This window comes from Stenotrophomonas sp. SMYL41 (assembly GCF_036319965.1).
GTDB lineage: Bacteria > Pseudomonadota > Gammaproteobacteria > Xanthomonadales > Xanthomonadaceae > Stenotrophomonas > Stenotrophomonas maltophilia_R.
In genome coordinates, this window is the sequence record NZ_JAWIRX010000001.1 from 452,168 (window position 1) to 508,757 (window position 56,590).

Here is a 56,590-nt window from a genome sequence, read left to right on the forward strand (position 1 = left end):
GCGCGGCCGGATGGCCTGGACACTTCCGTGCAGTCGATTGAAATGGACGCGGCCTACATCGCCGACATCCGCGATGAGCTCGGCAACCTGGAGCGGGTTGTCGATCGTGCAGACGCATCGGCACTAAGCCATCACGCACACCGATTGCAGGGCACGCTGCAGATGCTGGGCCAATGCGGGCACGCGGCCATCGCGGCGGAGCTGGCCGATCTGGCGCATGACGCCGCGCCGGACTGGGCCGATGCACGACGCCTGCTGGACGTGCTGCTGGCCGGACAGGGCTCCCGCGCAGCGGGAACCCGGTCAGAGCCCTGATCAGGCGGCGAGGCGTTCGACCTGGCGGCGGGTCAGGTCGTTGAAGCGACCCAGCGACATCAGGTGCTGGTGGATCAATGCCAGCCAGCCGCTGCGGTGCCATTCGATCACGGTTGCTTCCGGCAGGGCAACGAACTTCTCGACGTCCACGACCAGGAAGCCGTTGAGGTTGAACTCGCGGCCATCGGGGGTACGCACAGTCGCATTGCGCTCGACCAGAAGGCCGTTGTCGATCAGCGCCTTGGAGAAGGCCTGGGTCTGTTCGTGCTCGCGGGTGTACTGGCCGCAGAACTCCAGCGCCTGCTGCACCATTTCGGTAGCCTTGCCGTCAACGAACAGCGGCTGGCCTTCTTCGCCGCCCTTGACCACGCGCGGGCTTTCCTCGTCGATGCCCAGCAGGAAGTCATTCTCCGCGCCGGTGTCGATGAAGATGAAGGGGTGGCGGCGCAGGTAGGCCGGGATGTAGGCCTCGTCTTCCCACAGGCCGTCCTTGATGAACAGGTTCTGGTCGGACACGCCCACGGCGGCCATCGGCACCGCGGTCGGGCCAGCGAACAGGATCGGGAAGTGGTGCAGGGCCAGCGAGAATTCGCCCAGTACCAGCGGGATGGCGTTGTTGCCAGCGGCGAATTCGAGCTTGCCCGGCAGGATGCGCAGATCGGCATGCACATCGGCCTGCAGCGGCACCGGACGGGTATAGAACAGGGGGGCGCCGCTCGGCGCCGCTTCGGTGGTGGTGTCGCTGGTGGTGGTCATCTTGGGAACCGTTCGATCATGCGCGCCTGCCATCCCGGGCACGCCAGCGGGAACAACCTGAATCCCGCATTATCAACAAGCTCGATGACAACGGCCACCCCACCGGCGAACTATTTCAGCTGCAGGGGGTAGCGCTGCCAGAGCACGTGGACCAGGAACCCGGCCAGCTCGGTGTCGCGCGCACTCACCGCGGCGCGGATCTTGTCCAGCAGCACCATGTCACTGCAGGAGCGCACGTCGGCATGGTTGGCCTGCCCCGCCCTGCGTGCACGGTAGCGCGCGGCCCGCTGCGCATCGCTCATCGCGTACCCGAACTTGGGCGGACGACCGCGCTTGCGCGGCAAGGTCAGCTCCAGGGTTCCGGGGTCTTTGTCATCACGCATGGGCAGGGTGCGGGCGGCGGCGAGCAACGGGGGGTGCGCAATTTATCGTGAGGCATCACTTTAATCCAGCTTTTTCTGCAGTTTTGTTGCGATGCAGTGCAAAAAGCGGACCCCCTGAGAACGGCATCCACGCGTTGCGTGGATCTGCTGCAGAGCCCGCAACCCGATCACCCGGTAGATCCGCGCCATGCGTGGATACGGGAACCGGCCGACACGAAAAAAGGGAGCCCGCGAACGGGCTCCCTCACCTTCTTCATGCCGCTCGAACCGGCTCGTAGCCGTGCAGATGCGCCTCGCTGCTGGCCCGCCCCTGGCTGAGCGAGCGCAGCGAGGTGGTGTAACCCACCAGCTGCGCCAGCGGCGCAAAGCCGTTGACCTCCGCACGACCGTCCTGGTCGTCGATGCGGGCAATGCGACCATGGCGACGGTTGAGGTCGCCGACCACATCACCCACCGATGCCGACGGCGAATGTACCGTCACCGCCATCACCGGCTCCAGCAGCTGCGTACCGCCCTCTGCCAGCGCGGCCTTGATCGCCTCGGCACCGGCGCGATGGAACGCCATCTCCGAGGAGTCCTTGGCATGGGTCTGGCCATCGACAAGACTGACCTCGATGCCCACCACCGGATGTCCCTGCGGGCCTTCCGACAGCGCGGCACGCACGCCCTTTTCCACCGCTGCAATGAAGCTGCGCGGCACCACGCCACCGACGATGCGGTCGTTGAACACCACCTGGCCATCCTCGCGCGGCGACACATCCAGCACCACATGCGCGAACTGGCCCTGGCCGCCGGTCTGCTTGACCAGCCGCCCGACCACGCCAGTCATCGCACGCATTGGCGTCTCCTGGTAGGCCACGCGCGGCGAACCCACGCCCACGTCGACCTTCCATTCGCTGCGCAGGCGTTCGACCATCACCTCCAGGTGCAGCTCGCCCATGCCCCAGACCAGGGTTTCCGCCGTGTCGCGATCGGTTTCGACGCGGAACGACGGGTCTTCCTGGGCCAGGCTGGCCAGGCCCTGCGCCATCCGGATCAGGTCGGCCGCACGTGCAGGCTCCAACCGCCAGGCCAGCACCGGCGCCTGTGCCTGGATGTTCTCCAGGCGCAGCGGCTGCGCACGGCTGCTCAGCGTTTCACCGCTGACCGCGTCCTTCCAGCCCAGCACCGCCACGATGTCACCGGCCACGGCCTGTTCGATGTCGTGGGTCTGGTCGGCCTGCACCCGCACCAGGCGGCTGACACGCCGCCCCTGCGGATGCTGCGAACTGGCCACGGCGTCGCCCACCTTCAAGGTGCCCGAGTACAGCCGCACGAAGCTCAGCGCGCCGTGCTGCTGATGGGTGATCTTGAACAGCAGGCCGGCCAGCGGACCGTCTGGATCCGGCGGCAACACCACGTCGCCATCTTCGCTTTCGGCGGTCACGGCAGGGCGATCCAGCGGCGAAGGCAGGTAATCGACCACCGCATCCAGCAGCGCCTCGATGCCCTTGTCCTTGAACGCGGCACCGGCCAGCACCGGCAAGCCCGCACCGGCCAGCGTCGCCCGGCGGATCGCCGCGCGCAGCAGTTCGGCATCGATCACGCGGCCTTCCAGCCAGGCATCGGCCAGCAGTTCGTCGTGGTCGGCCACGGCCTCCACCAGTGCGTCGCGGTGCGACTGCCACAGGGTGCGCGCCGCATCGTCCCACGGCGTGATCGTCGCCACGGCGGCGTCCTGCCACCGCAGCACGCGCTCATCGACCAGGTCGACCCATCCGTTGAAGCCGCTTTCGCTGCCCAGTGGCACACCGAGCGCCCACGGCCGCGCCTGCAGCTTGTCCTGCAGCTGCTCCAGCACGCGCTGGAACGAGGCACCAACGCGGTCCATCTTGTTGACGAACGCGATCAGCGGCACGCGGTGGCGCCGCGCCTGGCGCCACACGGTTTCCGACTGCGGCTGCACGCCATCCACCGCCGAGAATACGGCCACGGCACCGTCGAGCACGCGCAGCGAACGCTCGACTTCGATGGCGAAGTCGATGTGGCCCGGGGTGTCGATCAGGGTCAGCCGATGCGGCGGCAGGTCGCGCGGCGCCCACTGCGCCTGTACCGCGGCGGCGCCGATGGTGATGCCGCGCTCGCGCTCGATCGCCGAGAAATCGGTGGTCGCATTGCCATCGTGCACTTCGCCCACGCGATGGATCTCACCGCTTTTCCACAGCAGGCGTTCGGTCAGCGTGGTCTTGCCGGCGTCGATGTGGGCAATGATGCCAAGGTTGCGACGGCGGGAGAGGACTTGGGTGTTCATGAGAGAGGTTCCTGCAAAGCCAACTTCGGGGGCCGCACACCCCGGTTGGCGACAGGGTGCGCGGCTAGCGTTCGGTCTCGGCGATCTGGTGCATGGCACGTTCTCCTTGCGGTACATCGGCTTACGGGGAATGGAACTGCGGAAACGAAAAGAGCGCCCCGGAGGGCGCTCTGTAGAAGGTCCAGCGATGGCCGTCTCAACGGCCTCGTGGGGCTCCAGGCAGACACGCCCGTTCCGCGCTTGCGCGGGTCAGGGTGAAAAACTTCAGGAGCGGCATCCGGTTCATGGGGCGCATTCTAGACCTGCCAATCTGGCGCGCAAGTGAATATTGCGCACATAAATAGAACGATGAGGCCGACGGGCCACGGGGTCGGATCCCTTTGCCACGGGCAAAGGGCTCCGACCCCAGCTCAGCTCACTTGCACTCATGCAGCTTGCGGGCCTCAGCCACGGTCGCAGCCCGGTCGTCCCCCATCGAGGTCCATTCCTTCAACGACATCGCCGGATCCACCTGCGGCAGCCTCGGCCCCTCATGGACAACCACCTCGGTCCAGCTTCCCACCGGCGCCAGCTCGGACAGGCGTGCCGCCTGGTCGTCTTCGGTGCTGAACCTGTCGTCCGGGCTCGCCGGGGGCGTCGTGTTCACGGTCTCGGTCTTTCGGGAACGCACACGTATCGCGCCGCCCGGCATGCGTTGGGTGGTCACCTCGAAGCGCTCTACACCATAGGCCCACGGGCTTTCCCCCGCGCTACGGAGCTCGCTGCCATCGGCCGCCACAGCCAGTGATTCGCCCGATGCGGCGCCGACGGCAGTGATGGCCGCCAGGCTGGCCAACATGGCCTGGTAAGCGAACATCTGGCGCTGCTCTGCGGTCAACGCCACCGTTCTGCCCTCGGGAAATTTCAGATACACCGCACCCTCGCACAGTGTCAGCACCTGCTGGCCATCCCAGCTGAACTGCATCTCGCCACTGGCGTAATAGCGGGTGTTCATCAACGACACTGCGGCGCCATCGCCGGCGGAGCGGCGCGTCTCGATGAGGGATGCCCGCTCGGTGGCGTCACCCAGCGAAATGGACGTTGCTGGTGTAGCAGCTACACCACCGGCAACCGCGGTCATTGCGGCAACGAAGGCGCCGCGCAGGAAGAAACGCATCATCACATCAGTCCATTGAAGAGAACGAACCGCGCATGATACGTCGCCAGGCGGAGTACCTTAATGCTCAGGTCACCACCACCAGCGGCACCCCACGGCGCGGATGCTCCAGCACCACCACATCCTGCTGGTAGACCCGCTGCAGGTTGTCTTCGGTCAGCACCTGCAGCGGCGTGCCATCAGCCGCCACCCTGCCCTGCTCCAGCAGCACGATGCGGTCGGCATAGCCAGCGGCCAGGTTCAGGTCGTGCAGCACCACGATCACGCATGCGCCGGCCTCGGCACAGCCGCGCACACTGCGCAGGGTGCGTTCCTGGTGGCGCAGGTCCAGCGCTGCAGTCGGCTCATCCAGCAGCAGCAACGGCGTGTCCTGGGCCAGCACGCGCGCGAACGTGGTCCGGGCGGACTCGCCGCCGGACAGCTGCTGCACCTCACGCAGGCGCAGCGCCTGCAGTTCGGCGGCATCGATCGCTGCTTCCACCTGCGCGTCATCCACTGCCGGGTCCGGCGGGTGTGGCAGCCGCCCCATCGCCACCACTTCCTCCACGCTGAAGGCAAAGCGCACGCCGTGCTCCTGCGGCATCACCGCGCGCTCGCGTGCCAGTGGCCCGGCCTTGTAGGTGGCCAGCGGCCTGCCCAACAGACTGACTTCGCCCACGTCGGCGCGCAGGTCACCGGCTGCCACAGCCAGCAACGTGGACTTGCCCGCGCCATTCGGGCCCACCAGCGCGGTGACCGTACCCGGTTCGAACGCCAGCGAGATGCCATGCAGGATCTCGCGCTGCTGGCGGCGCACCACCACCTCGTGCAGTTTCAACAGCACGCTCATGGCGCAGCCTTGCGGCGCTGCTGCAGCACCAGCCAGAGGAAGAACGGTGCGCCCAGCGCTGCCGAGAACAGGCCCAGCGGAATCTCTGCCGGCGGATCCAGCGTGCGAGCCGCGGTGTCGGCCACCACGATCAACAACGCACCGAGCAGCCCGGAAAGCGGCAGCAGCCAGCGATGGCCCGGGCCCACCAGCAGCCGCGCCACGTGCGGCACCACCAGGCCAACGAAACTGATCGAACCGGCAAAGGCCACGGCCGCGCCCACCAGCAGCGCACTGAACGCCACCAGGCGGCGACGCGTGCGGGGAACATCCAGCCCCAGATGCTGGGCCTGGCGTTCGCCCAGCGCCAGCATGTCCAGCGGCGTAGCCAATCGCTGCAGCGCGAATACGCCAATCGCAAACAACGGCACCACCGCTGCCACGTCGGCCCAGTTGGCGCGCGCCAGCGAACCCATCTGCCAGAACACCAGCGATTGCAGCTCGCTTTCGCTGGCGATGTAGGTCAGGAAGCCGATCAACGCCGAGCAGAACGCCGCCATCGCGATGCCGACCAGCAGCAGCGTAGCGTTGCCCGTACCCTTGCCGGGCCGGGCCAGCGCATAGGTCAGGCCGATCGCCAGTGCACCACCACCGAAGGCTGCAACCGGCACCAGCCAGCCGGCCGCACCGGCAGCGCCAAGCACGATGGCGGCGACCGCGCCCAGTGCGGCGCCCTGGCTGACACCGACGATGCCAGGATCGGCCAGCGGGTTGCCGAACAATCCCTGCAGGCTGGCACCGGCCATCGCCAGCGAGGCGCCGACCATCGCGCCCAGCAGGGCGCGCGGGATGCGCAGCTGCCAGACCACGGCCAGGTCACGACTGCTGACCGCCTGAGGATCGAGCAGACCCAGCTTCACCGCCAGCGCCTGCATCACCTCCAGCGGCGGCAACCGCAACGGACCCACGGCGAACGAGGCCAGCACTGCCCCCAGCAGTGCCAGCAGCGCCACCAGCAACATCGTCCGCCCGCGACGGCGGCGCCGATCCGCCGGACTCATGCCTTCGGCAACGCCGCCAGGGCCTTGGCCAGCGCCAGCGCACCGGCACCGGAGCCGACGCTGGTGTACTTCAGCTGCACATCCGGCATCACCCAGACCCGATTGGCCTGCCCGGCAGGGGTCTGCTTCAGCGTCGGGTAGGACTTCCACAGGCCTTCAGCACCACCGAACAGCTGCAGGTCATGCTCGGTCACCAGGATCACCTCCGGCGCTGCCGCGACCACACCTTCATTGCTCAGCTGCGAGTAGTTCTTCACTCCCGCCTCGGTACCGATGTTGACCCCGCCGGCCAGGGCGATCAGCTGCGCCGACGCACTGTCCGCACCGGCCACGGTCGGGGAGCCACCGGCGCCGGTGGCCGAAACGTGGATCACTCGTGGCGCATGGCCCAGGCCCTTGCCAATCGCTGCAGCCTCGTCGAGCTGACGCTGCACCTGCGTGGCAAGCGCCTGCCCTGCCTCGGCCAGCCCTAGTGCGGCGGCGACCTTGCGCACCTTGTCCGGCGCCGGCTGCAGGTCATCGATGACCACCGCCGGTTCGCCCACCTCACGCAGCTTCTTTGCAAGCTCCGTGTGCCGGCGCAGGCTGTTGCCGAGGAACAGCGAGCCCTGCAGGCTCAGCACGCCCTCCACGCCAGTGGTGCGATTGAACAGGAACTGATGCGGCGCGGCCAGGCCGGCCCGGGTGGTGGTGTTGGTTGGCGCGGCGAACACCTGCTTGTCCAGCCCCAGCGCTTCGATCACCGCGATCACGTCGTCACCGCCGGCGATGATGCGGCTGGTATCGGCCACCTCGACGTCGGCCCCATCATCGGAATGCACCGTGGCCGGCAGCACGGCCTTCTGGTCGCGCACGGCCGGCATGTCGGTGCCAGCCACGCGCTGCCAGCCAGCCGGCAACGCAACGTCGCCAGCCGCGGCCGCAGCGGCAGGCTCAGCCGGCTTGCCGGTGTCCGAGGGCGCCGACGGACCGCCACAGGCGGCCAATGCCAGCGAAACAGCCAGCGGAAGTGCGCACAGGCGCAGACGGGACGCGATGTTCATGCTCGTTCTCCTTGCTGGCAGGGCGACGCGCACGCCGCCCTGCCGTGTGGCTTACTGCTTCGGGGTGATGCGGGTGATGCGGTCGCCCTTCGGGTCTTCGGCGCCACGCGACTTGTTCACCGCGAACACGTTGCCCTTGCCATCGGCACGGACATGGTTCGGCAGCGTGCCGCCATCGAGGTTGGCGACCACCTTGCCGTCGCCGTTGACCACGGTGACGGTGCCGGCGCCGCGATTGCTCACATAGGCCAGGCCGGAAGCATCATCGAAGGCAACGTTGAGCGCACCGGCGCCGACCGGCACGTCATGCAGCACCTTGCCGGCGGCCACATCGACGATCAGCAGGTTGTCGGTGCCCTGCGAGGCCACGTACAGGCGGTTGCGCGCCGCATCGAAGGCCACGCCCGAGGCGCTGATCGAATTACCCAGGTCGATGACCTTCTCGACCTTGCCGCTGGCCACGTCGATCACCGCCGCTTCCGGGGTGCCAATGCTGACGGTGAACAGCTTGCCGCCCTTCTCGTCCAGCACCAGGCTCATCGGCGTGAACTTGCCGTCATCCACGCCCGATTCCAGCGTCACCGCCGGCAGTTCCTTGAAGGTCTTGGCATCGAACACCGACAGGTGGTCCTCACCCGTGGCCGAGGCGAACACCTTGCCGTGGGTGCCATCGACCACCACGTCGCGCGCGTGCGGAACGGCGTCGACCGGGAACTGGTGGACCAGCGACAGGTCCTTCTGGCGATAGACCGCGATGGAGTTCTGGCGGGTATTGGTAACCCAGACGTTGCCGTTGGTGTCATCCACACCGACGCCGTAGACCGCGTACACCGCGCCATTGGTGCTGCCCGGCACCGGCGCCGGGGTGATCGCCTTGGTCACCTTCAGCGACTTCGGGTCCAGCTTCAGCAGCTGCGACTGGGTCACCGGCGGGCGACCCACCGCCGAGGTCACGAACACCGCATTGCTGGCGGCGCTGTAGGCGGACTGGTACAGGCCCGGCACCAGCTTGCTGGACTGGGTGGAGAACTGCGCCTGGCCGGACAGCGGCAGCTGCGGCGAGACGCGCAGCTTCAGCACGGTGGCTGCGGCCGGCTGGCTGGCGCGCACCACCACCGGATGGGTGCCCGGCACGGCATCAGCCGGAATGCTCAGCTGGGTCTTGAAGTTGCCATCGGCATCGACCACCAGCGGCTGCGTGTTGAGCACGCTGTCGCCACGCAGCAGGCTCACCTTCTGGCCCGGTACGAAACCGCGTCCAACGACGTCCGCGGTGCTGCCGGGGACGACATTCTCACCGCGTGAGACCACCTGGCCCTTGAAGGTGGCGTTGGCCGGCTGATCGAACACCGGCTGCGCGGTGGCGGTCACCGCCAGCAACAGGCCGGCAGCGAGGGAAGTGAGACGGAAAGACGGACGGAACGACATGGAAGGCTCCTTGCACACGTAGGCCGCGCCACGTAGCGCGGGATTCATCGGTTGCCTGGGCCGCTGCACATCGGCAGCCTCGCCTGGGTAGTGGGGTCGCACGACGAGGCGTGCGAAGGGATTCACTCGGTGGCGTTGTCACCGCCACTGGGGCCGCCGTCGCCAGCGCTGCGATCGGTCACGCCGTAAAGCTCATGCAGTGCTGCATGGAACGAGGCCGGCAGCATCGGGCCGTGGCCGAGGCCGGGGAACTCGCGGTACTGCACGCTCAGTCCCGGCACCTTGCCCAGCCGTCCGGACAACTGCATTGCCGCGTCCGGGGTAGCGCCACCGATGCGGCGGAGGTGCGCGACCACGCGCGGGTTGTTCATGTCACGCTTGCCGCGATCACCGACACGCTCGGCGCCACCCAGCATCAGCCACAGCTTCGCCGGCTGGCCGTGCACGTTCTGCACGAACTGCTGCTCCGGATCGCCCAGCGCCGCGCCCTGGCTCCACCACAGCGACGGACTGGCCGCCAGGTAGGACTGGAAGGCGGCGGGACGGGTGTACAGCGCATTGAGCACGAACAGCCCGCCCAGCGAGTGGCCCCACAGCGCTTGCTGCTGCGTATCGATGCGTGCGCGACGCTCGACTTCGGGCTTGATGCGGCGTTCGATCACATCAAGGAACGCGGCAGCACCACCGCCGACCGCCTGGGTCGTACCGCTCTCATCGTCGGCACGGTCGATCCACGCGGTGTAGTCGCGGGTGCGCGCCTTGGAATCGATGCGCAGGTCGTTGTCATAGCCGATCAGCACCAGCACCGGCGGCGCCTTGCGCGCGGCCAGTTCGGCCAGCAGTGGCTGGTCCAGCACCATCGCCACGGCATTGCCGTCCAGCGCGTACAGCACCGGGGATGGCGCACTGGCGGCCTTGGCAGGAATCGCCAGGTTCACTCGCCAACGCCGCTGCTGGTCCGGGCTGTTCACCACGAACTGTTCAAAGCGATAGCTGGCCGCCGGCTCGTCGAGCACGGTGTGGCCGATCTTCTGCAGCGGATTGCGCTGCTGCGCATGGGCGTACGGAGTGGCCAGGAGCAGACCCATCATCAAGGCGACCAGGCCGCGGGCCAGCGGACCACGGCGCGAATGCAGGACGAAATGCTTCATCAGCGGCGGCAGATGCGGCCCAGGGCCGCCCGTTCACAAGGGACCGCAGTCTACCTTAAACGCGAATGATTATCACATCGATCACACGTCACGCTGTGTATCACGCGCGCGACGACCGGGTTGCACTGGACGCAGTGTTTCCCCTATTTTGCCGGCCACCGGGGCATTGGATCGCCCTGCTCACAGCGCAGCCATGGAAGGTGGGCAACCTGCCGCCGACCAGGCCGCGTTCATCCGCGCCACGAACACATGGGATTGAATCCCATGATTGTGAGACTCTCTTGAAGCACACCACCCTGATGGCCCTCTCCCTCGGCTTGCTTGCGCCGCTGGCCGCGCACGCCGCGCAGGATCTGCCGGCGCTCTACCAGGCCTATGAAGAGGCAGGCAATTCGTCACTGGGCATGGAAGAACTCAACCAGACGGTGACGTTCAGCGCCGTCGCGCTGGGCGTCTCCAGCAACCTGGCGGGCGAGCTCCTGGTCGAGGCCGGCGATGACCAGGGCAATGTCCTGGCCCGGCTGACCACCGACGACGAACAGCAGGCGGCCAAGCTGGGCGCACTGGAAGAAGGTGCGGCCTTCACCGCCAGTTGCACGCTGCAGTTCAGTTCCGGCACGGACTACCTGTCCTTCGGCGATTGCAGCATCCAGTAATGACGAAGCCGGCGAAACGCCGGCTTCTTCACTTTATCCCTGTAGCATCGAGCCAAGCTCGACTCAGGCCATGTCAGGGGCCCGCGGGCACCGGACCATACACATTCTCCTGCGGCGTGCCCGGCAGCAGCGCGAACACGAAGATCACCAGGCCGCCGAACGGAATGAAGGCCAGCAGGTACAGCCAGCCCGACTGGTTGCAGTCATGCAGGCGGCGCACGGTGACGGCGATGATCGGCAGCAGGGTAGCCAGCCAGAACACGACAAACAGGATGATCGACGCGATGCCGAGGCCGTCGGACTGCATCACCAACCCGGCGATCAGCGGCACCATCAGTACGGCTGAGACGATCAACAGGAACAGCTGGAACATCCAGTATTCGCGACGGTTGGCACGACCTTCGAACTGGGCGTAACGCTTCAACGGCAGAATCATTTCCTGCACGGCATCGATCCTTGAAAGAGAAGCCGCGCAGTGTGCCAAATGAACGCACGCAGGACAATGTAGAGCTGAGCCATGCTCGGCTGCTGGGTCAACGGCCTTTTGCAGCCCTGGCCGCTTCGCGCTCGGCACGCAGCCGGTCCAGCTTTTCCTTCAGCTTGATTTCCAGCCCGCGCGGCACCGGGTTGTAGTACACGCGCTCGCCCATCGCATCCGGGAAGCCGGTCTGGTCCAGCGCAATGCCACCTTCGGCATCATGGTCGTACTGGTACTCGGCGCCGTAGCCCAGCTCCTTCATCAGCTTGGTCGGCGCATTGCGCAGGTGCAACGGCACCTCTTCGGTGCCGCTTTCGCGCACATCGGCCTTGGCCTGGTTGAAGGCCGCATAGCCGGCGTTCGACTTGGCGGTGCTGGCCAGGTATAGCACCAGCTGAGCAAAGGCCAGCTCGCCTTCCGGACTGCCCAGCCGCTCGTAGATGTCCCAGGCCTCCAGCGCCATGCTCTGCGCGCGCGGATCGGCCAGGCCGATATCCTCGATGGCCATGCGGGTCAGCCGACGCGCCAGGTAGGACGGGTCGCAACCGCCATCGAGCATGCGGGTCAGCCAGTACAGCGCGGCATCCGGGTTGGAACTGCGTACCGACTTGTGCAGCGCGGAGATCTGTTCGTAGAACTGCTCGCCGCCCTTGTCGAAGCGGCGGGTGCGGTCGGCCAACACCTGGGTCAGCGTCTGCGGGGTGATGCGACCGCCCTCCCCGCCCGCCAGTTCGGCGGCGATTTCCAGCAGGGTCAGCGCACGGCGCACGTCGCCATCGGCAGCGGTGGCGATTTCCAGCAGCAGTTCGGGAGCGACCTCGATGCCCTCCTCGCCCAGGCCGCGTTCGCGGTCACCCAGCGCACGCTCCAGCGCCTCGACGATATCGGTGGGCGAAACGCCTTCCAGCACATGCACACGGCAGCGCGACAACAGCGCTGAGTTCAGTTCGAAGGACGGGTTCTCGGTGGTGGCGCCGACGAACAGGATGGTGCCGCGCTCGATGTGCGGCAGGAATGCATCCTGTTGCGCCTTGTTGAAACGATGCACCTCGTCCACGAACAGCACCGTGCGCCGGCCCTCGGCGAAGCGCTGTGCCGCTTCGGCCAGCACCTGGCGCACTTCCGGCAGGCCGGACAGCACCGCGGAAATGGCACGGAATTCGGCGTCGGAGTACTCGGCCAGCAACAGCGCCAGCGTGGTCTTGCCGCAGCCTGGCGGCCCCCACAGGATCATCGAATGCACGCGACCGGATTCGACCGCACGACGCAGCGCGCTGTCCGGCGCCAGCAGGCGCTTCTGCCCCACCATTTCGTCGAGGGTTCGCGGGCGCATGCGCTCGGCCAGCGGGCGCAGGTGTTCCCGATCAACACTCAGCAGATCGGGGCCGGGGAAGGAAGTGGAGCGATGTCTTGGCACGTGCTTATTGTACCGCGAGAGCGTGTCAACCAAGGTTGACACCCACCACGGCGGTGCCGGTTGACACCTGCCAGAGCAGGCAGCGCCGGGCCATGCCCGGCGTCCCCGATCAATTACCGATGACGTCGGTGCCCTTCGGCGGGGTGAAGCTGAAGGTGCCGGCAGCGAAGCCCGGGTTGTGCTTCCAGCCACTGAAGCTGATCACGGTGCGCTGGCCGACCGCGTCGGTGATTTCCATCTTGGCCAGGCCCTGGGCGTTGAAGCCCAGCGCGGCGTACTGGAAGCTGGCCTCGGTCTCGCGCTTCGGCGACAGCGACAGCCACTGCAGGCCATCGCGCTGCGCGGCTTCTTCACTGACGTCGTACTGCTGCTCCAGCAGCGCCGGGTTGATCAGCGCGGTCAGCGGGCTGTTCTGCTCTTCCTTGCCCTGCTCGCGCACGGTGGCCTGCTCCAGGTCCGGCTCGTACATCCAGACCTTCTTGCCGTCGGCCACGATCAGCTGTTCGTGCGGACGCACGTATTCCCAGCGGAACAGGCGCGGCGCCGACAGGGCCACGCGGCCACTGGTCGATTCCTTCACCTTGCCGCGGCTGTCGAACACCTGCTGGCTGAACTGGCCATCCAGGCCCTTCAGGCCGCTGGTGAAGGCCTTCAGGTCATCGCGGGCGCCAGCCCAGGCACTGCCGGCGGCGGCGCAGGCCACGGCCAGGGTGGTGGTGGCAAGGAAACGGCGGAAGCGGAAGTTCATGCGGAAATCCTGTGGGCGCGGGCGCCAGGAAAAGTGGTTGCCAGTGTGCCCGGATAAAGATGAATGGGCGATCAGGGCGACATTATGCCGCCCTGAACGTCCATCGGCGATTCAGCCGCCGGAGCCCGGCAGCTTGCCGTACAGCACCTGGCCACGGAAGCCGCGCCGCACTTCGCGATACAGCGCGCGGAACGCCGGATAGTCCTGCGGCTGGCACAACGCCTCCGGGCCACGTACCGCGTTCTGCCGCAGGCGGTGATGCACGATCACGTCCTGGCCCTCGCGGCTCCAGTCCACCCGGTACTCACCGGCGGCGTTGCTGAAACGCTGGCTGGCCGGGATGGCGATGATCGGCGCATTGGTCGGGAACTGCAGGCGATAGGTTTCCTCGCGCAGGCTGGCATTGCAGTAGAACGGCGTCTCGTTGGCTGGCGCCGAGGCGGTGGCGTACAGCCCGCGCACCGACTCGCCACCCGGCGGATCCGGCACGGCCATGCCGCCGGCCACGCTGAAGTCGGCGTAGTCCTCGGCCTGGAAGGCCATGCGGTAGCCGAACGGCCGGGTCAGGTCGACCGGCACGCCCTGGATCTGCAGCTGCCCTCGCCCGTCGAAGCCGGACGCGGCCATGATCTGCTCCTCGGCGCGCGCACGGTTCTGCGCGTTGAGCTGGGAGAACTGGGCTCGCATGCCGATCTCGGCGTTCTCGCCCAGCTTCGGAATGGTCTCGCCGCGCAGGTTGCCGTTGGCGTCGAAGGTGAAACGCACGTCCATCGAGGTGGCGTTACGCTCCGGCGTGTTGGCCGGGGTGCGCGCCAGCGTGGCGTCGCGGGTGCGCATCACCGGCGCGCCGAGGTCGCCTTCCGGCAGCTGGCCGAAGCGCGCCCACGCCGTAGTCGAATCCAGGTACAGATCGAATTCGGGGATATAGGTGATGGCGTGGTTGAAGCGACCCAGCACCGGAATCTTCGGCAGCGTCGGGCCACCGCCGGCACCGATCAGCACCGGCGAGCTGGCGATGCCCTTGGCCGCCAGCAGCGCCTCCAGGATCGTCACATGGTCCTTGCAGTCACCGTAGTGGTTGTCGAGGATGCTTTGCGCGCTGTTCGGCTCCAAGCCGCCATTGCCCAGGTACACCGCCACATAGCGGATGTTCTGCGCCACCCAGCGATACAGCGCATCGGCCTGTTCGCGGCGGTCACTGATGCCAGTGGTGATCTCATCGGCCAGCGCCTGCAGTTCCGGGGTGACCTGCGCCGCCGGCCCCGCCTTGAGCTGGTAGGCGCGGCCCATCTGCGACCAGTCACGATAGGTGCTGGCCATGATGTTCGGGCCAAACTCCCACCCTGCCGCCGACCAGTTCTGTGCCGGCATGGCCTCGCGACGCTGGTAGCGCCAGCGCCACTGTGCCTGGCCGTTCTTCACCGTCGGGCGATCGCTGCCCTGCACGCCGCGACTGTCGACGAACATCGGCAGATTGGCCGGCGCACTCAGGGTGACCTCGGCGTCCTCGTACTCGGTGAACACATTGAAGGTTTCCCACAGGCCGAAGTAGCCCGGGAAGTACGGCGTGGCCTGGGTGCGGCGTACCTGGTAGTACAGGCGCGTGCCGGGTGCCAGGTTCGGGAACACGATCACCCGCACCTTTCGGTCGGCATACATCGCCGCCGAGGCGCTGGAATAGCTTTCCTGGGTGTAGATGCGGTCGGCCGGCACGTCGCGGCGCTGGCCGTCGGCGGTGATGGTGTAGGCGCCGAGCACTTCCAGCGTCTCCATCTTCTCGCTGTAGCTCAGCCGCACCTGGCTGAACTGCTCGACGGACGCCTTGGTCTTGAGCAGGACTTCGTAGGTTTCGGTCTGCACATTGCCCGCATCCGGCCGCACCTGGTAGTCGGCGCGGTAGCGGACAATGCTGAAATTATTGCTGGCTTCGGTATCGCCGCTGGTGGAAGGCGGCGCCGTGGCGGGCGCGGAGGTGGCGGTGTCTGCCAGTGCCGGGCCGGCAGCCATCAAGGCTGCCAGCGCCAGTGCCAGCGCGCTTGGTACGGGGTGAAGCATGCGTCGGTTCCTTGGACGTCGTGGGGGATACGTCGGGTCTTACTTCGGCGGTGGCGGTGCCAGCACCGTGCGGTCGCCGTTGTGCTCGGGCGGGCTGACCACGCCGGCCGCTTCCATGGCCTCGATCAGTCGCGCTGCACGGTTGTAGCCGATCTTCAGCCGGCGCTGCACGCCGGAAATCGAAGCGCGACGGGTCTCGGTGACCACCCGCAGCGCTTCGTCATACAACGGGTCGGACTCGTCGCCGGACGAGCTGTTCTCGGGCAGGCCGGTGGCGCCGACGACTACGCCATCGCCCATCGTCTGCACTTCGTCCAGCACGCCGTCGACATAGTCGGCCGGGCCCATCGCCTTGAGATGTTCGACCACGCGGTGCACTTCCTCGTCGGAGACGAAGGCGCCGTGCACGCGCTCGGGCATGGCGGTACCCGGCGGCAGGTACAGCATGTCGCCGTGGCCCAGCAGGGTTTCCGCGCCGGACTGGTCGAGGATGGTGCGCGAGTCGATCTTGGAGCTGACCTGGAAGGCGATGCGGGTCGGGATGTTGGCCTTGATCAGGCCGGTGATCACGTCCACCGACGGGCGCTGCGTGGCCAGGATCAGGTGGATGCCGGCCGCACGCGCCTTCTGTGCCAGGCGCGCGATCAGCTCTTCCACCTTCTTGCCGACGATCATCATCATGTCGGCGAATTCGTCGATGAAGATGACGATGAACGGCAGCGTCTCCAGCGGCCGCGGCGCCTCGCCCAGCTCCGGGTTCGGCTTGAACAGCGGATCCATCAGCGGCTGGCCGGCGTCCTGGGCTTCCTTCACCTTCTTGTTGAAGCCCGCCAGGTTGCGCACGCCCACCGCGCTCATCAGCTTGTAACGGCGCTCCATCTCGGCCACGCACCAGCGCAGGCCGTTGGCGGCCTCCTTCATGTCGGTGACCACCGGCGCGAGCAGATGCGGAATGCCCTGGTAGACACTCAGTTCGAGCATCTTCGGGTCGATCATCAGCATCCGCAGGTCTTTCGGCGAGGCCTTGAACAGCAGGCTCAGCACCATCGCATTGACCGCCACCGACTTGCCCGAACCGGTGGTACCGGCCACCAGCAGGTGCGGCATGCGCGCCAGGTCGGCCACGGTCGAGCGCCCGGCGATGTCCTTGCCCAGCGCCAGGGTCAGCACGCTGGCCGACTTGTCGTACTCCTTCGAACGCAGCAGCTCGGACAGGTAGATCATCTCGCGGGTGACGTTCGGGATTTCCAGGCCGATCACCGACTTGCCCGGAATCACGTCGACCACGCGCACCGACTTCACCGACAGGCCGCGCGCGATGTCCTTGTCCAGCGAACTGATCTGGCTGACCTTGATGCCCGGCGCCGGCTCGATCTCGAAGCGGGTGATCACCGGGCCCGGGTTGGCAGCGACCACCTGGGCGTCGATGCGGAAGTCCTTCAGCTTGAACTCGATCTGCCGCGACAGCGCGTCCAGGGTTTCCTTGTCGTAGCCCACCGGCTGCGGCTTGGGGTCGTCCAGCAGGGCCAGCGGCGGCAGGTCCGAGCCGTCGCCGTTGACGCCACGGAACATCGGGATCTGCGTATCGCGCTTGGCCCGGTCACTCTTCTCGATCACCGGCTCCGGGCGTGGCTCGATCTTCACCGGCTCGCGCTTGGCGCGCACCTCGGCATCGGCCTTGCGCACTTCCTGGCGCTCCTCCCGCATCACCCGGGTCTGCTGCCACTCGGTGACTTCCTCCTTCTTGCGCGCCAGCAACGGCGCCAGCGACATCACGCCGCGGCCGATCTTCTCCATCACCGTGAACCAGGACAGCCCGGTGGCCAGGGTGATCGAGGCCAGCAGCAGCACCAGCACGAACAGGTTCGCACCCAGCGCCCCAAAGCCCACCGTGAGTGAATTGCCGACCAGCTTGCCGAGGATGCCGCCAGCGCTGGAGACGTCGCCACTGAACAGGCGAACATGCAGGAAGCCGGTGCCGGCGATCAGGAAACCGACCAGGCCGACCAGGCGCAGCGCCGGGTCAAGGTCGTTCTCGCCCTTGCTCTCGCGCTTGAGGCCGAACATGGCGATCCACGCCAGCGCGCCCAGCACCACCGGCAGCAGGAAGGCGATGTAGCCGAACAGCTGCAGCAGCACGTCGGCGATCCAGGCCCCTGCACGGCCGCCGAGGTTGTGCACCGGTGCGACCACGCTGCCGGTGTGCGACCAACCCGGATCCGTCGCTGAATAAGTGAAAAGACTGGCCGCCAGATACAGCAGGGCCGGCGCGATCGCGATCAGGCCCAGATCGCGCCAGAGGCGCTGGCGGCGTGGATTGTCGGTCGTCGCCGCCGCCGCGGCCGTGCGACGTGACGCCTTGCTGTCGTCGGACTTGGAGCGTTCGGGGACCTGCTTCGCCACCTTAGACCATACCTTTGGAATGCGCTGTTAGTGATTGATAATAAATGAGACGGCGTCAGTTTTCAGTTATGCGACGTCCGGCAGGGCAATCCGAGGGCCGGAACCACCGCTGGATGACGGCGTTCTGTTCATCGGCTTGAATCGCCCTGCCCCAGCCGCCACTCTATGACCAGCCACGGATGCTGCGCAAACATCGCCAGCGCCTTGTCCCATCTACCTTTTCGCGAGTCTACATGAGCACCAGCCTGCCCTCCCGCCACCAGCGCCTCGTCATCCTCGGTTCCGGCCCGGCCGGTTGGACCGCCGCCGTCTACGCCGCCCGCGCCAACCTGAAGCCGGTTGTCATCACCGGCCTGCAGCAGGGCGGCCAGCTGATGACCACCACCGAGGTGGACAACTGGCCGGGCGACGCCCATGGCCTGATGGGCCCGGACCTGATGGCGCGCATGCAGGCCCACGCCGAGCGTTTCGAGACCGAGGTCATCTTCGACCACATTCACACCGCCGACGTCTCCCAGCGCCCGTTCAAGCTGATCGGCGACAGCCACGAGTACACCTGCGATGCCCTGATCATCGCTACCGGCGCCACCGCCAAGTACCTGGGCATCCCGACCGAGGACGAGTTCAAGGGCCGCGGCGTGTCCGCCTGCGCCACCTGTGACGGCTTCTTCTACCGTGACCAGGACGTGGTTGTGGTCGGCGGCGGTAATACCGCCGTGGAAGAGGCGCTGTACCTGTCCAACATCGCCCGCAAGGTCTATCTGGTCCACCGCCGCGACACCCTGAAGGCGGAAAAGATCATGCAGGACAAGCTGTTCAAGAAGGTGGCCGAAGGCAAGATCGAGACCGTCTGGCACCATCAGGTGGAGGAAGTGCTGGGCAACGACGCCGGCGTGACCGGCGTGCGCGTGAAGTCCACCCTGGACGGCAGCACCCGCGACATCGACGCCCACGGCTTCTTCGTGGCCATCGGCCACCACCCGAACACCACCCTGTTCGACGGCCAGCTGGCGATGAACAACGGCTACCTGGAGATCCGCTCGGGCCTGGGCGGCAACGCCACCCAGACCTCGGTGGAAGGCGTGTTCGCCGCCGGCGACGTGGCCGACCAGCACTACCGCCAGGCGATCACCTCGGCCGGCTTCGGCTGCATGGCCGCACTGGACGCCGAGCGCTACCTGGACGCGCAGGGCAAGGCCAGCTGAGTCGAGCCATGCTCGACCCAGACCAAAGGCCGGCGCGAAAGCGCCGGCCTTTGTGCTTTCAGTAGTGCCAGGCCATGCCTGGCAGACCGAAGCCCGCCCTCACGCTCGCACGCACGCCTGCGAGAACTCGACGGGTGTCGTGGCAACCCCATCCGCATCGCGCAGCACAACACTCCAGCGCGCGACACCTGGACTTGGGCCATTGCAGGCGAGATTGATGGTCAGTGGCTTGGCAGGGTCATCGAATGTCGTCGCCCAGGGCGTGCATGCGCCCGCCTCCGAACAGGATGCCAGCGAGAGCTCCACAGACAACGGATACTGAGGATTCCCGGCATAGCCCAGTTCAACGTCCCGGGCCGCCTGAATCGGGACATCGATATCCGGGATCGGATGCAGGGCCAGCGGCTCGCAGGGCTTTCCCGTTGCCCACAGGCGATAGCCCTTCTCCACCCCTTTCATCGACGCCGAGCGGAAGACGGGGTCCTGCAATGCCGCCACATCATCAGGATTGGAGTGGTAGGCGGTTTCGACGATCACCGAGGGCATCCTCCCGATGCGGTTTTCGCCGTGCGCATCAGCAGCCGATTCGGCTCGAACAGGAAAGTTCTCGTACCCCGGCTGGGCATGGATTACTTCTCTCATGCCGCACAGAATGCTGTCACCCAGCGCCTTGTCCTCAGGCTTGGCACGATGGTGATAGACCTCGGCCCCACGAACACTGGGGGACGAGTTTCCGTTTGTGTGCAGGCTCAGCATCACATCCACACCAAGATGATTGGCATAGTTGGGGCGAGCACGGATGTCCTCCTTGACTTCACGATCGCTATCGGAGCTGTTTGGCAGCTCGTTCCAGATGTCAGCATGCTCAGGAAGGAGCGTTTTCAAGTGATACCTGGCAGACATATGTTCCCAAGGGTGGCCCGACTCCGGATGCGGGTCCGTAGAACGACTGCGTGCTCGATGCACGACCAATCCGCTTCGTTGCTCCAGAAAGCCCTGCAGTTCGTCTCCGTATGTTGGGCTCAATACATCCTCCTGCAGTCCGAGCGGGGCTGGTCGTTGAAATTCCCACGCCCTGCTGGGATGCAAGGCAATGTACCCATGGCTTGACGAAACCAGAGCCTGCGCGTGTGCGGACCGGGATTTCGCCGCTCTTGGCGCAGGGTGATCTTCCGGGAAATGCGCCTCCATTGGCTTACCCTGAAAAAGGAACTCCACGTCCAGGATTTCCAGGCCCGCCTGATCGGAGTAGTGCCGAAGATCAGCGGCCAGCGGTATGAGGAAGAGCTATCCATAGTTCTGGTCGTTGCCCGGAAGGTATCCGGAGCCGAAGTCGACGACCATCCTGCGCTTTTGCGGATCTACCGCTACGCTCACAGTCACTTGGCGCAACCTGCCCTTCTCTTGCAGATGGCGTGTCAACTGGGAGGAAATTTCGCGCTCAAGCAGCGCCACCAACTCTGCATAGGCGCCCGGATCTTCCGCTGCCTTCGAGATCTCGGCTGCAGAAGCCAACACGGGCGGCACAAAGAACAGGCCGCACGCGACCACGGCAGTTGCAAGCTTCAATCCTTTCATTGTTGATTCCTCCATGGGTGGGATGCGCGCCGCTCATGCAGCGCCCCGCCACCCTGCCGAGCCGTGCGCCGGTAATTCCGCACCAAGCGCACACGGATGGAGATTTCAAACTTCCCTCACCCCCAACCGGAACAAACCAACCCAGCCCCGCCAACACCGTTCGCGATCCACCTGGCCTATCCTTGCCAACCATGCCCTCCGCCCGCTTCCTCGACTCTCTGCAGTCCATTCCCGCCACCGACTGGGATGCGCTGCACGACGGCCAGAACCCGTTCGTCAGCCATGCCTTCCTGTCTGGCCTGGAACAACACGGCTGCCTGCGCGAGGACTGGGGCTGGCAGCCCCGGCACTTCACGCTGTGGGAGGGCGACCACCTGGTTGGCGCCATACCGGGTTACCTGAAGACCAATTCGCACGGCGAGTTCGTGTTCGACCACGCCTGGGCCAACGCCTATGCCCGGCATGGCCGTGACTACTACCCGAAATGGCTGGGCGCGGTGCCGTACTCGCCGGTCACCGGCCCGCGCCTGCTGGCCCGTCACGATTCAGAACGCGCCGCGTTGCTGTCGGCATTGCGTGATGCGCTGCCCGCACTGCACGTGTCCTCGGCTCATATCAATTTCCACACAGCGGGCGACGAGGCGCTGTTCGGCGATGACTGGCTGCTGCGTGAGGACGTGCAGTTCCAGTGGCAGAATCCGGGTGAGTGGGCGACCTTCGATCAGTTCCTCGGCGCGATGGATCACAAGCACCGCAAGAACATCCGCCAGGAACGGGCCAAGGTCACCCGCCAGGGCATCACGTTCCGCGTAGTACATGGCGACGAGGCCAGCCGCGCCGACCTGCAGGCCATGTACCGTTTCTACCTGCAGACCTTCCTCGAATACGGCAATGCCCCGGCGCTGACCGAGGCGTTCCTGCGTCATCTGGCCATTTCATTGGGACGCGGGCTGGTGCTGTTCCTGGCCGAGCAGGAGGGCCAGCCGATTGCCGGTGCACTGTGCCTGCGTGGCGGCCACACGCTCTACGGCCGTTACTGGGGCGGCGCCACCCTGCCTGGCCTGCACTTCGAGGCCTGCTACTACCAGGGCATCGAGTACTGCCTGCGCGAGGGGCTGAGCCGATTCGAGCCCGGCGCACAGGGCGAGCACAAGCTGGCGCGCGGCTTCCTGCCGGCACTGGTGCGCAGCCGGCACTGGGTGGCCGATGCGGAGTTTGCAGAAGCGCTGCAGGACTGGTGCCGGCAGGAGCGTCGGGATGTGCGGCGTTACCGGCAGGAACTGCAGGGGCATGGGCCGTTCCGCGCAGGGCCGTAGTGGAAAAGCGTGCCAACCAAGGTTGGCACCTACCGGCGCGATGGGGCGCGTACTGCGCTCAGGTGCACTGCCAGAAGTGCCCACTCACCCGGCACGTTGCGCACCAGAACGTATAGAGCATGCCGCCGCTGCCCCACAGCAGCGTGCCCTCAGCCGTGGTCGGCAGCGTTGAATCCAGCTGCATCACGAACGGCATCTCCTCGCCGCAATCGATGCACGCCGGGTACCAGGCGCTCTGCACCCAGCTCGGCGCACCACCCACGCGCGACAGGTTCTGCCGATGGTTGGACTGGCCCCAGTCCTGTTGCTGCCAGCGCACGCTTTCCAGGGCCACAAGGCCCACCTCGGCCTGCATCAGGTCGCCACTGTCGGTGGGCGTATTCGGCACCGCGCGATACTGGCTGGGATGGCAATTGGGTAGGCCGTCGGCATCGTGGCGATAGAAGCGCACCGGCGGCTCTTCCCAGCCGCAGCAATCCAGGCAGAGCCCCAGCGTAACCTCACCCTCCGCGCCGGGCTGCAGTACGGCAGCATGGGTCTGCAGCAGGCGCTGCAGCGGCGCGTGACAACCACCGCACAGTGCGTCCAGCAGCCCACCCATGCGGCCCGTGTGATGCACCTCGCCTCCATTCCAGGTCGGATGCAGGCGCCAGATGCGCTTGCGCCAGCTTGGCTCATCGGCCAACTGCGCGCGGTGCTGCTCACGGCCGAAGCGGATGTGCAGTGGCCTCTCACCGTACAGGCGGCGCGGCAGCGGACCGTTGGCCACGCCAGCCCAGTGCGCCCAGATCTCGGCATCCAGCTGGCCCCAGTCGACGAGGTAGCCCCGGGCTACGGTGTAGGTTTCGGGCTGAGCAGCAAGCAGCAGCGCCCTCGCGCGCGCCATCTCCCGATCATCCCCGGCCTCGGCCAGCATCTGTGCCCAGTGTGCGGCGGTCGCGGCGGACAGGCCCTGCCAGACCTGCGAGGCCAACTGCACCTGATCTTCGTGGGCCACCGCCAGCAACGCCTCCCAATCTTCCTGCAGCACCTGCGGCGCCTGGTAGCTGGCGAACGCCATCACGCTGGCCAGCAGTTCACCGCGCTCGCCCTCGCGATAGCGGCGCCATGCATCGGCCGCGACTGCGGGCACCGCCTCATCCGGCAGCAGGTCCAGCGCCATGTCGAGGAAGGCCGAGCCCGGTGAGCGTCGCACCAAGGCCTGCAGCATCAACTCCCCTAGCTGATGCGGATGCTCGCTGGCCAGCGACAGCAGCATGCCTTGGCTGTCGTTGCGCGTGCGCGGGGTGTCATGCACGTCGAGGATGGCTGGGATCGGGTCGCTCATTCGCAGGCTCCTTGCCGGTGAAGCGTGATGGTGCCAGACATCAACCATCACCACGGCGAATACAATGGCGGCATGACCCGCCAGCTGCCCTGGCGCCTGGCCGATGCGCCGGACGCCCCCTTCCCGCCGGCCGAGACCGCCCTGCGCCAGCCCGACGGCCTGCTCGCGGTGGGCGGCGACCTGCATCCGGCGCGCCTGCTCAACGCCTACGCCGGCGGTATCTTTCCGTGGTTCAGCGAGGGCGAGCCGATCCTGTGGTGGTCGCCCGACCCGCGCATGGTGTTCCGGACCGATGGCGTGCATCTGTCCAGCCGCTTCCGCCGCCAGTTGCGCGGCAGCACCTGGGAGGTCACCGCCGACACCGCCTTCAGCCGGGTGATGCGCGCCTGTGCGGCAGCGCCTCGGCCCGGCCAGGACGACACCTGGATCAGCCCGGCGATGGTTGAGGCCTACAGCCAGTTGCACGATCTCGGCTTTGCCCACTCCTTCGAGGTCTGGGACCGGCAGACGCTGGTCGGCGGCATCTATGGGGTGGCGATCGGGTCGATGTTCTTCGGCGAGAGCATGTTCAGTGGCGCCAGCGGCGGCTCCAAGATCGCCCTGGCGGCGCTGGCATCCACGCTTCACGGCTGGGGCTGGGCGCTGATCGATGCCCAGGTGGAGAATCCGCACCTGCTGCGGATGGGCGCCGAACACCTGCCGCGCGCGGCGTTTCTGGAGCACGTGCGCCACGCGGTGCGCCATGACGGCCGTGAAGGCCCCTGGACGCAGGCGGTCGGACGCTTGCCGGCACAGCGTTTGGCCGGGGGTTAACACAAACTTTGCAAGCTGGGCCCGTCACGCGTAAAATACCGCGCCTTAGGCCCAGCGTGGCCGTTTTCTGAACCGCACAGGACTACATGTCGAAAGACGATTCCATCGAGTTCGAGGGCACCGTCAGCGAGACGCTGCCGAACACCACTTTCCGCGTTCGCCTGGAAAATGGGCACGAAATCATCGCCCACATCTCCGGCCGCATGCGCAAGAACTACATCCGCATCCTCACCGGTGACCGGGTCAAGGTTGAAATGACCCCGTACGACCTGACCAAGGGTCGTATCACCTACCGCATGAAGTAAGCGGTCGGCGCGCCGCGCCACTTCGACAAGGCCAGCCCTGGTTGCTGGCCTTTTGTCATGCCTGCAATCCGGCCCTGCCGGAGGTCATCGTGACCGAACTCACCGTGACGTCGGTCAGCCCTGCTTGCGGCAGATTCGACCCTGCACGCGTGGCGGCATCGTGGGAGCCGATCCAGTCCGGATCGCCATCCCCTGCCCCGCCATGAACATGCTCCCGCTGACCACCCTGCTCATCGCCGTTGTCGCGTCCGCCAGCGCATCGCCCGCGCGCGCCGCCGATACCCCTTCCACCACCAGTGACTGCGTCCAGCTGGGCAGCGACCAGCAACTGGTGCGCGCCGGCGCCTCGCGCAACATCCTGCTGCGCAATGGCCAGGACCACTACGTCGTGCATTTCCAGGACGACTGTTCCGCTGCGGGCTACTCGCGGAAGTTGAGCTTTTCCACGGAAGGGCAGCAGGGCCTGCTGTGCACCGCCGGGCGCAGCCAGCTGCAGACCGACTCCAGCCGCTGCACCGTGGCGCAGATCGAGCCGATCGACGAGGCCACCTTCAAGAAGAAGACCCGCCAGCGCAGCCGCTGACCGCGCACATGACAAGGGCGGCCGGAGCCGCCCTTGTTGCCCGAGCTCACCGGGCCAGGCCCGGCGTCAGCTCACTCCACCGTGACCGGCAGCAGGCGTTCCGGTTCGGCCTGGGTCTCGACCACCAGCTCGTCGTCGCGGACATCGATGCTGACCTTGCCGCCGTTGACCAGCTTGCCGAACAGCAGCTCGTCGGCCAGCGGACGCTTGATCTTGTCCTGGATCACGCGGGCCATCGGGCGCGCACCCATCAGCGGGTCGAAGCCGTGGTGGGCCAGCCAGTCGCGCGCGGTCGGGGTGGCCGACAGGCTGACGTGCTTGTCCTGCAGCAGCATCTCCAGCTCGATCAGGAACTTGTCGACCACGCGCAGGATGTGCTCGAAGCCCAGCGCCTGGAACTGCACCACCGCATCGAGGCGGTTGCGGAATTCCGGGGTGAAGCTGCGGCGGATCGTCTCCATCGCGTCGGTGGCATGGTCCTGCTTGGTGAAGCCGATCGAGCGCCGCGAGGCCTGGGCCGCGCCGGCATTGGTGGTCATCACCAGCACCACGTTCTTGAAGTTGGCTTCGCGACCATTGGTATCGGTCAGCACGCCGCGGTCCATCACCTGCAACAGGATGTTGAAGATGTCCGGGTGCGCCTTCTCGATTTCGTCCAGCAGCAGCACGCAGTGCGGCGTCTTGACGATCTTCTCGGTCAGCAGGCCGCCCTGGTCGAAGCCGACGTAGCCCGGAGGGGCGCCGATCAGGCGACTGATCGAATGCGGCTCCATGTATTCGGACATGTCGAAGCGGACCAGCTCGATGCCCAGCTGCAGCGCCAGCTGCTTGGTCACCTCGGTCTTGCCGACACCGGTCGGACCGGCGAACAGGAAGTTGCCGATCGGCTTTTCCGGGTTGCCAAGGCCGGAGCGTGCCAGCTTGATCGCCGAGGACAGTGTCTCGATGGCCGGATCCTGGCCGAAGATCACCATCTTCAGGTTGCGCTCCAGGTGCTGCAGCACATCCTTGTCGGTGGCGCTGACCTGCTTGGTGGGAATGCGCGCCATCTTGGCGACGATCGCCTCCACTTCCTCGACGTCGATCAGCTCCTTGCGCTGCCCTTCCGGCAGCAGGCGCTGACGGGCGCCGGCCTCGTCGATCACGTCGATGGCCTTGTCCGGCAGCAGGCGGTCGCCGATGTGCTTCACCGACAGGTCCACCGCCGCCTGCAGCGCCTCGTCGGAATAGGTCACGCCGTGGTGCAGTTCGTACTTGGACTTCAGCCCCTGCAGGATCTCGTAGGTCTCGCCGACGGTCGGCTCGACGATGTCGATCTTCTGGAAGCGGCGGGCCAGCGCCCGATCCTTCTCGAAGATGCCACGGTATTCCTGGAAGGTGGTCGAGCCGATGCAGCGCAGCTCACCGGAGGCCAGCGCCGGCTTGATCAGGTTGGACGCATCCATGGTGCCGCCCGAGGCCGAACCGGCACCGATGATGGTGTGGATCTCGTCGATGAACAGCACCGCATTGGGCACTTTCTTCAACGCGGTCAGCACGCTCTTCAGGCGCTTCTCGAAGTCGCCACGGTACTTGGTGCCAGCCACCAGGGCGCCCAGGTCGAGCGAATAGATCACCGCGTCGGCCAGCACCTCGGGCACCGAGCCCTCGACGATGCGGCGGGCCAGGCCCTCGGCAATCGCGGTCTTGCCCACGCCGGCCTCGCCCACGTACAGCGGGTTGTTCTTGCGGCGGCGGCACAGGACCTGGATGGTGCGCTCGATCTCGTCGGCACGCCCGACCAGCGGGTCGATGCGACCGGCCCGGGCCTGTTCGTTGAGGTTGCTGGCGAACTCGGCCAGGGCATCGCCCTTCGGCTCACCCTCCCCGCCTTCGATGCGGCCTTCGCCCTCGGAGGAGGAGGACGGCTGCTCGCCCTCCTCGCCCAGCTTGGCGATGCCATGGGACAGGTAATTGACCACGTCCAGCCGGGTGACGTCCTGCTGGTTGAGGTAATAGACGGCATGCGAGTCCTTTTCGCCGAAGATGGCGACCAGCACATTGGCGCCGGTGACCTCCTTCTTGCCCGAGGACTGCACGTGGTACACGGCCCGCTGCAGCACGCGCTGGAAGCCCAGGGTGGGCTGGGTATCGCGGCCGTCATCTTCGGCCAGGCGGGACACGGAGGCCTCGATGGCCTGCTCCAGCTCCTGGCGCAGGCGGTCGGCGTCGGCGCCGCAAGCCTTCAGTACGGCCTGGGCGGACGGGTTGTCGAGCAGTGCCAACAGCAGGTGTTCGACCGTCATGAATTCATGCCGGGCCTCACGGGCGCGCTTGTAGCACTGGCCGATGGTGTGTTCGAGGTCTTTGCTGAACATGGATTACTCCGGCGGCAGATGGGGACAATATGCGGCCTGACTACGCGATTTCCATCACCCTAGCGGATTGCTGCGTTCAGATGGCGTTAGCAGTGCGAATTGCTTGATCTTCATTCACTCCAGGACAGCCCGCCCAGCATGAGCGAACCCTACCTGAGCCGCTGGCGATTGCGGCGTGATGGCGAGGCCATCGAAACACCGCGCGCCCGGCTCTGGCCGGTGCTGACCGCCGCCGGCGAACCGGCGATGCTGAAGGTCGGCGACGAACCCGAGGAACAGAACGCCCATCGGCTGCTGCGCTGGTGGGGTGGCGACGGCGCCGCCCGCCTGCTGGCCCACGAGGGACCAGCGATCCTGATCGAACGTGCCGGCCGCGACTCGCTGCGGAAACGTTCGATAGAGGGCGACGATGACGCCTGCACCACGATCCTGTGCCAGGTCCTGCTGCGGTTGCACCGGCCACGGAGTGCGCCGCCAGACGACCTGGTCTGCCTGCGTACATGGTTCGCCGACCTGCTGCAGCCAAGGGCGGCGCTGCCGCCACTGCTGGAACAGTGCAGATCACTGGCGGAGGGACTGCTGCAGGAGGAGTGCGAGATCCGGCCGCTGCACGGCGACCTGCACCACGACAATGTGCTCGATTTCGGCGCGCGCGGCTGGCTGGCGATCGACCCGAAGCGGCTGCTGGGCGACCGCGCGTTCGACTACACGACGATGTTCAGCAATCCGGACCTGTGCGGCCCTGGCATCCATGTGGCCACCCGGCCCGAGCGGTTTGCCGCCCGGCTGGAACAGGTAAGCGCACTGGCCGGCCTGGAGCGCACGCGCCTGCTGCGCTGGATCGCGGCCAGCATGGCGCTGTCGGCAGTGTGGTTCAGGGATGACGGCGACCCTGCCGACGTGGACGAGGCGGTGGCACGGATGGCGCTGGAGGCGCTGGCGGAGGGCTGATCCGTGCTTGGCAGGTGCCCACCTTGGGGGCACACCCATCCGGGAACAATGTGCCCGGACGAGAATCGGCAGCCGGTCAGGCCTTTTCCATCGTGCACAGCAGCGGGTGCTGGTTCATCCGCGAGTACTCGTTGACCTGGGCAACCTTGGTCTCGGCCACTTCACGGGTGAACACCCCGCAGACGCCGCGGCCGCGGGTGTGGACGTGCAACATCACCTGCGTGGCCTTGTCCAGGTCCATGCTGAAGAACTGCTGCAGCACGTCCACCACGAAATCCATCGGGGTGTAGTCGTCGTTGAGCAGCATCACCTGGTAGAACGGCGGCGGCGCCACTTCCGGGCGCGCGGGTTCCACGGCTACGCCGTGCTCGTGATGGGAATCGGGGGAAGACTCATGGGGCATCTGCCCATTATAGAGGCTCGGGCAAGCCTGCGTCGGCCCGACGCAGATTGGACGGCACGCGCGCCCACCGTCACAATTGCACCCTCTCTCAACACTGTTTCACAGGATCTTCATGAAAAGGACCCTTCTTCCCGCCCTGCTGATCGCTCTGGCCGCCGCCGGCTCCGCCGCCGCCGAGACCCAGGCCGACAAGTCCGTGGCCCGCCACCTGGACAAGCTGGGCTACACCTACGAAGTCGACGAGGATGGCGACTACCGCATGGTCTTCGACGTCGAGGGTGACCGCACCCAGATGGTCTACGTGCGCTCGGCGGTGGAAGACTTCGGCACCCACAACATCCGCGAGATCTGGGCGCCGGCCTACAGCGCCAAGACCAAGCAGTTCCCGGTCGCCGTGGCCAACCGCCTGCTGGAGGATTCGCAGGATGCCAAGATGGGCGGCTGGGTGAAGCAGGACACCACGGCCATGTTCGTGGTGAAGATCGACGCCGATGCCACCCCGGACCAGCTCAGCGACGCCATCGATGCGGCCATCCGCACCGCCGACGCGATGGAGCTGGAACTGACCAAGAAGGACGAGTTCTGAGTTGAACGCCACGCCGGACCCGCGCTGGGCACCGCACGCCACTGTCGCCACGGTGGTGATCGACGGCGGCCGCGTGTTGCTGGTCGAAGAGACCATCGACGGGCGCCGGGTGCTGAACCAGCCGGCCGGCCACCTCGAGCCGGGCGAAAGCCTGGCTGAGGCGGCCCTGCGCGAGACCCGGGAGGAAACCGGCTGGACGGTGCAGCTGACCCATTTCATCGGCTGCTACCAGTGGACCGCCGGCGACGGCACCGCCTTCCTGCGTTTCTGCTATGCGGCGCGCCCGGTCTCGCATGACCCGGCGCAGCCGCTGGACACCGGCATCGACCGCGCACTGTGGCTGACCCCGGCCGAGCTGCAGGCCGCCGGCGAGCGCCAGCGCAGCCCGCTGGTATGGCAGGTGGTGGCCGATTACCTGGGTGGCCAACGCCATCCGCTTTCGCTGGTCCGGGAGGTCGCATGAGCACTCCGCGTGTAATGGTGGGCGTCTCCGGTGGCGTCGACTCTTCGGTCGCCGCCTGGCGCCTGGTGCAGCAGGGCGAGGCCGTGGCTGGCCTGTTCATGCAGAACTGGGCCGATGATGGCAGCGGCGACTGCCGCGCCGAAGACGACCGCCGCGATGCGGTGGCTGTCTGCGGCCTGCTCGGCATCCCGTTCCACTTCCGCGATTTTTCCAGCGAGTACTGGCAGGGTGTGTTCGAACACTTCCTGGCCGAGTACGCCGCCGGCCGCACGCCGAACCCGGACGTGCTGTGCAACCGCGAAGTGAAGTTCAAGCACTTCCTGGATGCCGCGCGCGAACTGGGCGCCGAGCGCATCGCCACCGGCCACTACGCGCGGGTGACCCAGCGCGGCGGCCAGTGGCTGCTGCTGCGCGGTGCCGACCGCTCCAAGGACCAGAGCTACTTCCTGCACCAGCTGGGCCAGGCGCAGCTGGCTGCCACCCTGTTTCCGATCGGCGACCTGGAAAAGAGCGACCTGCGCCGCATCGCGCGCGACGTCGGTCTACCGACCCATGCCAAGAAGGACTCCACCGGCATCTGCTTCATCGGCGAGCGCGACTTCCGCGAGTTCCTCGGCCGCTACCTGCCGGCCAAACCCGGCCAGATCCTCGACCCGGCCGATGGCAGCGTCATCGCCGAGCACCCGGGGGTGTTCTATTTCACCCTGGGGCAGCGCGAAGGCCTGAACATCGGCGGCGTGCGCGGCCGCCCCGCTGCGCCGTGGTACGTGGTCGGCAAGGATGTGGCCAGCAACGTGCTGTACGTGGACCAGGACCGCGACAGCAAGTGGATGCTGTCCGACCGCCTGCGTTCGGAGACCGCGCACTGGGTTGCCGGTTCGCCCCCGGCTCGCCGTTTTGAGTGCACGGCACAGACCCGCTACCGCCAGCCCGATGAGCCGTGTGCAGTCGAGGTGCTGGATGATGGCAGCGTGCTGGTCACCTTCGCGTGCCCGCAGCGCGCCGTTACGCCCGGTCAATCACTGGTGCTGTATGACGGTGACGTGTGCCTGGGTGGCGCAGTGATCGCCGCCACCGATGCGCCGCTGGAACAGCGCCTGCGCACCACCCCTTCTCCTTTTGAGGTAATCGCTGCATGAGTTTCACTGTCGACGACCGCGTCCTGGCCCTGGCCGGCATTGCCCAGGCCCTGCAGCAGGTACGCCGCATCGCCGATACCGGCCATTCCGACGCCGCCGCCGTGCGCACTGCCGTGGACAGCGTATTCCGCGTTGACGCGTCCTCGCCGCAGGAGGTGTTCGGTGACCGCCATGCACTGAAGGCCGGCCTGCGCCTGCTGCACAACTACTTCCGCAGCCAGGGCCAGGACCCGATCCTGCCCAAGCTGGCCCTGTCGGTACTGCAGCTGGAGCGGCGCTTCGTGCAGGACGGCGCCACCGTGAACAAGGTCGCCTCGGGCATCGAGCGCGCCCAGCGCCAGGCCACCGAACTGGGCGACAGCGGTCACCCGGACGTGCTGGCCAACCTGGGCGGCCTGTACGCCGACACCATCAGCCACCTGAAGCCGCGGGTGATGGTCCAGGGCAACCCGCACTACCTGGGCCAGGCCGGCGTGGTCGCCGAGATCCGCGCTCTGCTGCTGGCTGCGGTACGTTCGGCGGTGCTGTGGCGCCAGCTGGGGGGCAGCTACTGGGACTTCCTGTTCAGCCGCAAGGCGATGATCGAGGCTGTGGACCGGCAGCTGGCGTGAGCCCCATGGGGTCAGAGCCCTTTTCCCAAAGGGATCCGACCCCGCCTGACCCCGAATCCCCGGCAGCGCCGGAAAACCGGCGCATTCAGAATGCACTTCGAGGCACATCGACGTTAAAGAGAAAGGGGGTACGGCCGATACATCCTCCGTGCACCTCCCGAGAACGTCCATGTACTCACGCATTTTCATCCGTCTGGCCGCCCCCCTGGCTCTGACCCTGCTGCTCCCCTTCGCCATCGGTTTCGAATGGCCGGCCGCCCTGCGCTGGGCGATCCTGACCACGATGACGCTGAGCTGGCTCGGCTTTGCGTGGTGGACCACCCGCGCCCAGGCGCATCGTTCCCCGGAACATGCCCGTGTCCTGCGCGAGCAGGACCAGCTGCTGACCGAACTGCGCAACTTCGTCGGCAACGAGATCGACGGTTCGCGTGGCGAAGTGGAACGCGCCCGTGACCTGATCCGCCAGGCGGTTTCCAGCCTCGGCGGCAGCTTCGATGCGATGAACCGCAAGTCGCGCCAGCAGAGCCAGGCCCTGTCGCGCATCGTCGACCGCGCCGGTGATGAAGGCAATGCCGGCCTCGACGTTGCGCGTTTCGCCCAGCACGCCAGCCACCGCATGGAACAGCTGGTGGAAGCGCTGGAACAGGTGAGCGGCCAGAGCAGTACCACCGTGCAGCACATCGACCAGATGGCGCAGCACCTGGACGGCATCTTCGCGCTGCTGGAAGACGTCAAGTCGATCGCCGACCAGACCAACCTGCTGGCGCTGAACGCTGCCATCGAAGCTGCGCGTGCCGGTGAAGCCGGTCGTGGCTTCGCGGTGGTCGCCGACGAAGTGCGCAACCTGTCCGAACGCTCGACCACGTTCAACGAGCAGATCCGCAAGCTGGCGCACAGTTCCAAGGACGCCATCGCCAAGGTCCGCGAGACGGTTTCGCACATGGCCTCGCGTGACATGGACCGTTCCCGTGAAGCGCGCCAGGAAGCGGCCGCGATGCTCGACAACGTGGCCCAGATCAATGCCTCGCTGGGCGACGGCATGCGCGAAGTCTCCGAGTGCGCCCGTTCGATCGATGGCAGCGTGGCCGAGGCCGTGCGCGCCCTGCAGTTCGAAGACATCGCCACCCAGGCGCTGGGCGGCGTGCACACCCACCTGGATCGCCTGACCGCGATCAACCGCGAGGCGGTGGCCCTGCAGGAACTGCTGCACCGCAATGGCGGCGTGTTCGACGAAGAGATCGCCACCGCCCTGCAGCGCACCGGCAACCGCCTGCGCGAACTGCGCAGCGAATGGGAACGCCCGCCGCACAAGCCGGTTGCCCAACAGAGCATGGGTGCTGGCACGGTCGAGCTGTTCTGATCCTGATGTCCGCTGCCGCTACCGGCAGCCCGCAAGGCCCCGGTTCTTCCGGGGCCTTTGCCTGTGACCCGCCGTTGGATGCATCCTGTACACGCACCATGACCCTGATCCGCGCCCTGCCCTCCCTCACCGACACCGAGCGCCCGCGCAACGCGAGCGTGCGTGAGCAGCTGCAGCAGCTGGAAGAGGTGGCACGCGAGGAGATCCGCGAGCTGCAGCAACTGGCCGATGCGCGGCCTGCACCGTCCCGCGCGGACGACGAGCTGCTGGGCCTGGCGTGGGACCTTGGGCTGGATGGGGAAGCGCTGAAGTAGATCCACGCCATGCGTGGATGGCCTTCACCGCCACCCGTTCCACACCCATGGCATGATCCGCCCATGCCATCTATGGCTGGACACGGAGTGTCGTCGCATGAGCACCACGTTCATGACCTGGCTGGGATTTGCTGCGATGGTGCTCATCGCGGTCACCTTTACCTGGCGTCCCGCCTACGCCACCTTGCGGCCGCCCCGGCATCGACCTGTCGCATTCCTGTTCGGCAGCCTGCTCTTCATGCTGATGGCCTTTCTATGCGCCTGGATGGCAGCAGCTGCCATCAGCACCGGGCATGTCCATCTGAGCCATCACCGCGTCGGCACCATTGATGCATGGCGGGACATCGAGCCGGTGACGTATTGGCTGATCATCGTGGCGGCGTATGTGCTCGGACTGCTGATCGCCAGCTATTCGATCGCAGGCATCGCATTGATGAACCGGTAGATCCACGACCTGCGGGAATGCACACGAACAACATCCACCCTCCGTCTTTTCGGACTTGTCGCATGGCCTGGATCAATGGCTGAGCCGCTGTCGCAGGACGAACAGGATGCTTTGAGGTTTGTGTTCGCGCGATATCTTGGCGATGTCGTGCAGGAACATCAAGGCGGCAAATGGACTCGCCACTGGACGATTCCAACGACATCAGTTTCAACATGCCGGTTATCCTGGGGCACTCATCCTGCCCGTGGCTGGAATTCAATCCCATCCATACGATGCATTGCTACGCCCTCCGGCCAAAGGCTGGAATGCTCCGAAGCATTGCCGCGCACAGTGTAAATCCGCAGATCCTCGACCTAGGCGATCTGGTGGAAGATGACTGACCTGGCGCTGCAAGCCTGTGTTGACAGCATCCACGCATGGCGTGGATCTGCTGGTTTTTGCGCGGCGTTATGCTGTCGTTGGCGAAGCGATGCCCGCACGGATCAGGTAGATCCACGCCCTGCGTGGATGATCGCGAGCGCGAGCATCCGTGCCGACCAACGGTCGGCACCCACCGGAGTCGGCACCCACCAGAGCTGGACTACACCAGCGTCGGGCTGTCAGCGCACCAGCACCGCTTCGCTGCTGGCGTCGGTGCGCACCGGTGCCGGGTGCTGCTGGCGCAGCCACTGTGCCAGGTCGCGCGGGCTGAGCGGCCGCGAGTACAGGTAGCCCTGGATTTCGTCGCAGCCCTGGCGGCGCAGCATGTCTTCTTCCTGGTGCGTTTCCACACCTTCGGCCACCACCTTCATGCCCAGCGCGTGGCCCAGGTGCACGATCGCCTGGGTGACTTCGGCCGTGCCCGAATCATGCAGCATGCCCTGCACGAAACTGCGGTCGATCTTCAGGCGCCCCACCGGGAAGCGGTTGAGGTAATTGAGGTTGGAGAAGCCGGTACCGAAGTCATCCACCGCGAGCGGTACGCCGTGCCGTTCCAGCACGTCGAAGCAATGGCGCAGGATGTCGGTGTCGCGGATCAGCGCCGACTCGGTCAGCTCCAACTCCAGCCGCTGCGGCGGCCAGCCGTGGGCATGGCAGATCTCGATCACCCGTTCGGCGAACCCGCGGTCGCGCAGCTGCACCGCCGATACATTGACCGCGATTCGGTCGAAATGTAGTCCAGCACGGTCCCAGGCGGTCGCCTGGCGGCAGGCTTCATTCAGCACCCAGTCGCCGATGCGCACGATTTCGCCGCATTTTTCGGCAATCGGGATGAACTCGGCCGGGCTGCAGTAGCCGATGCCGGGCCGATGCCAGCGCAGCAGCGCTTCAATCGCGGGCGGCTCGCCCTGGTGGGCGTGCAGCAACGGCTGGTAGGCCAGGCTGAATTCTTCGCGCTCGATCGCCCCGTGCAGGGCGTGCTCCAGTTCCAGCCTGCGCTGGATGCGCGCCAGCGCGTCCTGGCTGTAGTACTGGTAGGTGTTGCGCCCCGCTTCCTTGGCCGCGTACATCGCGGCGTCGGCGGCGCGCAGCAGTGAATCGAAGTCGGTCTGGGCATCACCCAGCATCGCGATGCCGACACTGGCGCCGACCTTCAAGGTGGTCTCGCCACGGCGCAGCGGCTCGGCCAGCGAGGCGATCAACTTGCGGGCGACATGCCCCGCGTCTTCCGGCTCGGCCAGGTCACGCAGCACCACGATGAACTCGTCACCGCTGAAGCGGCCGAACAGGTCGTTGTTGCGCAGGTTCTGGTGCAGCCGCGTGGCGGCGGCCTTCAGCAGCGCATCGCCGGTGGCATGGCCGAAGCTGTCGTTGATGGTCTTGAAGCCGTCCAGGTCGATGAACAGCATCGCCAGCGAGGTGCCGCGGTCGCGCGCCTCCTCGATCGCCTCTGCGGTCTGCTCGCCGAGCAGCACGCGGTTGGGCAGGCCGGTCAGCAGGTCGTAGTGGGCCAGCAGCTCGATGCGCTCGTTGGCCTCGCGCTCGCGGGTGATGTCACGGAACAGCACCACGAAGCGCGGCGGCAGGCCATCGCGACGGTCCAGCTCGATCAGTACCTGCACCCACACGCGCAGGCCGGACTGGCGGTAGAAGCACAGGTCCAGCTGCTCGGGCAGCCCACCTGCGGCGATCCGGCCCAGCGCCGCCTCGAAGGCGAGGCGCGAATCCTCGGTGTACAGCGCCAGCGCTTGATCCAGCGTGATCGGTTCCTTGCGCAGGCCGTGGATGCGATAGCACTCCTCGGTCCACTGCATGTGCCGGGTCTGCACTTCGATCTCGCAGCCGCCGATGCGGCCCAGCGCGGAAACCCGGTTGAGCAGCTCGGTGCGCCAGCGGATCAACGCGTCGGTCTGATGCTGCTCGGTGATGTTCTGCACCTGGCCGAGCAGGCGCTTGGGCTGCCCGTCCATGTCCAGCAGTGGCTGCATCCACAGGCGCAGATGCTGCGAAGGTTCATGGCCGCGGGTCAGCTCCAGCTCGAGATTGGCGGCACGGCCGTCACGCCACAGGCGCCGCCATGCCGCGCGCAGCGCACCCCGGGAACGCGGGTGCAGCTGCTTCAGCCAGCGCCGCTGGCCTGGCACGGCGCCCTGCCCCAGCGCCAGCAGCGAGCGCAGTTCCGGCGACCACCAGAAGTGACCGCTGTTGGGGTCGAACGACCAGCTGCCCATGCTGGCGATGCGCTGGGCCTCGCTCAGGTGCAGCTGTTGTTCCTGCAGCAGCGATTCAAGCTGCTTCTGCTGCTCGATATCGGTATGTGTACCCACCATGCGCAATGGCTGGCCGTCGGCGGTGCGCGCGACCACGCGGCCGCGATCCAACACCCAGCGCCACTGCCCGTCGGCCTGGCGGAAGCGGAACTGCGCGCTGTACTGCTCGCTTCGCCCTCGCAGGTGCTCGTCCAGCGCGGCGCGCACCTGGGCGATGTCCTCGCCGTGCACGCGCGACAGCATTTCGGTGGCGGTTTCGTCGCCCAGCGCCGGCGTGCGCGCCACGCGGTCACTGGGGATGTCCCAGTCCCACAGGCTGTGCCCGGCGCTGTCCAGTGCCAGCTCCCAACGCCCGCCACCGTCGACCGGTACCGGCTCGGGAACGCTCAGGGTGAACGCCAGCAGATTGCCGGCGCCGTCGTGCACGGCGCGCAGATGACCGTCGTAGTGCCCGCGCGGGCCACCTGGCAGCGTGCAGGCCACGATGCCGCCATCAGCGGCCAACAGGCGCAGATCTTCCAGCATCGGGGCATACGCGGCTACGGTAGCCGGCAGGCCATGCGCGCGCGCAGCGGGATTGGCCGCCAGCGGGCGGCCCGTGCGGTCGACGATGACCAGCGCCGACGCAAGCGGGTGCTGCAGCAGGCTGGCGATGATCCCTTGGTCCACGCGATCTTGCTCCGGATGACACGCCCGTCAGCGGGGCACGCAGTGGTTAACGGCGCCTGCGGCGGATAATTGAGTGGTCACGGCGCGCTGCGGGGTAAGATGACCGGCGCCCCTTTCACCCACCCCGTCCATGCCCGCAGAACCGACCGGCAACGCTCCAGTTCCCGACCCACGGATGGCGCAGGCGCTGAGCCGTGACCGACGGCGGGTAGTGCTGAGCTACCTGGTGATGGCGCTTGCATGGATGATCGCCACCGACAGCGTGGTGCAGGCGCTGGTGCCCGATCCGCAGCAGGCGGCCCTGTGGCAGGGCCTGAAGGGTTCGTTCTTCGCCCTGGCCAGCGCGGGCCTGCTGTATCTGCTGCTGCGTCCGCTGGCCGAACACGTGCTGCACACCCATGCGCGCCAGCAGGCCTCGGAGCTGCGCCTGCGGCAGATGTTCGAGGGCAACCCCGGCCCGATCCTCGTCTATGACCTGGACACGCTGGCGATCCTGGATGCCAACCCGGCCGCCTGCAGCACCTTCGGCTGGGACCGCGACGAGCTGCTGGAACAGACCATCGATGCCTTGTGGCCCCCGGGCCAGGACCAGGCGCTGCAGACCAAGCTGGAAGCAATACGCGAGGCGCCCGAGGAGCTGTGCATCCTGCGGGCGCAACTGCAGCTGCGCGACGGTTCGCTGCGGCAGATGGAACTGCGCTCCAACGCCATCAGCTACGACGGCCACAACGCCCGCCTGCTGATCGCCATCGATCGCACCGCCGAGGACCTGGCCCAGCTGCGCCGCGACCAGGCGCTGGCCCGGGTGGAGGAGGCCCATGAACTGGCCCGCATCGGCGCCTGGGAGCTTGATCCGTCCACCGGGCTGGGCCGTTATTCCAGCCAGGTCTATCGCCTGCTCGGCCGTCGCCCGCCCGAGGCCCGCCGCTGGCACCGCTTCGACGAGCTGCTGGTGCCGGCCGACCCGGCCACCGCCAGCCAGACCGAACAGCTGCTGGCCGAGCTGTGCTCCGGTGAGCCGGTGCAGGTGGACGTGCTGCTGCCGCTGCTGGCGATGGACGGCCGTGCGCTGATGGTGCACCTGCGCGCCGCCAGTGGGATCGATGAAGCGGGCCGCAGCCGCGTGCTGGGCACGCTGCAGGACGTGACCGAGCGGGAGCAGTCGCGGCGCCTTCTGCGCGAGCGCGAGGAACAGTTCCGCGAGCTGGTGCGGGTGCTGCCCGACGGCGTGGTGATCCTCTCCGACGAGCATGTGCTGTACGCCAACGCCTGGGCCGCTGGCCTGTTCGGCTACGGTAGCCACACCCTGCTTGGCGAGCCACTGTCGGCACTGGTCGCTGCCGCAGACCTGCCGCGGGTGCGCAGCCAGCTGCGCGCCGGCCAGCCGCACCTGGGTCCGGGCCACAGCAGCGTAGTGGCCATGCAGCGTGCCGACGGCCGCAGCTTCCATGCCGGCCTGGCGGTGGGCGAAGTCCGTTACGGCGGCCGCGACTGCAAGCTGCTGATCGTGCGCGACCTGAGCGATTCCGAACGCACCCGCAGCGCGCTGGAAACCAGCAACCGCGAGCTGCAGGCGATGGCCGGGCGGCTGTTCTCGCTGCAGGAGGATGAGCGTCGTGCGATCTCGCGCGACCTGCACGATGACATCGGCCAGGCCATCACCGCGATCAAGCTGTCGGCCTATGCAGCGCAGGACGAGGATGACCCGCTGCGCCGTGCCGAAGACCTGGCGCAGATCGTCAGCCTGGCCGACACCACCGTGGCCAAGTTGCGCGACATCTCCACCCTGCTGCGCCCGCCGCAGCTGGATGCACTGGGCCTGGAGGCGGCGCTGAGCTGGCAGGCGCGGGTGCTGTTCCGCTCCTCGCCGGTGGAGCTGCTGGCCGAGATCGAGCCGCTGCCGCACCGCCCCGACAACAGCATTGAACAGGCCTGCTTCCGCATCGCCCAGGAAAGCCTCACCAATGCCCTGCGCCACGCGCGCGCCAGCCAGGTACTGCTGCAGCTGCGCGATGTCGGCCAACGCGGCCTGCACCTGCAGATCCGCGATGATGGCGAGGGCTTCGATCCGGATGGCCCGCGCGGCCTCGGCCTGATCGTGATGCGCGAGCGCGCACAGAGCGTCGGTGGCCACGTGCGGATCGAATCCGCGCATGGCGAAGGCACCCTGATCGACGTCCACCTCCCCTACCAGGCGGCCAGCATGGCCGCCGTCGATTCACCGGAATACTGAGCCTATGTGGAATCCGAACCTGCCCCCGGTCAGCATCGACGATGCCCCCGACCGCCTTGGCGCCGGCAACCCCGAGCTGCAGGCCATGGTTGCCGAGGCAGCCTCCGGCGGCATCGCGCTGATGCTGATGCACGTGGACATCGACCACTTCGCATCGGTCAACGAGAACATGAGCGCCGAAGTGGGCGACCAGGCGCTGGTGCTGGTCGCGCAACGCCTGCAGTCTTACCTGCGCGGTCGCGGCAAGCTGTGGCGGCATGGCAGCGACGAGTTCCTGATCGCGGTGCCACGCACCGCAGACCTGCCGCTGCCGGAGGATTTCGCCGAAGAGATCCGCCAGCAGATGGAGCTGCCACTGTCGGTGCTGCCGTACACGCTGTTCATGACCGGCAAGCTGGGCGTGAGCCTGTGCCCGGAGCATGCCAGCAGTGCCTCACGCCTGCTCGACCATGCGGAAGATGCGCTGTACCAGGCCGCCCGCGAAGGCGGCAATGCGGTGCGCATCCATGCGGTGGACACTCCGCCCAGCGCGCACAGCGAAAGCATCATCGCCCGCCAGATCGTCGATGCCATCCCCAATGGCGAGCTGAAGCTGCGCTACCAGCCGCTGGTGAGTGCGCGCGATGGCCATGTGGTGGGCATGGAGGCGCTGCTGCGCTGGCAGTCGCCCACCCTGGGCATGCTGGTGCCGGAACGCTTCATGCGCACCGCCGAGCGGCTGGGCATCATCGTGCAGATCGGCACCTGGGTGCTGGAAGGCGCGCTGAAGCAGGCGCGGCTTTGGCGCGACCAGGGCTTCGATGACTTCACCATCGCGGTGAACGTATCTACCCTGCAACTGCTGCGGCCGAACTTCTTCGCCGAGGTGATGTCGCTGATGCAGGCCGCGGGCGTGCCGGCGCACATGCTGACGCTGGAGATCAACGAGAGTGCGCTGACCAACAACGTCAATTTCGTCCATGAGACGCTGGCCAACCTTCGCAACGAAGGCATCAGCCTGAGCCTGGACAACTTCGGCACCGGCGACTCCAGCCTCAGCGCACTGGTGCGCTACCCGGTGGACAAGCTGAAGATCGACCGCAGCTTCATCAAGAGTGCGCCGGCCGGCAACCGCGAGGCCGCCATCGCGCGCGCGATCATTGCCATGGGCCACCAGCTGGGCATGACCGTGATCGCCAACGGCGTGGAGTCGCAGGCCCAGCTGGGATTCCTGCGCCGCAACGACTGCGATGTATTCCAGGGCTACCTGTTCGGTGAACCGATGTCGGCCGATGCCGCCGGCATGACGCTGCGCCGCCGCTACCTGCGCCCGGAGGCCTTCGCCGAAACGCGCCCGGACCGGACGCTGCTGTTGCTGGACGATGAGGAAAACGTGCTGCGCTCGCTGGTGCGCCTGTTCCGCCGCGACGGCTACCGCATCCTGGCGGCCGGCAACGTGCGTGATGCCTTTGATCTGCTGGCGATCAACGACGTGCAGGTGATTCTGTCCGACCAGCGCATGAGCGACATGAGCGGCACCGAATTCCTGGGCCGGGTGAAGATGCTGTACCCGGACACGATCCGCCTGGTGCTGTCGGGCTACACCGATCTGAACACGGTGACCGATGCGATCAACCGCGGCGCGATCTACCGCTTCCTGACCAAGCCGTGGAACGACGACGAGCTGCGCAAGCACATCCACCAGGCGTTCCGCACCTACGAGGAACAGCGCCGCAGCAATGCCGGCCCGGCGCCGGTGGACGCCGGGGATGGTGGCGAGGATCGGCCGCCGCGGTGAGGGTCCCGTCCGGTAGAGCCGGCCGCCGGCCGGCTGCTCTGGGGTACTTGGTGGGATGAGGTTGCCGCCAGCGGCCGGCACTACCAGGTGCGGTCAGCGCGGCTGCTTCACCGGCAGCACCACGCGGAAGCGCGAGCCCACGCCCGGGGTGCTGTCCAGGTCGATGCGGCCGTGGTGCTTGTTGATGATGCTGTAGGAGATCGACAGGCCCAGGCCGGTGCCGCTGCCCACCGGCTTGGTGGTGAAGAACGGATCGAAGATGCGCTGGCGCAGTTCCGGCGAGATGCCGCCGCCGGTGTCTTCGAATTCGACCCATACGTGATCGCCGTCGACGCCGGTGCGCACGGTGATCGTGCCGCGTTCGGCGATGGCATGGCCGGCATTGAGCAGCAGGTTCATGTAGACCTGGTTCAACTCCGACGGCAGGCACTCCACCAGCGGCAACTGGCCGAACTCGCGCACCAGGGTGACCTTGTACTTGAGTTCGTTCCAGATGATGTTGATGGTCGATTCCAGGCCCGCGTGCAGGTCGACCAGCTTCCACGACTCGTCGCGGCCCGAGTACGAGAAGTCCTTCAGGTCGCGCACGATACGCGTCACCCGTTCGATGCCTTCGCGCGACTCGGCCATCAGCTGCGGCAGATCGCGGCTGATGAAATCGATGTCCAGGCGGTCGCGGATGTCGTCGATCTCCGGAATCAGCGCCTTCGGGTCCGGCGCGCGCAGGGCGCGCTCGTAGGCTTCGATGACGGTGAACAGGCTTCGCAGGTATTCCTGCAGGCTGCCCAGGTTGGAGTGCACGTAACCGATCGGGTTGTTGATCTCATGCGCGACGCCGGCGGCCAGCTGGCCGATCGAGGCCATCTTCTCGGACTGCAGCAGCTTTTCCTGGGTGCCATTGAGGCGCAGGTAGGCCTGGCGCAGCTCGGCGTGGCGCTGCTGCAGTTCGCGTTCGTAGTCTTCCTGCCCTTCAATGTGGCGGAACAGGGCGAGGAAATGGCCTTGGCCGATCGGGCCATGGTGGTACAGGTGGGCGATGACCACGCCCTCGCCCAGCGGCAGGCTGCCATTCCAGTGGCCATGCTGGCGGGCCTGCTCCAGTGCGTCGGGGGGCAGCAGTTCGCGCAGGCGCTGCGGCGGCGGCAGTCCGCCCTCCTCGCCACCGGCCAGCAGGTTCTGCGCGGCCGGATTGGCCAGGGCCACCTGCCCGTCCTCGGTGAACAGCAGCAGCCCTTCGCGCAGGCGCTCAAGCAGGGCCTGCAGCACCGGCTGTGGCGGAAGGGGGGCGGTAACCAGGGCGTTGGCAGCGGACACGGCGACTCGGGGCGTTCGAACAGGCGCCCAATATACGCGGTCGTGCAGCGGGCTTCAGCCCGCTTGATGGGGTTGTGCGACCGCCGTCGCGTCAGGCGACGGCGAGCGGCCGTCCGATGCTGACCGTATGCGACTGGCCCTTGGCGTCGTAGGCCGAGGCGTCTTCGGTGCGGCCGAGCTGGCGCAGTGCCCAGTTCACCTCGCGGCGGCGGCGCGACAGCAGCACGCCGTTGGCACGGTTGCGCTCGGCCAGTTCCTGCAGTTGTTCGCCCTCGCCCACCGGTGGCGCGCCTTCCAGCGCACGCAGCGCTTCCAGCTTGGCGCCGGTAGCCCGGATCAGGGCGTGCACGTCGTGCTCGACCAGGGCCTGGCGCTCAACGTCCAGGGCCTGGGCGAGACGCTGCAGCGGCTCGCTCATTGCCGCAGTCATCCGTGCAGCTGCTGGTCCAGATCGAGCATGCGCGATGCGATCGCGTCCGGATTGATCTTGTAGGTGCCGTTCTGCAGCGACTCGCGCACAGCTGCCACGCGCTGGGCGTCGATCGCCGGGGCGGTGGTCAGCTCACGCTCGATGGCCTGCAGATTGGTGGCCTCGCCGGTCAGGCGCAGGCTGTCGGCCGCCTCGACCGGGCGCGCCGCCGCATCGGTGCTGACGCCGGGCTTGTTGGCCGGGGTCGTCACGCTGCGCAGTGCCTGGGGGACCTGCAGGTTGCCGTCGATTTTCTGGCTCATGGGGTGTCCTGGAGTTGCCGTTCACAAGGGATAACGGCCGCAGGGCCGTGATCTTTAGGGATATTCTGCGGTAATTCAACGCGCCACGATTACGTCACCTGCGGCATCGACCGTGCCCTGCACGATCCGTCGCGAGGAAAGGTTCTCGACCGAGACCCGTTCGTTCTCACCTGCATCACCCATCGCACGACCGGCGATGCGGACCTCGACCGAGCCGCGACGCGACACCAGGGCCACATTGTCTCCTCGCCTGATGAGACGCTGGACCACCAGGTCGCTGTTCGACAGCAGGGCTCCGGCCTGCAACGGACGGCGGGCGATGCGGCCGATCGCTGCAGTGGGATCGGCCAGCACCGCGCCGGCAATCCGGGCGGCGTCACGCTGGGCAGTGGTGATATCGGCGGCAGTGAGGGTTTCTCCAGTACCGATTCCACGGTTGAGCACCAGCACGGTCTGGTTGCGTCGCACTTTCACCGGCACGAACAGGCGCCAACCGCCCGCATCGGGACAGCTGACCTCCACCGTAGTGTTGGCGGTGGGTTGCACCTGCAACGCGCCGCCACATTTCGGCAGGCGCAGCGCATCGGCCACCTGCGCTTCGCCTTCACTGCCCGCCGGCAGCGTCGACAGCGCCGCGGTGCGGATGCTGGCCACCGGCTGCCAGTCCGCAGCGCTCGCCCATGGCGCAGCCACGGCGAGCGCGATGGCGAATAGAGATGTGACCCGGCGCATGGCGCCTCCTTCAATCGGCAAGACCTGGCCCTGGTGCGTGCAAGGGGTGTGCCAGACCGAGGGGCCGCCTTTTGTGGAGTCGAGCCATGCTCGACACCACAAAAGCGCTCAAGTTCCGCCCCCCCACGCCGATACAGCAGCCATGTCCCATGACCTGCTCAACCGGATCGACCAGCGGACCCGACTGGCCGGCCACAACCGCCTGGCGCTGCTGCTGTTCCGTCTCGGCGGACGTCAGCTTTTTGGCGTCAATGTCTTCAAGGTTCAGGAAGTCCTGCGGCGGCCCGAGCTGTTCCAGGTGCCCGGCCTGCCCAGCCAGTTCTCTGGCGTGGCCGACGTGCGCGGCCGCTCGGTACCGGTGCTGGACCTGGGCCTGGCGATCGGCCACCCCGAGCGCGAGCCCGATGCGGACACCTCGCCGGGCTACCTGGTGGTCACCGAATTCAACCGTTCGATCCAGGGCTTCCTGGTCAGCGGCGTGGAGCGCATCGTCAACATCGCGGTGGAAGACATCCACCCGCCGCCGGAGTTGGGCGCCGAGTCGAGCTACCTGACCGCGGTGACCCGCTTCCAGGGTGAGCTGATCCAGGTGATCGACGTTGAAAGCGTGCTGGCCGATATCGCCCAGGTGCGCGGTGAAGCGGTACTCGACCCGGCGATGGCCATGCCCGCCGACGGCCCGCAGCTGCAGGTGCTGGTGGTGGACGACTCGCGCGTGGCCCGCCAGCAGATCCGCAGCGTGCTGGACCAGCTGGGCGTGGGTGCCACCCTGCTTTCCGACGGCAAGCAGGCGCTGGACCACCTGCTGCAGGTCCACGCCTCGGGCGAGAACCCGGCCGAGCGCTACGCCATGGTCATCTCCGACATCGAGATGCCGGCCATGGATGGCTACACGCTGACGACGGAAATTCGGCGCCACCCGGGCCTGGCCGGCCTGTACGTGCTGCTGCACACCTCGCTGTCGGGCGTCTTCAACAACGCCATGGTCGAGCGCGTCGGCGCCAATGCCTTCGTCGCCAAGTACTCGCCGCACGAACTGGCTGATTTCGTGCTGGACCGCCTGCGCAAGGTGGCGCTGGCGGCGTAGGGCCGGCCGCGGGGGGGGGGGCCCGCCCCCCCCCGGCGCGCCCGCGCCCGCCCCGGGGGGCATGTGCCCCCACGCCTTGGGCACACCCCTTGCAGCTTCCCGGGCAACGTTCCCGTGGGAGTGCACCGTGCGCAACCTGATTACCGACTACCTGGGCGTCCACGCCCAGGCCATGCCGTTGCGCGAACAGCGGATGAAGCTGATCGCCAGCAACCTCGGCAATGCCGACACGCCCGGCTACAAGGCCCAGGACCTGGACTTCGATGCCGCCCTGCGCCACGCCCAGGGGCAGGATGCCAACGGCCTGATGGCCACCACCCATGAGCAGCACTACGAGATCAGTAGTGGCCTGAACCCGTTCCAGATCGCGCGCGAAGGCGTGCAGCCCAGCCTGGACGGCAACACCGTCGACCCCGATGCCGAGCGTGCCGCCTATGGTCGCGCCGCACTGGAATACCGCGCCTCGCTCAGCTTCGTCGAGAGCAAGGTGCGTTCCATGCTGACCGCGATCACGGGGCAATAAGCCATGAGCAACCTGCCGATCTTCGATATCGCCGGCTCCGCGCTGCAGGCGCAGTCGGTGCGCATGAGCACCATCGCCTCCAACCTCTCCAACGCCGACACCGTCGCCGGTTCCGCCGACGCCGTGTACAAGCCGCTGGAACCGATTTTCCAGGCCGTCACCAGCAGGAACGATCCGAACATCACCTCGGTGAAGGTGAAGGAGATCAGCCAGAGCGAGGCCGCGCCGATCAAGCGCTACGAGCCGGGCCATCCGCTGGCCGACGCTGATGGCTACATCTACCAGCCCGACGTCGATCCGGTGGCGCAGATGGTCAACCTGATCTCGACCTCGCGCAATTACCAGGCCGGCGTGGAGATGTTGACCACCGCCAAGGAACTGGCCCTGGCCACCCTGACCATGGGCCGCTGAGGCCCGCAGCACCGGACACCGCCATGACCACCGCCGTCAACAACCAGACCAGCCAGGACGTCTATTCCGCGCTGGGCCTGAATGCCCCCAACAGCAATGCCACGAAAAAGAAGAACACGCTTGACCAGGCCGACTTCCTGCGCCTGATGACCGAGCAGCTGCAGCACCAGGATCCGCTGAAGCCGATGGACAACACGCAGATGGTCGCGCAGATGGCGCAGATGTCCACTGTGCAAGGCATCACCGATCTGAACAAGACGGTGAAGGGCTTCCAGGAATCGATGGCCAGCGACCAGGTGCTGCGTGGTGCGGCGCTGGTCGGCCACCAGGTGCTGGTGCCTTCGGAGAAACTGGTGCTGGAGAAGGAAGGCAGCGTCGAAGGCACGGTGGCTGCGCCGTCGGCCGGCATCATCACCGTGGACATCACCGACGCCAACGGCGCCAAGGTCACCTCGCTGAGCGTGGAAGCCAAGGCCGCCGGCGAGACCGCCTTCCAGTGGGATGGCAAGGATGCCAATGGCAAGCGCATGGAACCGGGCAAGTATTCCATCGTCGCCAACCACGTCGACACCGCTGGCAAGAGCACCAAGCTGTCCACCTACGTGCAGGCGCCGGTGGAAAGCGTGACCGTCGGTTCCGACGGCCTGTACCTGAATCTCAAGGGCCTGGGCACGGCCCCGATCGACTACGTGCTCCGCGTCAGCTGAGCCGCACATTCCGCATCAACCAGGAGCATCCCATGGGCTTCAATGTCTCGCTGTCCGGCATCAATGCCGCCAACACCGACCTGAGCGTCACCGCCAACAACGTCGCCAATGTAAACACCACCGGCTTCAAGCAGTCGCGCGCGGAGTTCGCCGATCTGTTCGCTTCGACCAGCTACGGCCTGTCGAAGAACCAGACCGGCTCGGGCGTGCGTGTTTCCAACGTCGCCCAGCAGTTCATCCAGGGCCACAACGAGCAGACCGGGCGCAGCCTGGACATGGCCATTTCCGGTGAAGGCTTCTTCACCATGAACATGAATGGTTCGCGCGTGTACTCGCGTGCCGGCAACTTCCAGACCGACTCGGCCGGCTATGTTGTGAACCCGCAGGGCGCGCGCCTGCAGGTGTTCGCGCCGAACGCCGATGGCACCAACTTCGATGCCGGCCGGCTGGTCGACCTGCAGCTGCTGACCACCGACAGCCCGCCGAAGCAGACCAGCGAAGTGAAGGTTGGCTTCACCCTGCCGGCCAACGCCAAGCAACCGACGGTGGCGACCTTCGACCCGACCGATTCGAACAGCTACAACCACTCCAGCGGTGGCATCACCGTGTACGACTCGCTGGGTGTGAGCCACATCCAGGTCTCGTACTTCGTGAAGGGCGCCAACCCCAACGAATGGACCGTGCGCAATTACGTCGATGGCCAGCCGGCAGGCGCACCCACCCCGGTCACCTTCGACAACAGCGGCAAGCTGGTCGCACCGGCCGACGGCAAGGTCAGCCTCGGCACCTTCACCCCGACCACCGGTGCCGGCCAGTTGAACATGACGCTGGATATCAGTGGCTCGACCCAGTACGGCGAGAAGTTCGCGCTGCGCAACACCCAGCAGGACGGCTACGCCGCGGGCAAGCTCAACGAAGTGACCGTGTCCGAATCCGGCGTGGTCTACGCCCGCTATTCCAACGGCGACGACAAGCCGCTGGGCCAGGTCGCACTGACCACCTTCAACAACACGCAGGGCCTGGAATCGAAGGGCAACAACCTGTGGGTGGAGACCTTCGAATCGGGCACGCCGCGCACCGGCATGCCGGACACCTCCAACCTCGGCAAGATCCAGGCCGGCTCGCTGGAAGCGTCCACCGTCGATCTCACCGAGCAGCTGGTCAACATGATCACTGCGCAGCGCAACTTCCAGGCCAACGCGCAGATGATCACCACCCAGGACCAGATCACCCAGACCGTCATCAACATCCGTTGATGAGCGGCTGACCCTGTCACGGAACTCCCCGCATGGATAAAGCCCTTTACGTGGCGATGACCGGTGCCCGCGCCTCCCTGCAGGCGCAGGGAACGCTCAGCCACAACCTCGCCAACTCGGACACCCCTGGCTTCAAGGAAGCGCTGGCCAACACCGAAGCCTTCCCGATCAAGGGCCCGGGCTTTGCCTCGCGGGTGGATGCGCTGCACGTCGACGCCGGCTTCAACCGCCGGCCCGGCGCGCAGCACATCACCGGCAAGCCGCTGGACCTTGCCCTGCAGAGCGGCACCTGGCTGGCGGTGCAGGCCAGCGACGGCAGCGAAGCGTACACGCGCGGCGCGGCGCTGTCGGTGACACCCAACGGCCAGCTGGTGACCTCCGGCGGCCGCACGGTACTGGATGACAACAACAACCCGATCGCCATTCCCCCCTACCAGGCGATGGAGATCGGCGGCGACGGCACGATCTCGATCATCCCGCAGGGCGAAGGCCCGCAGACGATGGCGCAGATCGGCCGGATCAAGGTGGTGCAGGCACCGGACGAGCGCCTCGAGCGTGGCCTGGATGGCCTGTTCCGCAACACCGACCCGCGCCAGCCGTTCGCCCCGGCGCAGGGCACCGCCGTGCACAGCGGCCAGCTGGAAGGCAGCAACGTCGATGCCGCCGGTGCACTGGTGCAGATGATCCAGCTGCAGCGCCAGTACGAAATGCAGGTGCAGGTGATCAAGCACGGCGACGACAACGCGCGCAGTGCCAACAGCCTGCTGCGCCTGGGCAGCTGACGGAATTCCGGCGCCGCCCGGACGCGGCGCTGGCACACCGCTTGCACACCCGCTACCAAGGGCCGCATCGCGCGGCCGGCTTCACCCAGACAGGACACCGAAGATGAACCAGGCATTGTGGATCGCGAAAACCGGACTGGATGCGCAGCAGATGCGCATGTCGGTGGTTTCCAACAACCTCGCCAACACCAACACCACCGGCTTCAAGCAGGACCGTGCCAGCTTCGAGGACCTGCTGTACCAGCAGGTGCGCCAGCCCGGCGGCTCTTCGTCGGCGCAGACCCAGCTGCCGACCGGCCTGCAGCTGGGTACCGGTGTGCGCGTGGTCGCCACCGCCAAGAATTTCGAACAGGGTGGCCAGCAGCAGACCGGCCGCGCGCTGGACGTGATGGTCAACGGCCGCGGCTTCTTCGAAGTGCAGATGCCGGATGGCAGCTCGGCCTATACCCGTGATGGCTCGTTCAAGATCAACCAGGACAGCGAGCTGGTCACCAACAGCGGCTACCCGGTGCAGCCGGGCATCCAGATTCCCGAGGGCGCGCAGTCGGTCACCATCGGCAGCGACGGCACCATCAGCGTGAAGATGGCCGACGACGCCGCATCGGTGGAAGTGGGCGCGCTGACCCTGACCGACTTCGTGAACCCGGCCGGCCTGCAGGCACGCGGCGAGAACCTGTTCCTGGAAACCACCGCATCGGGCCCGGCGCAGAACGGCAACCCCGGACTGAACGGCCTCGGCACCGTGGTACAGGGTGCGCTGGAAGGCAGCAACGTCAATGTGGTCGAAGAGCTGGTGTCGATGATCGAAACCCAGCGCGCCTACGAGATGAATGCCAAGGCGATCTCCACCACCGACTCGATGCTCGGCTACCTCAACAACAAGATCTGACCGGCCCAACCGGGAACCCGCCATGTCGCCCTTCTTCAAACTCACCCGCACTGCCCTTGCCTGCGTCGTGCCCGCCCTGCTCGGTGGCTGCGTGATCGCGGGCGACGTGCGCCCCTATCCGGCGATGGCGCCGATCCAGCCGATCATGCCGCCGCAGGCCGCGCCGACCGCCGGCGCGATCTACGCCGCCGGCCCGACCCTGCAGCTGTACTCGGACCGCCGCGCGCGCGACGTCGGCGACCTGCTGACCATCACCCTGCTGGAAAACACCACCGCGCAGACCAGTGCCAACACCGCCACCAACAAGGAATCCAACCTGAGCCTGGGCACCCCGTCCATCCTCGGCGCCCCGGTCACCTTGGGCGGCAAGGACATCCTGAGTGCCACGGCCAAGGGCGCGCGTGACTTCACCGGCAAGGGCAACAGCGCGCAGAGCAACCGCCTGCAGGGCAACGTCACGGTCACGGTGATCCAGCGCCTGCCCAACGGCAACCTGGTGGTACAGGGGCAGAAGAACCTGCGCCTGAACCAGGGCGATGAACTGGTGCAGGTGCAGGGCATCGTGCGCCCCGGTGACATCAGCCAGGACAACACCATTCCTTCCAGCCGCGTGGCCGAAGCCCGCATCGTCTATGGCGGCCGCGGCCCGGTCGCGCAGTCCAACGCAATGGGCTGGCTGAGCCGCTTCTTCAACTCCGGCCTGACGCCGTTCTGAGCATGGCCATGAAACTCTTCCTCTCTTCTTCCTGGCAGCGCCGCGTGGCGTCGTTCGTCGCACTGATGCTGCTGGCAATGGCAGCCCCGGCCAGCGCCGAACGCATCAAGGACCTGGCCCAGGTCGGTGGCGTGCGCGGCAATGCACTGGTGGGCTACGGCCTGGTGGTCGGCCTGGACGGCAGCGGCGACCGCACCAGCCAGGCGCCCTTCACCGTGCAGAGCCTGAAGAACCTGCTCGGCGAGCTGGGCGTGAACGTGCCAGCGAACGTCAACCCGCAGCTGAAGAACGTGGCAGCCGTGGCGATCCATGCCGAGCTGCCGCCGTTCGCCAAGCCGGGCCAGCCGATCGACATCACCGTGTCCTCGATCGGCAACGCGGTGTCACTGCGCGGTGGCTCGCTGCTGATGGCCCCGCTGCGCGGCGCCGACGGGCAGATCTATGCCATCGCGCAGGGCAACCTGATCGTGGGCGGCTTTGGCGCGCAGGGCAAGGATGGCTCGCGCGTCTCGGTGAACGTGCCCAGCGTCGGTCGCATTCCCAATGGCGCCACCGTTGAACGTGCCCTGCCCGATCCGCTCGCCAATGGCGGCGACATCACCCTGAACCTGCACAACAACGATTTCACTACAGTCTCGCGCATGGTCGCCGCGCTCAACAACGCGTTCGGCGAAGGCGCCGCGCGCGCGGTTGACGGCGTGACCGTGGCGGTCACTGCGCCGACCGATCCCGGCGCACGCATCGGCCTGCTGGCGCGCATCGAGAACCTGGAGCTGACCCCGGGCAGCGCCCCGGCCAAGGTAGTGGTCAATTCGCGCACCGGCACCGTGGTCATCGGCCAGCAGGTACGGGTCGGCCCGGCCGCCATCTCGCATGGTTCGCTGACGGTGACGATCCAGGAAAACACCAACGTCAGCCAGCCCAATGCCCTGTCCGGCGGCCGTACCGTGGCCAGCCCGCAGTCGACCATTACCGCCACCAACGATGGCAGCCGCATGTTCAAGTTCAGCGGCGGCACCACCCTGGACGAGATCGTGCACGCGGTGAACGCCGTGGGCGCGGCACCGGGCGACCTGATCGCGATCCTGGAAGCCCTGAAGCAGGCCGGTGCACTGAGCGCCGAGCTCGAGGTGATCTGACATGCGCATCAATCCCGCATTTGATCTGCACCCGGCGCAGCAGAACGACCCGGCCAGGATCGACAAGGTCGCGCGCCAGCTGGAAGGCCAGTTCGCACAGATGCTGGTCAAGAGCATGCGCGATGCCAGCTTCGGCGACTCGCTGTTTCCCGGCGAGAACAAGATGTTCCGCGACATGTATGACCAGAAGATCGCCGAGGCCATGACCCGCGGCAAGGGTCTGGGCCTGTCCGGCATGATCACCCGCCAGCTGTCCGGTCAGCCCGCCGACGGCCCGGCGCTGGACACGCGCGTGGACCCGGCCAAGGCCAGCCGCGCCTATCAACTCAACGCGCCGGCAAAGCCCGCACCGTCGCTGCCGCTGGAAGATGGCAGCCAGGCCGTGCGCATGCTGCAGCAGATGGCAGCCGGCGCACAGCACGGCGCACAGGCCGCACTGGCACCGATGGAGCAGGCACTGGACCTGATCGCCGGCCGCGAAAGCAGCAGCCTGCACCGCTCGCTGGGCACCGAGGATCCATATATCGGCAACCTGCAGGGCGAGGACTGGTCCGCCAACAGCGACCAGTGGTCGGCGACGGCCAGCAATCGCGGTACGGCCATGAGCCCGGCCGATGCGATGGCGACCCGCACCGCCGTCGCTCAGCTGGGCGCGCACACGCCGGAAGGTTTCGTCGCCAGCATCTGGCAGCACGCACAGAGCGCGGCCAGGGAACTGGGCGTGGACGCCCGTGCGCTCGTCGCCCAGGCGGCATTGGAAACCGGTTGGGGCAAGCGGCACATCAAGCATGCCGACGGCAGCACCTCGCACAACCTGTTCGGCATCAAGGCCAATGGCTGGAACGGCCAGCGCGCCACGTCCGGCACCCATGAGTATGTGGATGGCGTGCGCCGCAACGAGACCGCCAGCTTCCGCGCCTACAGCTCGCCGGCCGAAAGCTTCGCCGACTACGTGCGCCTGCTGAAGACCAGCCCGCGCTACCAGCAGGCCCTGCAGGCCGGCACCGACGTGCAGGGCTTCGCCCGTGGCCTGCAGCGCGCCGGCTATGCCACCGACCCGCGCTACGCCGCCAAGATCGCCGCGATCGCCGGTGGCCCGACCATCGAGCGCGCCGTCGCCGCCGTGGCCGACGCCGGCTCGCGCCTTGGCCAGACCTTCGCCAGCACCGCGACCGCGGCGCTGGGTATCACTCGTCGTTGAGGAACACCATGTCCAGCGTACTTTCCACCGGTACCGGTGCCCTGCTCGCCTTCCAGCGTGCGTTGGCGACCACCAGCCACAACGTGGCCAACCTCAATACGCCCGGCTACAGCCGGCAGAAGGTCAACTTCGCCACCGCCGATCCACAGAACTACGGCTATGGCACGGTCGGCAATGGCACCCGCATCACTGATATCCGCCGCACGGCCGACCAGCTGGCGATCTCGCGCCTCCTCGACAGCAGCGGTGAACTGGCGCGCCTGAAGCAGCTATCGGGCATGGCCGACCGGGTCAATGCCCTGTTCTCCGATGCGGCAACCAACGTGGCCGGCGTCTGGTCGAACTTCTTCGATTCGGTCAGCGGACTGTCGTCCAACGCGGCCGGCACCGCCGACCGCCAGAACATGCTCGACGGCGGCAAGGCCCTGGCCAACCGCTTCGTGCAGCTCAACACGCACCTGAACAACCTCAACAGCGAGGTCAACAACGGCCTGCTGGCCGGTGCCACCGAGGTCAACCGCCTGGCGCAGGAAATCGCGCAGATCAACGGCGCCATCGGCACCAACATCGCCTCTGCCGCACCCGACCTGCTCGACCGCCGCGACCAGCTGATCACCCAGCTGATCGGCTACACCGGTGGCACGGCGGTGATCCAGGACGGCGGCATCATGAATGTCTACACCGCCGGCGGCAACGCGCTGGTGGTGGGTACCACGGCGACCAAGGTCACCACCGTGGCCGATCCGTACCAGCCCGAGCGCCTGCAGCTGGCACTGGAAACCCAGGGCAACACCATCCGCCTCGACCCGAAGGCGGTCGGCGGCCAGATCGGCGGCCTGCTGGAGTTCCGCGACACCGTGCTGACTCCTGCCCAGGCTGAACTGGGCAAGCTGGCGGTGGGCCTGGCCGAAAGCTTCAACCAGGCGCACCACCAGGGCGTGGACCTGTATGGCCAGATGGGCGGCGACTTCTTCAACATCGGCAACCCGCGTGTCACCGCCAACAACAGCAATGCCGGCACCGCCAGCCTTAGCGCAACCTATGGCGACCTGGGCAAGCTGGATGCGCAGAACGTGGTGCTGCAATTTGATGGCACCAACTGGAAGGCCAGCCGTGCCGACACCGGCGCCAGCATTCCGCTGACCGGTACCGGCACCGCCGCCGACCCGCTGGTGATCAACGGTGTGCAGCTGGTGGTGGGCGGCACGCCGGCGGCCAACGACCGCTTCCTGCTGCAGCCGACCGCCGGCGTGGCCGGCAGCCTGGAAATGGCGATCACCGATCCGTCGCGCATCGCTGCGGCCGCTGCGGTGAAGGGCGCGGCCGCCACCGCCAACACCGGCACCGGCAAGCTGAGCGGCGTTACCGTCACCGATTCGACCAACGCCAACCTGCGCAATCCCTCGGCGATCGTGTTCACCTCGGCCACCACCTACACCATCGACGGTGGCCCGCCGCAGACCTACACGCCCGGCCAGACCATCAGTGCCAACGGCTGGAGCTTCGTGCTGGACGGCGCGCCGAAGGTGGGCGATACCTTCAACATCACCCCGACCCCGGCCGGCTCATCGGACAACAGCAACGCCTCCAAGCTGGCCAAGGTGGAGAGCGCAAAGGCGTTCAATGCCGGGACGGTGACACTGAACGGTGCACTCGGTGGCCTGACCACCCAGGTTGGCGCCGCCGCGCGCTCGGCCGAGTACTCGCTCGACGCGCAGCTGGTGATCAATGACAAGGCGCAGGAAGCCCGCGATGAAGTGTCCGGCGTGAACCTGGACGAGGAAGCCGCCGACATGCTGCGGCTGCAGCAGGCCTACCAGGCCGCCTCGCAGCTGATCTCCACCGCCGACAGCATGTTCCAGACCATCCTGGGAGCCGTCCGCCGATGAGCAGCCGCATCTCCACCAGCATGATGTTCAACCAGTCCGTGTCGCTGATGATGGCCAAGCAGGCCAAGCTCAGCCACCTGGAGCAGCAGATCGCCACCGGCAGCAAGATCGTCAGCGCCAAGGACGACCCGGTGGCCGCCGGTACCGCGGTCGGCCTTGACCGCAGCCTGGCCGCACTGGATCGCATGAAGCTCAACGCCGGCAACGTGCAGAACCGCCTGGGGGTACAGGAAAACACCCTGGCGCAGGTCAACGACCTGATGGCACGCGTCAACGATCTGACCATCCAGGCCAGCAATCCAGCGCTGAGCGCGGCCGATAAGAAGACGCTGATCACCGAGGTCAACCAGATCCGCGACGGCCTGCTGTCGCTGGCCAACGCCGACGATGGCACCGGCCGCTACGTGTTCGGCGGCACCAACGACGGTGACCCGCCGTTTGCCAAGATCAACGGCAAGGTGGTCTACCGTGGCGACCAGACCCAGCGCCAGATCGAAGTCGGCCCCGATACCTATGTGCGCGATGCCCTGCCCGGCAGCGAGATCTTCATGCGCATTCCCACCGGCGATGGCTTCGTTGACGGCAGCGCCGCGGCCGGCAACACCGGCAACGGCGTGCTGACCAACGTCACCCGCGACGGCAGCGACAGCTGGAACGGCCAGGGCTTCAGCGTCCGTTTCACCACCGGCAACCAGTACGAAGTGGTGGACGGCGCAGGCAACGTGACCGGCACCGGCACCTACAAGGCCGGCGACGATCTGGAAGTGAATGGTGTCCGCCTTCGCATCACCGGCGCACCGGCGGCGGGCGACAGCTTCAGCGTGCAGGCCGCCAGCAGCCGCGACATCTTCGCCACCATGGACAACCTGGTGGCAGCGCTGGGTGCCGACACCGGCACCACCGCGCAGATGACCGCGCAGCAGAACCAGCTGCAGAGTGCACTGCGCGACGTGGCACGCGCCTCCGAGCGGATGATCGACTCACGCGCTGCCGGCGGTGCGCAGTTGAAGGCCCTGGACAATGCGGCCGACATGCGCGAGGCCAATGGCGTGACGCTGAAGACCACGCTGTCGCAGATGCGCGACCTGGATTACGCCGATGCGCTGAGCCAGTACCAGCTGCAGAGCACCGCGCTGCAGGCGGCACAGACGATCTTCTCGCAGATGCAGTCGATGTCGCTGTTCAACAAGCTCCGCTGACGCTTCCCAAGCGCCACCCTCTGAAGGCCGCGATGCCCTGCACCGCGGCCTTTTTCGTTCCTGCGTGCCCATTCCCTCGCGCTCGCCGGGCGTGTCACGGCGCTACCGGAAAGATGCCCCGGTGCATTTTCCGTGATTTCCCATCAAGCCCGGCCCTGCCCCGCCGATACCTTCATCAGCGCTGGTTGGGCATGCCCAACCGCCCCTTCCGGGGTCGCCTTCACGCCCGACCAAGGCTGGAAAACCCCGGAAAAACAGCCTCCGGCAGCGAATTTTTGCTCCAGCGGAATTCACGCCTAAAGGTTGTTGACAAAGCGCCGTTATTCATTTGGCAACGGCGAAGCACACAGCCACACAAAAAAACAGGCGGCGCTTCGTTTCATTCACCAACGGGTTCCATATAAGAGGAGACGACCCCATGGCACAGGTAATCAACACCAATACGATGTCGCTCAACGCTCAGCGCAACCTGAGCACCAGCGGCAGCTCGCTCGCTACCACCATCCAGCGCCTCTCGTCCGGCCTGCGCATCAACAGCGCGAAGGACGACGCGGCCGGCCTGGCCATCAGCGAGCGCTTCACCACCCAGATCCGCGGTCTGGACGTGGCCATCCGCAACGCCAACGACGGCATCTCGCTGGCCCAGGTCGCAGAAGGTTCGCTGAACGAAGTGGGCAACAACCTGCAGCGCATCCGCGAACTGGGTGTGCAGGCCTCCAATGCCACCAACTCGGCCAGCGA

Annotated in this window: 55 protein-coding genes (2 of these 55 cut by a window edge); 31 read left to right on the forward strand and 24 right to left on the reverse strand. The window is 66.9% G+C overall.

The genetic code is table 11. The features are described from left to right. Nucleotides 1–315: the 3' end of an ATP-binding protein gene (locus tag V3B30_RS02100; protein ID WP_262082643.1), read on the forward strand. The gene continues 2,013 nt to the left of window position 1, outside the view; the window shows 315 of its 2,328 coding nt (coding positions 2,014–2,328); the start codon falls outside the window, past its left edge; the stop codon is at nt 313–315. Here the strand turns inward: V3B30_RS02100 and V3B30_RS02105 are convergent, their stop codons facing one another. From V3B30_RS02105 to V3B30_RS02145, 9 genes are all read right to left on the reverse strand, one after another. Beyond that, nucleotides 316–1,071, reverse strand: a complete 756-nt coding sequence (locus V3B30_RS02105; RefSeq protein WP_100472246.1) for a SapC family protein — start codon at nt 1,069–1,071, stop codon at nt 316–318. Nucleotides 1,072–1,181: 110 nt separating this feature from the next. Further along, nucleotides 1,182–1,454, reverse strand: a complete 273-nt coding sequence (locus V3B30_RS02110; RefSeq protein ID WP_005409616.1) for a hypothetical protein — start codon at nt 1,452–1,454, stop codon at nt 1,182–1,184. A gap of 253 nt (nt 1,455–1,707) precedes the next feature. After that, nucleotides 1,708–3,744: an elongation factor G gene (gene fusA / locus V3B30_RS02115; RefSeq protein ID WP_262082644.1), complete on the reverse strand. Its 2,037-nt coding sequence runs from the start codon at nt 3,742–3,744 to the stop codon at nt 1,708–1,710. 415 nt (nt 3,745–4,159) lie between these two features. Next, a complete protein-coding gene (locus tag V3B30_RS02120) occupies nt 4,160–4,864 on the reverse strand; it encodes a hypothetical protein (RefSeq protein WP_262082681.1) in 705 nt (234 codons plus the stop codon). A 103-nt stretch (nt 4,865–4,967) separates the two neighbouring features. Next, nucleotides 4,968–5,729 (reverse strand): heme ABC transporter ATP-binding protein, encoded by a 762-nt coding sequence (locus V3B30_RS02125; protein ID WP_262082645.1) that lies wholly within the window; start codon nt 5,727–5,729, stop codon nt 4,968–4,970. Continuing rightward, nucleotides 5,726–6,769, reverse strand: a complete 1,044-nt coding sequence (locus V3B30_RS02130; RefSeq protein ID WP_100472240.1) for an iron ABC transporter permease — start codon at nt 6,767–6,769, stop codon at nt 5,726–5,728. Before V3B30_RS02130 ends, V3B30_RS02125 begins: the two co-directional genes overlap by 4 nt. Further along, entirely contained in the window at nt 6,766–7,812 is a 1,047-nt protein-coding gene (locus V3B30_RS02135; protein ID WP_100472239.1) for an ABC transporter substrate-binding protein, read from the reverse strand. The genes V3B30_RS02130 and V3B30_RS02135 overlap by 4 nt, the downstream gene beginning before the upstream one ends. Nucleotides 7,813–7,863: 51 nt before the next feature. After that, nucleotides 7,864–9,240, reverse strand: a complete 1,377-nt coding sequence (locus tag V3B30_RS02140) for a YncE family protein (protein WP_100472238.1) — start codon at nt 9,238–9,240, stop codon at nt 7,864–7,866. Nucleotides 9,241–9,362: 122 nt separating this feature from the next. Then, a complete protein-coding gene (locus V3B30_RS02145; protein ID WP_262082647.1) occupies nt 9,363–10,391 on the reverse strand; it encodes an alpha/beta hydrolase-fold protein in 1,029 nt (342 codons plus the stop codon). 281 nt (nt 10,392–10,672) lie between these two features. Between V3B30_RS02145 and V3B30_RS02150 the strand changes: the two genes are divergently transcribed. Continuing rightward, the gene (locus V3B30_RS02150; protein ID WP_262082648.1) at nt 10,673–11,047 is read left to right on the forward strand and encodes a hypothetical protein; all 375 of its coding nucleotides are present in this window, start codon (nt 10,673–10,675) and stop codon (nt 11,045–11,047) included. Nucleotides 11,048–11,120: 73 nt separating this feature from the next. Here the strand turns inward: V3B30_RS02150 and V3B30_RS02155 are convergent, their stop codons facing one another. The 5 genes from V3B30_RS02155 to V3B30_RS02175 all read right to left on the reverse strand — a co-directional run bounded on the left by V3B30_RS02155 (nt 11,121) and on the right by V3B30_RS02175 (nt 18,148). Next, the gene (locus tag V3B30_RS02155; protein ID WP_262082649.1) at nt 11,121–11,492 is read right to left on the reverse strand and encodes a DUF805 domain-containing protein; all 372 of its coding nucleotides are present in this window, start codon (nt 11,490–11,492) and stop codon (nt 11,121–11,123) included. A gap of 88 nt (nt 11,493–11,580) precedes the next feature. Continuing rightward, nucleotides 11,581–12,858 carry a replication-associated recombination protein A gene (locus V3B30_RS02160; RefSeq protein WP_262082650.1) on the reverse strand — a complete coding sequence of 426 codons (1,278 nt, stop codon included), beginning with the start codon at nt 12,856–12,858 and terminating at the stop codon, nt 11,581–11,583. A 193-nt stretch (nt 12,859–13,051) separates the two neighbouring features. Next, nucleotides 13,052–13,690, reverse strand: coding sequence for an outer membrane lipoprotein chaperone LolA (gene lolA / locus V3B30_RS02165; protein WP_262082651.1), 639 nt, complete (start codon nt 13,688–13,690; stop codon nt 13,052–13,054). A gap of 111 nt (nt 13,691–13,801) precedes the next feature. Continuing rightward, nucleotides 13,802–15,745, reverse strand: coding sequence for a DUF3857 domain-containing protein (locus V3B30_RS02170; RefSeq protein WP_262082652.1), 1,944 nt, complete (start codon nt 15,743–15,745; stop codon nt 13,802–13,804). Nucleotides 15,746–15,784: 39 nt separating this feature from the next. Beyond that, entirely contained in the window at nt 15,785–18,148 is a 2,364-nt protein-coding gene (locus tag V3B30_RS02175; protein WP_100472231.1) for a DNA translocase FtsK, read from the reverse strand. A gap of 233 nt (nt 18,149–18,381) precedes the next feature. On the opposite strand from V3B30_RS02175, the gene trxB reads away from it, so the two are divergent. Continuing rightward, nucleotides 18,382–19,353, forward strand: coding sequence for a thioredoxin-disulfide reductase (gene trxB / locus V3B30_RS02180; protein ID WP_014037154.1), 972 nt, complete (start codon nt 18,382–18,384; stop codon nt 19,351–19,353). A gap of 99 nt (nt 19,354–19,452) precedes the next feature. On the opposite strand, the gene V3B30_RS02185 is transcribed toward trxB, so the two are convergent. Next, nucleotides 19,453–20,238 (reverse strand): N-acetylmuramoyl-L-alanine amidase, encoded by a 786-nt coding sequence (locus tag V3B30_RS02185; protein ID WP_262082653.1) that lies wholly within the window; start codon nt 20,236–20,238, stop codon nt 19,453–19,455. A gap of 402 nt (nt 20,239–20,640) precedes the next feature. Beyond that, the gene (locus V3B30_RS02190; protein ID WP_262082654.1) at nt 20,641–20,931 is read right to left on the reverse strand and encodes a hypothetical protein; all 291 of its coding nucleotides are present in this window, start codon (nt 20,929–20,931) and stop codon (nt 20,641–20,643) included. A 191-nt stretch (nt 20,932–21,122) separates the two neighbouring features. Between V3B30_RS02190 and V3B30_RS02195 the strand changes: the two genes are divergently transcribed. Next, nucleotides 21,123–22,247, forward strand: coding sequence for a GNAT family N-acetyltransferase (locus V3B30_RS02195; protein WP_262082655.1), 1,125 nt, complete (start codon nt 21,123–21,125; stop codon nt 22,245–22,247). A 58-nt stretch (nt 22,248–22,305) separates the two neighbouring features. On the opposite strand, the gene V3B30_RS02200 is transcribed toward V3B30_RS02195, so the two are convergent. Continuing rightward, a complete protein-coding gene (locus V3B30_RS02200) occupies nt 22,306–23,574 on the reverse strand; it encodes a hypothetical protein (protein WP_262082656.1) in 1,269 nt (422 codons plus the stop codon). Nucleotides 23,575–23,646: 72 nt separating this feature from the next. Here V3B30_RS02200 and aat point away from each other — a divergent pair, with 72 nt between their 5' ends. The 3 genes from aat to V3B30_RS02215 all read left to right on the forward strand — a co-directional run bounded on the left by aat (nt 23,647) and on the right by V3B30_RS02215 (nt 25,275). After that, nucleotides 23,647–24,387, forward strand: a complete 741-nt coding sequence (gene aat, locus V3B30_RS02205) for a leucyl/phenylalanyl-tRNA--protein transferase (RefSeq protein ID WP_262082682.1) — start codon at nt 23,647–23,649, stop codon at nt 24,385–24,387. Between the two features lie 86 nt (nt 24,388–24,473). Beyond that, nucleotides 24,474–24,692: a translation initiation factor IF-1 gene (gene infA / locus V3B30_RS02210; RefSeq protein WP_005409596.1), complete on the forward strand. Its 219-nt coding sequence runs from the start codon at nt 24,474–24,476 to the stop codon at nt 24,690–24,692. Between the two features lie 202 nt (nt 24,693–24,894). After that, complete coding sequence (locus tag V3B30_RS02215; RefSeq protein ID WP_262082657.1) at nt 24,895–25,275, forward strand: hypothetical protein; 381 nt, start codon at nt 24,895–24,897, stop codon at nt 25,273–25,275. A gap of 71 nt (nt 25,276–25,346) precedes the next feature. Here the strand turns inward: V3B30_RS02215 and clpA are convergent, their stop codons facing one another. Beyond that, a complete protein-coding gene (gene clpA, locus V3B30_RS02220; RefSeq protein ID WP_100472226.1) occupies nt 25,347–27,632 on the reverse strand; it encodes an ATP-dependent Clp protease ATP-binding subunit ClpA in 2,286 nt (761 codons plus the stop codon). Between the two features lie 138 nt (nt 27,633–27,770). On the opposite strand from clpA, the gene V3B30_RS02225 reads away from it, so the two are divergent. After that, nucleotides 27,771–28,583 (forward strand): APH(6) family putative aminoglycoside O-phosphotransferase, encoded by an 813-nt coding sequence (locus V3B30_RS02225; RefSeq protein WP_262082659.1) that lies wholly within the window; start codon nt 27,771–27,773, stop codon nt 28,581–28,583. A gap of 76 nt (nt 28,584–28,659) precedes the next feature. On the opposite strand, the gene clpS is transcribed toward V3B30_RS02225, so the two are convergent. Beyond that, nucleotides 28,660–28,986, reverse strand: coding sequence for an ATP-dependent Clp protease adapter ClpS (clpS, locus tag V3B30_RS02230; protein WP_006444529.1), 327 nt, complete (start codon nt 28,984–28,986; stop codon nt 28,660–28,662). Between the two features lie 112 nt (nt 28,987–29,098). Here clpS and V3B30_RS02235 point away from each other — a divergent pair, with 112 nt between their 5' ends. The 8 genes from V3B30_RS02235 (at nt 29,099) to V3B30_RS02270 (ending at nt 34,284) form a co-directional block, all read left to right on the forward strand. Continuing rightward, a complete protein-coding gene (locus V3B30_RS02235; RefSeq protein WP_100472224.1) occupies nt 29,099–29,572 on the forward strand; it encodes a YbjN domain-containing protein in 474 nt (157 codons plus the stop codon). Between the two features lies 1 nt (nt 29,573). Then, nucleotides 29,574–30,035, forward strand: coding sequence for an NUDIX hydrolase (locus V3B30_RS02240; RefSeq protein WP_262082661.1), 462 nt, complete (start codon nt 29,574–29,576; stop codon nt 30,033–30,035). Then, complete coding sequence (gene mnmA, locus V3B30_RS02245; protein ID WP_100472222.1) at nt 30,032–31,174, forward strand: tRNA 2-thiouridine(34) synthase MnmA; 1,143 nt, start codon at nt 30,032–30,034, stop codon at nt 31,172–31,174. Before V3B30_RS02240 ends, mnmA begins: the two co-directional genes overlap by 4 nt. Continuing rightward, nucleotides 31,171–31,785, forward strand: a complete 615-nt coding sequence (gene hflD / locus V3B30_RS02250; protein ID WP_010485865.1) for a high frequency lysogenization protein HflD — start codon at nt 31,171–31,173, stop codon at nt 31,783–31,785. The genes mnmA and hflD overlap by 4 nt, the downstream gene beginning before the upstream one ends. A 169-nt stretch (nt 31,786–31,954) precedes the next feature. Next, a complete protein-coding gene (locus V3B30_RS02255) occupies nt 31,955–33,145 on the forward strand; it encodes a methyl-accepting chemotaxis protein (RefSeq protein WP_049421939.1) in 1,191 nt (396 codons plus the stop codon). Between the two features lie 98 nt (nt 33,146–33,243). Beyond that, complete coding sequence (locus tag V3B30_RS02260; protein ID WP_099552262.1) at nt 33,244–33,459, forward strand: hypothetical protein; 216 nt, start codon at nt 33,244–33,246, stop codon at nt 33,457–33,459. Nucleotides 33,460–33,556: 97 nt separating this feature from the next. After that, on the forward strand, nt 33,557–33,904 hold the full coding sequence (locus V3B30_RS02265; RefSeq protein WP_262082664.1) for a hypothetical protein: 348 nt from the start codon (nt 33,557–33,559) through the stop codon (nt 33,902–33,904). A 170-nt stretch (nt 33,905–34,074) separates the two neighbouring features. Continuing rightward, the gene (locus V3B30_RS02270; protein WP_262082665.1) at nt 34,075–34,284 is read left to right on the forward strand and encodes a hypothetical protein; all 210 of its coding nucleotides are present in this window, start codon (nt 34,075–34,077) and stop codon (nt 34,282–34,284) included. Between the two features lie 219 nt (nt 34,285–34,503). Here V3B30_RS02270 and V3B30_RS02275 read toward each other — a convergent pair whose 3' ends face one another. After that, a complete protein-coding gene (locus tag V3B30_RS02275) occupies nt 34,504–37,263 on the reverse strand; it encodes a GGDEF domain-containing phosphodiesterase (protein ID WP_262082666.1) in 2,760 nt (919 codons plus the stop codon). 130 nt (nt 37,264–37,393) lie between these two features. Here V3B30_RS02275 and V3B30_RS02280 point away from each other — a divergent pair, with 130 nt between their 5' ends. Together V3B30_RS02280 and V3B30_RS02285 are read left to right on the forward strand one after the other, a co-directional pair. After that, complete coding sequence (locus V3B30_RS02280) at nt 37,394–39,496, forward strand: PAS domain-containing sensor histidine kinase (RefSeq protein ID WP_100472217.1); 2,103 nt, start codon at nt 37,394–37,396, stop codon at nt 39,494–39,496. Between the two features lie 4 nt (nt 39,497–39,500). Next, the gene (locus V3B30_RS02285) at nt 39,501–41,273 is read left to right on the forward strand and encodes an EAL domain-containing protein (protein ID WP_100472216.1); all 1,773 of its coding nucleotides are present in this window, start codon (nt 39,501–39,503) and stop codon (nt 41,271–41,273) included. A gap of 93 nt (nt 41,274–41,366) precedes the next feature. On the opposite strand, the gene V3B30_RS02290 is transcribed toward V3B30_RS02285, so the two are convergent. The 4 genes from V3B30_RS02290 to flgA form a co-directional block, all read right to left on the reverse strand. After that, a complete protein-coding gene (locus V3B30_RS02290; protein ID WP_100472215.1) occupies nt 41,367–42,587 on the reverse strand; it encodes an ATP-binding protein in 1,221 nt (406 codons plus the stop codon). 91 nt (nt 42,588–42,678) lie between these two features. Continuing rightward, complete coding sequence (locus V3B30_RS02295; protein WP_014037132.1) at nt 42,679–43,017, reverse strand: FlgN family protein; 339 nt, start codon at nt 43,015–43,017, stop codon at nt 42,679–42,681. After that, nucleotides 43,014–43,319: a flagellar biosynthesis anti-sigma factor FlgM gene (gene flgM, locus V3B30_RS02300; RefSeq protein WP_005409579.1), complete on the reverse strand. Its 306-nt coding sequence runs from the start codon at nt 43,317–43,319 to the stop codon at nt 43,014–43,016. Before flgM ends, V3B30_RS02295 begins: the two co-directional genes overlap by 4 nt. 75 nt (nt 43,320–43,394) lie before the next feature. Next, complete coding sequence (flgA, locus tag V3B30_RS02305) at nt 43,395–44,051, reverse strand: flagellar basal body P-ring formation chaperone FlgA (RefSeq protein WP_262082667.1); 657 nt, start codon at nt 44,049–44,051, stop codon at nt 43,395–43,397. Nucleotides 44,052–44,193: 142 nt separating this feature from the next. Between flgA and V3B30_RS02310 the strand changes: the two genes are divergently transcribed. The 13 genes from V3B30_RS02310 to V3B30_RS02370 all read left to right on the forward strand — a co-directional run. Beyond that, on the forward strand, nt 44,194–45,138 hold the full coding sequence (locus tag V3B30_RS02310) for a chemotaxis protein (protein WP_014037130.1): 945 nt from the start codon (nt 44,194–44,196) through the stop codon (nt 45,136–45,138). Nucleotides 45,139–45,265: 127 nt separating this feature from the next. Further along, nucleotides 45,266–45,661, forward strand: coding sequence for a flagellar basal body rod protein FlgB (gene flgB, locus V3B30_RS02315; protein WP_005409576.1), 396 nt, complete (start codon nt 45,266–45,268; stop codon nt 45,659–45,661). Between the two features lie 3 nt (nt 45,662–45,664). Then, nucleotides 45,665–46,072, forward strand: coding sequence for a flagellar basal body rod protein FlgC (gene flgC, locus V3B30_RS02320; protein WP_087922495.1), 408 nt, complete (start codon nt 45,665–45,667; stop codon nt 46,070–46,072). A gap of 23 nt (nt 46,073–46,095) precedes the next feature. After that, complete coding sequence (locus V3B30_RS02325; RefSeq protein ID WP_087922494.1) at nt 46,096–46,779, forward strand: flagellar hook capping FlgD N-terminal domain-containing protein; 684 nt, start codon at nt 46,096–46,098, stop codon at nt 46,777–46,779. Between the two features lie 32 nt (nt 46,780–46,811). Beyond that, entirely contained in the window at nt 46,812–48,035 is a 1,224-nt protein-coding gene (gene flgE / locus V3B30_RS02330) for a flagellar hook protein FlgE (protein ID WP_087922493.1), read from the forward strand. Between the two features lie 32 nt (nt 48,036–48,067). Beyond that, complete coding sequence (locus V3B30_RS02335; protein WP_087922492.1) at nt 48,068–48,817, forward strand: flagellar basal body rod protein FlgF; 750 nt, start codon at nt 48,068–48,070, stop codon at nt 48,815–48,817. 103 nt (nt 48,818–48,920) lie between these two features. Next, nucleotides 48,921–49,706, forward strand: a complete 786-nt coding sequence (gene flgG, locus V3B30_RS02340; protein ID WP_087922491.1) for a flagellar basal-body rod protein FlgG — start codon at nt 48,921–48,923, stop codon at nt 49,704–49,706. Nucleotides 49,707–49,728: 22 nt separating this feature from the next. Next, nucleotides 49,729–50,421 carry a flagellar basal body L-ring protein FlgH gene (gene flgH, locus V3B30_RS02345; protein ID WP_087922490.1) on the forward strand — a complete coding sequence of 231 codons (693 nt, stop codon included), beginning with the start codon at nt 49,729–49,731 and terminating at the stop codon, nt 50,419–50,421. 2 nt (nt 50,422–50,423) lie between these two features. Then, the gene (locus tag V3B30_RS02350; protein WP_100472211.1) at nt 50,424–51,560 is read left to right on the forward strand and encodes a flagellar basal body P-ring protein FlgI; all 1,137 of its coding nucleotides are present in this window, start codon (nt 50,424–50,426) and stop codon (nt 51,558–51,560) included. A gap of 1 nt (nt 51,561) precedes the next feature. Beyond that, nucleotides 51,562–52,761, forward strand: coding sequence for a flagellar assembly peptidoglycan hydrolase FlgJ (gene flgJ / locus V3B30_RS02355; RefSeq protein WP_262082669.1), 1,200 nt, complete (start codon nt 51,562–51,564; stop codon nt 52,759–52,761). Nucleotides 52,762–52,769: 8 nt separating this feature from the next. After that, a complete protein-coding gene (flgK, locus tag V3B30_RS02360; RefSeq protein WP_100472209.1) occupies nt 52,770–54,650 on the forward strand; it encodes a flagellar hook-associated protein FlgK in 1,881 nt (626 codons plus the stop codon). Then, a complete protein-coding gene (gene flgL / locus V3B30_RS02365) occupies nt 54,647–55,849 on the forward strand; it encodes a flagellar hook-associated protein FlgL (RefSeq protein ID WP_087922486.1) in 1,203 nt (400 codons plus the stop codon). Before flgK ends, flgL begins: the two co-directional genes overlap by 4 nt. 418 nt (nt 55,850–56,267) lie before the next feature. Continuing rightward, on the forward strand, nt 56,268–56,590 hold the 5' end (the start) of the coding sequence (locus V3B30_RS02370) for a flagellin (RefSeq protein WP_100472208.1). 898 nt of this gene lie beyond the right edge of the window; only the first 323 of its 1,221 coding nucleotides appear in the window; its start codon is at nt 56,268–56,270; its stop codon lies off the right edge, out of view.

What these genes read in the sequence shown, in the direction of transcription:
- V3B30_RS02105 (WP_100472246.1), bottom strand. Translation starts at nt 1,071, where the DNA reads ATGACCACCACCAGCGACACCACCACCGAAGCGGCGCCGAGCGGCGCC.
- V3B30_RS02110 (WP_005409616.1), bottom strand. Translation starts at nt 1,454, where the DNA reads ATGCGTGATGACAAAGACCCCGGAACCCTGGAGCTGACCTTGCCGCGC.
- fusA (WP_262082644.1), bottom strand. Translation starts at nt 3,744, where the DNA reads ATGAACACCCAAGTCCTCTCCCGCCGTCGCAACCTTGGCATCATTGCC.
- V3B30_RS02120 (WP_262082681.1), bottom strand. Translation starts at nt 4,864, where the DNA reads ATGACCGCGGTTGCCGGTGGTGTAGCTGCTACACCAGCAACGTCCATT.
- V3B30_RS02125 (WP_262082645.1), bottom strand. Translation starts at nt 5,729, where the DNA reads ATGAGCGTGCTGTTGAAACTGCACGAGGTGGTGGTGCGCCGCCAGCAG.
- V3B30_RS02130 (WP_100472240.1), bottom strand. Translation starts at nt 6,769, where the DNA reads ATGAGTCCGGCGGATCGGCGCCGCCGTCGCGGGCGGACGATGTTGCTG.
- V3B30_RS02135 (WP_100472239.1), bottom strand. Translation starts at nt 7,812, where the DNA reads ATGAACATCGCGTCCCGTCTGCGCCTGTGCGCACTTCCGCTGGCTGTT.
- V3B30_RS02140 (WP_100472238.1), bottom strand. Translation starts at nt 9,240, where the DNA reads ATGTCGTTCCGTCCGTCTTTCCGTCTCACTTCCCTCGCTGCCGGCCTG.
- V3B30_RS02145 (WP_262082647.1), bottom strand. Translation starts at nt 10,391, where the DNA reads ATGAAGCATTTCGTCCTGCATTCGCGCCGTGGTCCGCTGGCCCGCGGC.
- V3B30_RS02160 (WP_262082650.1), bottom strand. Translation starts at nt 12,858, where the DNA reads ATGCGCCCGCGAACCCTCGACGAAATGGTGGGGCAGAAGCGCCTGCTG.
- lolA (WP_262082651.1), bottom strand. Translation starts at nt 13,690, where the DNA reads ATGAACTTCCGCTTCCGCCGTTTCCTTGCCACCACCACCCTGGCCGTG.
- V3B30_RS02170 (WP_262082652.1), bottom strand. Translation starts at nt 15,745, where the DNA reads ATGCTTCACCCCGTACCAAGCGCGCTGGCACTGGCGCTGGCAGCCTTG.
- trxB (WP_014037154.1), top strand. Translation starts at nt 18,382, where the DNA reads ATGAGCACCAGCCTGCCCTCCCGCCACCAGCGCCTCGTCATCCTCGGT.
- V3B30_RS02190 (WP_262082654.1), bottom strand. Translation starts at nt 20,931, where the DNA reads ATGAAAGGATTGAAGCTTGCAACTGCCGTGGTCGCGTGCGGCCTGTTC.
- V3B30_RS02195 (WP_262082655.1), top strand. Translation starts at nt 21,123, where the DNA reads ATGCCCTCCGCCCGCTTCCTCGACTCTCTGCAGTCCATTCCCGCCACC.
- V3B30_RS02200 (WP_262082656.1), bottom strand. Translation starts at nt 23,574, where the DNA reads ATGAGCGACCCGATCCCAGCCATCCTCGACGTGCATGACACCCCGCGC.
- aat (WP_262082682.1), top strand. Translation starts at nt 23,647, where the DNA reads ATGACCCGCCAGCTGCCCTGGCGCCTGGCCGATGCGCCGGACGCCCCC.
- infA (WP_005409596.1), top strand. Translation starts at nt 24,474, where the DNA reads ATGTCGAAAGACGATTCCATCGAGTTCGAGGGCACCGTCAGCGAGACG.
- V3B30_RS02215 (WP_262082657.1), top strand. Translation starts at nt 24,895, where the DNA reads ATGAACATGCTCCCGCTGACCACCCTGCTCATCGCCGTTGTCGCGTCC.
- clpA (WP_100472226.1), bottom strand. Translation starts at nt 27,632, where the DNA reads ATGTTCAGCAAAGACCTCGAACACACCATCGGCCAGTGCTACAAGCGC.
- V3B30_RS02225 (WP_262082659.1), top strand. Translation starts at nt 27,771, where the DNA reads ATGAGCGAACCCTACCTGAGCCGCTGGCGATTGCGGCGTGATGGCGAG.
- clpS (WP_006444529.1), bottom strand. Translation starts at nt 28,986, where the DNA reads ATGCCCCATGAGTCTTCCCCCGATTCCCATCACGAGCACGGCGTAGCC.
- V3B30_RS02235 (WP_100472224.1), top strand. Translation starts at nt 29,099, where the DNA reads ATGAAAAGGACCCTTCTTCCCGCCCTGCTGATCGCTCTGGCCGCCGCC.
- mnmA (WP_100472222.1), top strand. Translation starts at nt 30,032, where the DNA reads ATGAGCACTCCGCGTGTAATGGTGGGCGTCTCCGGTGGCGTCGACTCT.
- hflD (WP_010485865.1), top strand. Translation starts at nt 31,171, where the DNA reads ATGAGTTTCACTGTCGACGACCGCGTCCTGGCCCTGGCCGGCATTGCC.
- V3B30_RS02255 (WP_049421939.1), top strand. Translation starts at nt 31,955, where the DNA reads ATGTACTCACGCATTTTCATCCGTCTGGCCGCCCCCCTGGCTCTGACC.
- V3B30_RS02260 (WP_099552262.1), top strand. Translation starts at nt 33,244, where the DNA reads ATGACCCTGATCCGCGCCCTGCCCTCCCTCACCGACACCGAGCGCCCG.
- V3B30_RS02265 (WP_262082664.1), top strand. Translation starts at nt 33,557, where the DNA reads ATGAGCACCACGTTCATGACCTGGCTGGGATTTGCTGCGATGGTGCTC.
- V3B30_RS02270 (WP_262082665.1), top strand. Translation starts at nt 34,075, where the DNA reads ATGGACTCGCCACTGGACGATTCCAACGACATCAGTTTCAACATGCCG.
- V3B30_RS02280 (WP_100472217.1), top strand. Translation starts at nt 37,394, where the DNA reads ATGCCCGCAGAACCGACCGGCAACGCTCCAGTTCCCGACCCACGGATG.
- V3B30_RS02285 (WP_100472216.1), top strand. Translation starts at nt 39,501, where the DNA reads ATGTGGAATCCGAACCTGCCCCCGGTCAGCATCGACGATGCCCCCGAC.
- V3B30_RS02295 (WP_014037132.1), bottom strand. Translation starts at nt 43,017, where the DNA reads ATGACTGCGGCAATGAGCGAGCCGCTGCAGCGTCTCGCCCAGGCCCTG.
- flgM (WP_005409579.1), bottom strand. Translation starts at nt 43,319, where the DNA reads ATGAGCCAGAAAATCGACGGCAACCTGCAGGTCCCCCAGGCACTGCGC.
- flgA (WP_262082667.1), bottom strand. Translation starts at nt 44,051, where the DNA reads ATGCGCCGGGTCACATCTCTATTCGCCATCGCGCTCGCCGTGGCTGCG.
- V3B30_RS02310 (WP_014037130.1), top strand. Translation starts at nt 44,194, where the DNA reads ATGTCCCATGACCTGCTCAACCGGATCGACCAGCGGACCCGACTGGCC.
- flgC (WP_087922495.1), top strand. Translation starts at nt 45,665, where the DNA reads ATGAGCAACCTGCCGATCTTCGATATCGCCGGCTCCGCGCTGCAGGCG.
- V3B30_RS02325 (WP_087922494.1), top strand. Translation starts at nt 46,096, where the DNA reads ATGACCACCGCCGTCAACAACCAGACCAGCCAGGACGTCTATTCCGCG.
- flgE (WP_087922493.1), top strand. Translation starts at nt 46,812, where the DNA reads ATGGGCTTCAATGTCTCGCTGTCCGGCATCAATGCCGCCAACACCGAC.
- V3B30_RS02335 (WP_087922492.1), top strand. Translation starts at nt 48,068, where the DNA reads ATGGATAAAGCCCTTTACGTGGCGATGACCGGTGCCCGCGCCTCCCTG.
- flgG (WP_087922491.1), top strand. Translation starts at nt 48,921, where the DNA reads ATGAACCAGGCATTGTGGATCGCGAAAACCGGACTGGATGCGCAGCAG.
- flgH (WP_087922490.1), top strand. Translation starts at nt 49,729, where the DNA reads ATGTCGCCCTTCTTCAAACTCACCCGCACTGCCCTTGCCTGCGTCGTG.
- V3B30_RS02350 (WP_100472211.1), top strand. Translation starts at nt 50,424, where the DNA reads ATGGCCATGAAACTCTTCCTCTCTTCTTCCTGGCAGCGCCGCGTGGCG.
- flgJ (WP_262082669.1), top strand. Translation starts at nt 51,562, where the DNA reads ATGCGCATCAATCCCGCATTTGATCTGCACCCGGCGCAGCAGAACGAC.
- flgK (WP_100472209.1), top strand. Translation starts at nt 52,770, where the DNA reads ATGTCCAGCGTACTTTCCACCGGTACCGGTGCCCTGCTCGCCTTCCAG.
- flgL (WP_087922486.1), top strand. Translation starts at nt 54,647, where the DNA reads ATGAGCAGCCGCATCTCCACCAGCATGATGTTCAACCAGTCCGTGTCG.